A 56,146-nucleotide genomic window follows, 5' to 3' on the forward strand; every position below is an offset into this window, starting at 1 on the left:
GACATCCTGGTCGAGCACCATGGCCGCCGTGCCTGGCGCGACCTGGCCGCAGCGCGCCATCCGGAGGATCCGGCCGACCCCGAAAGCGGCGCGGGGTTGGGGCGGCGCCTGCTCTTCCAGCGCGTCCCGGAGCCGAAGACGGTCAAGAACCGCCTGCACATCGACGTCCATTCGGGTCCAGGGCGACGCGAGGAGACCGTTGCCCGGCTGGAGGACCTGGGCGCGGCGGTCACACGGCGGGTGAAGGAGCCGGGCGGTGAGTGGACAGTGATGGCGGACCCCGAGGGCAACGAGTTCTGTGTGGCATGAGAGCGGCGCTTGGACCGCCGACCGGGGCACCGCTCAGACAGCGATGTCCCGGCTGGTGAAGCGAGCTCATGCTGCGGAGCCGAAGACGGCCGCGTACAGCCCCTGGAGGCGGAGGTTGTCGAGCAGATCGTCCCAGTGGACGGGGTCGCGCAGAAGGTCGGCGAAGGACATCCGGTGATGGGGGAAGAGGTATGGGTGGATCACGTCCAACTGTGGGATCGAACCGAGGATCTGCACGGTGATCAGCAGGCCGACGGTGGTGGCCATGGCGGCGATACCACTGTTGGCCAGGGTCGAGACGAACAGCCCCAGCGCCGCCAGACCGACCAGTGAGGCGGCGACGGCGACCGCTACGGCCAGCGCTCGCAGCGTCCCTTCGGCGAGGGAGACCGTGGTCCCGGACAGCAGAATCACCTCGTCCAGGGGGAAGAGCAGGGCTCCGGCGGCCGGCGCGGCGAGCTGCCCGCCGCGGTACCGCTCGGTGAGCCCGCGGGCTCGACGACCGTGTCCGGAGCGGGCGGTGGCTGCATAGTGCTCCCCGGGGCCGGGGGGACGGTGCTGTGCGGCGGTGCCGCACCGGCCCCGCCGTACCACCTCTCGGATGGGCCGCGGGGCCGGGCGGCGGGCGCGCTACCCGGCTCCGCCGGCGGAGCCGGCCGCCTTGACCAGGCCCTCACGGGTGACGGCTCCGACGTACACGGTGCCGTCGTCGGTGATCAGGACGTTGACGAGGCGGGTGCCGAAGAACCGGCCGGTGCCGAAGTCACCCTTGACCTCCTCGGTGAAGCCGTCGAGCAGCTTGCGCGCCTCGGGCGCCGCCTCCTGCGCGGCATCCGCGCCGGGCACCGGGCCCCCGCCGGGCAGTTCGACGCGGGCGACCGAGCCCCAGCCCTCACCGACGACCTCCAGGCCGGACGGCAGCCCCTCGGCACCGTCCCGGCCCTTGCCGTCGCCTCCCCGGCCGTCCTTGTGCGGTGCCTCGCCGGAGCCGTTCCGTGCGCCGTCGAGCCTCTCCTCGGTGATCTTCGCGCCCTCCGGCGGCTTGAAGTCGAAGGTGTCGGCGTCCGGTTTGGCGAAGTCCACCTCGGTGAAGCCCACGTCGACCGCGGCCTTCCCACCGTCCTTGGGGGTGAGGGTGAACTTCAGCGGCACACCGCTGTCCGCGTCCACCGCGATCCGCACCGACCCGACCGTGCTGTCCGCCTGCTTCGGCTCGATCAGCAGCTGGTAGGCGTCCTGACCGGCGACCTTCGCCGTGCCGTCGACGGAGACCGAGGTGGTGGCGTCGACGGCCTTGAGAACCTCCTGGGCGGCCTTCTGCGGGGTCGCCTTCTCCAACCCTCCGGGGATCTCCTCCCGGCCGGCGCCCCGCTCGGTCTCCCGCGGGAGGACGGTGTGGTGGACGGTGCCGGTGGCGCTGTCGTACGCCCACACGTCGCCGCCGTTGCGGACGAGGCTGTACTCCGCGCTCTTCCCCACGATCGAGAGACGCTGTCTGTCCGGTCCGTCCACCGCCACCCGCAGGGTGTGGGAGCCGGAGGCAAGCTCGGTGAGCCTGCCGCGCGGATCGGCGTCCCCGGCGCCCTCCTCACGGCCGCCGCCGTAACCGCCCGAGCCCATGCCGGGCAGGGCGGGCAGACCGAGATCGGTGGTGATCCTCACCGTCCCGGACAGCCGCTGGGTGTCCGAGGCCGCGATCTTCGCGACCAGTTCCTCGGCGGTGACCTTCGGCAGATCCGGGCTGCCGCCGGAACTGGCCAGTGCCGGTACGAGGCCGACGGCCGCCACCGTCGCTCCGGCCACGGTGGCCGGCACCGCGTAACGCAACGCCTTCTTCATCGGTCGGGTCCGTGCCATGTGTGCCCTTACCTCCGTGATCGGCGGCGGTTCGTCCGTACGTCGCACTCGTCAACCCCTGACCGCCATTCTCACCCATTCCGGTGCGGGGTGACTCTGTCAATCCCACCAAATTGCTCCGGACAGGGCGTCAGACGACAGGAGCAAGCCGATCTACTCCCGGGGTATGACACCACCGGCACCATCTCGTCCCGCCGGCACCGCACACGGCCCGCCGCACCCTTCTCAAGGCGTACGGACCCTTCCGGGCCAGGGGGAACGGGAACTCCGGCGCGGTCAGCCCGCGCGGTGGACCACCGAGTCGCACAGATAGGAGAGGGCCTCCTTGGCCGCGCAGTCCGGCAGGGGCGTCAGAACGTTGCGGGCCTCGTCCGCACAGCGGACCGTGTCGCGCCGCGCCTCCTCCAGCGCCGGGTGGGCACGGAATCCCGCCAGCGCCTCCGCGTGCCGGGCGTCGTCGCTCAGATCGCCGTCCAGCAGCGCGCACAGGGCCAGGTCCTCCGGCGAACCGCCCTGGGCCGCACGGGCACGCAGACGCAGGACCGGCAGCGTCGCGATGCCCTCCCGCAGGTCCGTGCCGGGTGTCTTGCCGGACTCGTGGGAGTCGCTGGCGATGTCGAGCACGTCGTCGGCCAGCTGGAAGGCGGTGCCGATCCGCTCCCCGTACTGGGTGAGGATGTCCACGACGTTCTCGTCCGCACCCGACATCGTCGCGCCGAAGCGCCCGGCCACCGCGATCAGCGAGCCGGTCTTGCCCGCGATCACGTCGAGGTAGTGGGCGATCGGATCGTCGCCCTCCTGCGGTCCCGCCGTCTCCAGGATCTGCCCGGTCACCAGCCGCTCGAACGCCTCGGCCTGGATCCGGACCGCCTCCGGGCCCAGATCGGCCAGGATGTGCGAGGCCCGGGCGAAGAGGAAGTCGCCGGTGAGGACGGCCACGGAGTTGTCCCAGCGGGCGTTGGCGCTGGGCACTCCGCGCCGCACGTCCGCCTCGTCCATCACGTCGTCGTGGTAGAGCGTCGCCAGATGAGTCAGCTCCACGACCACCGCCGAGGGCACCACCCCGGGGGCGTGCGGATCGCCGAACTGCGCCGCCAGCATCACCAGCAGCGGGCGGAAACGCTTCCCGCCGGCCCGCACCAGATGCTGCGCGGCTTCCGTTATGAAGGGCACGCCGCTCTTGGTGGCCTCGATGAGACCCTCCTCGACAGCCGCCAACCCCGCCTGGACATCGTTTTCCAGCGCATGGTCCCGCACGCTCAGCCCGAAGGGCCCGACGACGGTCACGAGGGGTACTCCTGTCTGCGTACGATCAGCCAACGATCACGCGGCTCACCGCGGCCTTCACGGTGTGTCGCCGTACCGCCGGGCCGCTGTCGCCATCATCATCCCTGGCAGCGTAGCCGGTCCCGGGACGATCACAGCCGCCGCGTTGCCTCTGTGACGGAGGCCGCATCCCGGCCCTCCCCACGCCCCGCAGCGGGTCGCTTCTGCCGCGGATCACCACCGCGTAGCCTGTTCGCGGCCCTGACCGGCGACGACCTCGAAGGCGAGGCACCTCACCCATGTCCGACGCGACCCCGCTCGAACTGCCCGAAGGCGATCCCTTCGGCCCGGACAACCTGCCCTACGGCGTCTTCACCACCGAGGACGACCCCGACCTGCGCCGGATCGGCGTGCGCTACGGCCCGTACGTCCTGGACGCGGGCTCGGCTGCCGACGCGTTCGGCTCTCCCCACACCGGCCTGCTCCAGAGGCCGGATCTGAACCCCCTGATGGCGGCGGGACGCCCGGTCTGGCAGGCGGTGCGCGCCGAGCTGCGTTCCTGGCTGACCGCGCCCGAGCACGCCGGCACCGTCACGCAGTACCTGGTCCGGCTCGAGGACGTCACCCTCCACCTGCCCTTCGAGGTGGCCGACTACGTCGACTTCTACGCCAGCGAGCACCACGCCACCAACGTCGGGCGGATCTTCCGTCCCGGCGGCGAACCGCTCACCCCCAACTGGAAGCACCTGCCGATCGGCTACCACGGCCGCTCCGGCACCGTCGTGGTCTCCGGGACCCCCGTCGTCCGCCCGCAGGGGCAGCGCAAGGCCCCCGACGAGGACGCCCCCTCCTTCGGCCCGTCCCGCCGCCTGGACATCGAGGCGGAGGTCGGCTTCGTCGTCGGCGCCCCCTCCCGGCTGGGCGAACCGGTGCCGCAGGCGGGCTTCCGGGAACACGTCTTCGGCGTCTGCCTGGTCAACGACTGGTCGGCACGTGACATCCAGGCCTGGGAGTACGTGCCGCTGGGCCCGTTCCTGGGGAAGTCCTTCGCGACCTCCGTCTCGGCCTGGGTCACCCCGCTGGAAGCCCTCGACGCCGCCCGCACCGAACCGCCGCAGCGCACCCACCCGCTGCTGGACTACCTGGAGGACTCCGCGGGCGGGGAGCCCGGCGGGCTGGATCTGCGGATCTCCGTCTCCCTCAACGGCCACACCATCACCGAGCCGCCGTTCTCCGCGATGTACTGGACGGCCGCCCAGCAGCTCGCCCACATGACCGTCGGCGGCGCCTCGCTGCGCACCGGAGACCTCTTCGCCTCCGGCACCGTCAGCGGTCCGGAGGTGCGCCAGCGCGGCTGCCTGCTGGAGCTGACCTGGTCCGGCCGCGACCCGGTCGAGCTCCCCGACGGCAAGCGGACGTTCCTGGAGGACGGCGACGAGGTCGTCATCACCGCCTGGGCGCCGGGCCCGAACGGTTCCCGCATCGGCCTGGGCGAGGTGTCCGGCCGTATCCACCCGGCCGCCGACCGGAACACCTGACACCGCGCCGGCCACCGCCGCGGATCGGCCTCCGGTCCGCACGCCGCTCCGCACGCCGGTCCGGGATCCTTCCGGACCGGCTCGCCGGCCGGTGCCACCTGCTAGCTTGGCGTGTCCTTGCAATACGCAGTGATACGCATGGAGGGGGACCACGTGCGCACATCAGCACGTTATGCGGGAGCGGCCGCCATCCTGGCCGCAGCCCTGCTGGTGAGCGGCTGCGGAAGCGACGGCGGCTCCGGGGAACCCGAGCCGAAGCCGAGCGCAGAGCAGACCGCCGAGCCCACCGGCGGCTCCGGCGACGAGGCGGCTACCGGCGGGGTGAACGGCACCTGGAGTGCCGAGGGCGGTGGCAGGGCGATGGTGCTGAGCGTCAGCGGCGACCAGGCGGCGCTGCTGGGCGAGACCACCTGCACGGGCACGGCGGACGCCGACGCCGATCCGGTCACCTTCGCCCTCAAGTGCACCGACGGCAGCACCGACCGCTCCAAGGGCACGGTGAAGAGCGTGAAGGGCGAGAGCCTCACCGTGGCCTGGGAGTCGGGCACCACCGACACCTTCACCAAGGTCGAGGTCCCCGAGGTGTCCACCGAGATCCCCGAGATCGGCGACCTGCCCAGCGGCCTGCCCGGCGATCTGGAGCTCCCCACCGAGTGAGCTCGACCGGGGAGCACGCCCGGGAAGCGCGAGCGACGCGATCGATGAGCGCGGCTCCGCGCGCCCCCGCGGCGGACTCCGGACCGCGAGGCGCCCCCGGCGCACACATACGGCGACGGCCGCCCGGCACGGATGCCGGGCGGCCGTCGCCGTACGCGCGTCCTCAGCGGGCGAACACCCCCGCCTGGGAGGCGAGGTCCAGGAAGTACTGCGGGGCCACGCCCAGCACCAGTGTGACCGCCACACCGACGGCGATCGCCGTGCTGGTGAGCGGGCTCGGCACCGCGACCGACGGCCCCTCCACCTTCGGCTCGCTGAAGAACATCAGGACGATGACGCGGATGTAGAAGAACGCCGCGATGGCCGAGGCGATCACACCCACGACCACCAGCGCCCCCGCTCCGCCCTCCGCCGCCGCCTTGAACACCGCGAACTTGCCCGCGAACCCGGAGGTCAGCGGAATACCCGCGAAGGCCAGCAGGAAGACCGCGAAGACCGCGGCCACCAGCGGTGAACGGCGCCCCAGACCGGCCCACTTGGACAGGTGCGTGGCCTCGCCGCCCGCGTCCCGCACCAGCGTCACCACGGCGAAGGCACCGAGCGTGACGAAGGAGTAGGCCGCCAGGTAGAACAGCACCGACGAGATACCGGAGGGCGTCGCCGCGATCACACCGGCGAGGATGAAGCCCGCGTGCGCGATCGAGGAGTACGCCAGCAGCCGCTTGACGTCGGTCTGGGTGATGGCGATGACCGCGCCGACCAGCATCGACACGATCGCCACACCCCACATCACCGGCCGCCAGTCCCAGGTGAGCCCCGGCAGCACGACGTACAGCAGCCGCAGCAGGGCGCCGAAGGCGGCGACCTTGGTGGCGGCGGCCATGAAGCCGGTCACGGGGGTCGGGGCGCCCTGGTAGACGTCCGGCGTCCACATGTGGAACGGAACGGCGCCGACCTTGAACAGCAGGCCCATCACCAGCAGCGCACCGCCGATGAGCAGCAGTACGTCGTTGCCCGTCGTCCCGGCGAGCGCCTCGGTCGTGCCGCGGTTGGTGTCCGCGACCACCGACGCGATCTCCGCGTACTTCACACTGCCCGCGTAGCCGTACAGCAGGGCGACGCCGAAGAGCAGGAAGGCGGAGGAGAAGGCACCCAGCAGGAAGTACTTGAGCGCGGCCTCCTGCGACATCAGCCTCTTGCGGCGGGCCAGCGCGCACAGCACGTACAGCGGCAGCGAGAAGACCTCCAGCGCGATGAAGAGCGTCAGCAGGTCGTTGGCGGCCGGGAAGACCAGCATGCCGCCGACCGCGAAGAGCAGCAGCGGGTAGACCTCGGTGGTGGTGAACCCGGCCCGCACCGCCGCCTTCTCGCCCTCGCCGCCGGGCACGGCCGCGCCCTCGGCGGCGAAGGAGTCCACGTGCCTGCCGTGCGCCCGCGGGTCGAGCCTGCGCTCGGCGAAGGTGAGCACCGCGACCAGCGAGACCAGCAGGATCACACCCTGCAGGAAGAGCGCCGGTCCGTCGACGGCGAGGGCGCCCATGGCGACCAGCCCCGCCTCGGTGGTGGCCCTCCCGGCCGCGGCCAGTCCGACGACGGCCGCGAAGGCCGACGCCAGGGCCAGGCCCGCCAGCAGCGCCTGGGCGGCGTACCGCGCCCGGCGCGGCAGGAACGCCTCGAACAGGACGCCGACGACGGCGGCGCCGATGACGATCAGCACCGGGGCGAGCTGCCCGTACTCGATGTCGGGCGCGGGGATGATCTCCTGCGCCCGCAGGGTGAGTTCCGTGGTGGTGCTCACTTGGCGGCCTCCACCTCAGGATCGGGGTCGGTCTTCTGCACGTCCGAGAGGGTGTGCTCGACCGCCGGGTTGACGATGTCCGTCAGCGGCTTGGGGAAGACGCCGAGGAGGATCAGCAGAGCGATCAGCGGTGCCACCACCGCCAGTTCGCGCTTCCTCAGGTCGGGCATGCGCTCGACCTCGGGCCTGACCGGCCCGGTCATGGTGCGCTGGTAGAGCACCAGCACGTACAGCGCGGCCAGGACGATGCCGAACGTGGCGACGATCCCGGCGGCCGGGTAACGGGTGAACGTGCCCACCAGCACCAGGAACTCGCTGACGAACGGCGCGAGCCCCGGCAGCGACAGGGTGGCGAGTCCGCCGATCAGGAAGGTGCCGGCCAGCACCGGGGCGACCTTCTGGACCCCGCCGTAGTCGGCGATGAGCCGGGAGCCGCGGCGCGAGATCAGGAAGCCGGCGACCAGCATCAGGGCGGCGGTGGAGATCCCGTGGTTGACCATGTAGAGCGTCGCGCCGCCCTGGCCCTGGCTGGTCATCGCGAAGATGCCCAGGATGATGAAGCCGAAGTGGGAGATCGACGCGTAGGCGATCAGCCGCTTGATGTCGCGCTGCCCGATGGCGAGCAGGGCGCCGTAGACGATGCTGACCAGCGCAAGCACCAGCACAACCGGGGTGGCCCAGGCGCTGGCCTCGGGGAAGAGCCCGAGGCAGAAGCGGAGCATCGCGAAGGTGCCGACCTTGTCGACGACGGCGGTGATGAGTACGGCGACCGGCGCGGTGGACTCGCCCATGGCGTTGGGCAGCCAGGTGTGCAGCGGCCACAGCGGCGCCTTGACCGCGAAGGCGAGGAAGAAGCCGAGGAACAGCAGCCGCTCGGTGCCCTCCGCCATCGCCAGCTCGCCGGACTGGCGGGCCTCGATGATCGCCTGGAGGGAGAAGGTGCCCTCACCCAGCTGGTCGGCGGTGACGGCGTACAGGCCGATCACCGCGGCCAGCATGATCAGGCCACCGGCGAGGTTGTAGAGCAGGAACTTCACGGCCGCGTAGGAGCGCTGCTTGGCCGCCTCGCCCTCGTCGCGGGCGCCCGCCCGGTCCCCGAAGCCCCCGATGAGGAAGTACATCGGGATGAGCATGGCCTCGAAGAAGACGTAGAAGAGGAAGACGTCCGTGGCCGCGAAGGAGATGATCACCATCGCCTCGACGGCCAGGATCAGCGCGAAGAAGCCCTGGGTGGGCCGCCAGCGCCGGTTGGGCGTCGTCTCTTCCACGGGGTCGGCGTCGTGCCAGCCCGCCAGGACGACGAACGGGATCAGCAGGGCGGTCAGGGCGATCAGGGCGACCCCGATGCCGTCCACGCCCAGTTCGTAGCGGACGCCGAAGTCGGCGATCCACGTGTGCGACTCGGTCAGTTGGTAGCGGTCGCCGCCGGGGTCGAAGCGGAAGGCCACGACCGCGGCGAGGACCAGGGTGGCCAGGGATACGGCCAGCGCCAGCCACTTGGCGGCGGTGCGCCGGGCGGCGGGTACGGCGGCGGTGGCGACCGCGCCGATCGCGGGCAGCGCGGCCACCGCCGTCAGCAGGGGAAATGACATGGGATCAGACCGCCCTCATCAGCAGGGTCGCGGCGACCAGGACCGCCGCACCGCCGAGCATCGAGACCGCGTAACTGCGGGCGTAACCGTTCTGGATCCGCCGCGACCGGCCGGACAGGCCGCCGACCGCCGCGGCGGTGCCGTTGACGGCACCGTCGACGACCTTGTGGTCGAGGTAGACCAGCCCGCGGGTGAGGTACTCGCCCGGCTTGACCAGTACCACGTGGTTGAAGTCGTCCTGGAGCAGGTCGCGGCGCGCGGCCCGGGTGAGCAGCGAGCCGCGCGGGGCGAGGGCGGGCACGGGCTTGCGCCCGTACTGCAGCCAGGCGGCGCCGACACCGATGAGCAGGGCCACGACCGTGGCCGCGGTGACGGTGAGCGCGCTGACCGGCGGGTGCCCGTGCTCGAAGGGGACGACCGGTTCCAGCCAGTGGACGAACGCCTCGCCCCAGCTGAACAGACCGCCGGCGAAGACCGACCCGAAGGCCAGGACGATCATCGGGACCGTCATCGACTTCGGGGACTCGTGCGGGTGCGGCACCTCGTACTCGCCCCCGGTCTCGGCCGCCGGCTCCACGCTCGGCTCCTTCGGCGACGGGGTGGGCGCGTTGCGCCAGCGCTCCTCGCCGAAGAACGTCATCAGCATCACGCGCGTCATGTAGAACGCGGTGATGGCCGCGCCCAGCAGGGCCGCGCCGCCCAGGATCCAGCCCTCGGCACCGCCCTTGGCGAAGGCCGCCTCGATGATCTTGTCCTTGGAGAAGAAGCCGGACAGCCCGGGGAAGCCGATGATCGCCAGGTAGCCCAGTCCGAAGGTGGCGAAGGTGATCGGCATGTACTTGCGCAGACCGCCGTAGCGGCGCATGTCCACCTCGTCGTTCATGCCGTGCATCACCGAGCCGGCCCCGAGGAAGAGCCCGGCCTTGAAGAAGCCGTGGGTGACCAGGTGCATGATCGCGAAGGCGTAGCCGATCGGGCCGAGGCCCGCGGCCAGCACCATGTAGCCGATCTGCGACATCGTCGAGCCCGCCAGGGCCTTCTTGATGTCGTCCTTGGCGCAACCGACGATCGCACCGAACAGCAGCGTGACCGCGCCGACGGTGACCACCGCGGTCTGCGCGGCGGGCGCGGCGTCGAAGATCGCGCCGGAGCGGACGATCAGGTAGACGCCGGCGGTGACCATCGTCGCGGCGTGGATGAGGGCGGAGACCGGGGTCGGGCCCTCCATCGCGTCGCCCAGCCAGGACTGGAGCGGCACCTGGGCGGACTTGCCGCAGGCCGCCAGCAGCAGCATCAGGCCGATGGCCGTCGCCGTTCCCTCGCTCGTCCCGCCCACCGACTCCAGCACCGGGGAGAAGGCGAAGGTGCCGAACGTGGTGAACATGATCATGATGGCGATGGACAGGCCGATGTCGCCGACGCGGTTGACGATGAACGCCTTCTTCGCCGCCGTCGCCGCGCTGGGCTTGTGCTGCCAGAAACCGATCAGCAGGTACGAGGCGAGGCCCACGCCCTCCCACCCGGCGTACAGCAGCAGGTAGTTGTCGGCGAGGACGAGCAGGAGCATCGCCGCGAGGAACAGGTTGAGGTAGCCGAAGAAGCGGCGCCGCCGCTCGTCGTGCTCCATGTAGCCGATCGAGTAGACGTGGATGAGCGTGCCCACGCCGGTGATCAGCAGGACGAAGGTCATCGACAGCTGGTCGAGTTGGAAGGCGACGTCGGCCTGGAAGCCGCCGACCGGGATCCAGCTGAAGACGTGCTGGCTCAGGGTGCGGTCCTCGGCCTCGCGGCCGAGCATGTCGGCGAAGAGCACCGCGCCGAGGACGAAGGACGCGGCGGCCAGCGCCGTGCCGATCCAGTGGCCGGTGCGGTCCAGCCTCCGGCCGCCGCACAGCAGCACCGCCGCGCCCAGCAGTGGCGCCGCGACGAGCAGTCCGATCAAAGTCTCCACTGTTCGCTACCCCTTACAGCTTCATCAGACTGGCGTCGTCGACCGAGGCCGAGTGGCGGGAGCGGAAGATCGTCACGATGATCGCCAGCCCGACCACGACCTCGGCGGCGGCGACGACCATCGTGAAGAACGCGATGATCTGGCCGTCGAGGTTGCCGTGCAGCCGGGAGAAGGCGACGAGCGCGAGGTTGGCCGCGTTCAGCATCAGCTCGACGCTCATGAACACGACGATCGCGTTGCGCCGCAGCAGTACCCCGCTGGCCCCGATGGTGAACAGCAGCGCGGCCAGATAGAGGTAGTTGACCGGGTTCACTTGGCGGCCTCCCTGTCACGGTCTCCGTCGCGGTCCCCGTCCCGGTCCGCGGCCGGGGAGTCGTCCGAGACGTCCTTGCGTACGTCCGCCGCGTCGCGAACGTCCCGGCCGCCGCCCTCGCCCAGACCGCCGCGGGCGGTGTTCTCGCCCCGGCCCAGGTACTCCCCGGTGCGCCGCTCCAGCGCCGCCAGGTCGGACAGGGCCTCGCGGGAGACGTCCCGGACCTGGCCGCGGGAGCGCAGCGTCTCGCTGACGGTGAGGTCGGAGGTGGTGCCGTCCGGCAGCAGGCCGGGGATGTCCACGGCGTTGTGCCGGGCGTACACGCCGGGCGCGGGCAGCGGCGGAAGGTGCCTGCCCTCGCGTACGCGCTTCTCGGCCAGTCCGCGCTGGGTGTCGCGGCGCTCGGTGCGCTCGCGGTGGGTGAGCACCATGGCGGCCACGGCCGCGGTGACCAGGAGCGCGCCGGTGATCTCGAAGGCGAACACGTAGTCGGTGAAGATCGATCGGGCCAGGCCCTGGACGTTGCCGCCCGCGTTGGCCTCCGCCAGACCGGTGAAGGTGCCGACGGAGGCGTTGCCGATGCCGCCGACCAGCAGGATGCCGAAGCCGAGCCCGCACAGGACCGCCATCCAGCGCTGCCCCTTGATGGTCTCCTTCAGCGAGTCGGCGGCGGTGACGCCGACGAGCATCAGCACGAACAGGAAGAGCATCATGACCGCGCCGGTGTAGACGACGATCTGCACGATGCCCAGGAAATAGGCGCCGTTGGCCAGGTAGAACACGGCCAGGACGATCATCGTCCCGGCCAGGCAGAGTGCCGAGTGCACCGACCGCTTCATCAGCACGGTCCCGAGCGCGCCCAGCACCGCGACGGTGCCCAGGATCCAGAACTGCACCGCCTCGCCGGTGGAGGTGGTGGAGGCGGCGGCCAGCAGGGTGCCGTTCACTTCTCGCTCACCGCCTCGGAGGCCGGCTCGTCGGGGCCGAAGGTGTCGGCGGCGGCCTGCGGAGCCTCGTTCTTCGGGTTCTTGGAGTGGGCCTCCTGCCGGACCGTCCCCGGAGCGGCCTCGGTGACCAGCCCCCGGTAGTAGTCCTTCTCGGTCATGCCCGGGAAGATCGCGTGCGGGGTGTCGACCATGCCTTCCTCCAGCCCGGCGAGCAGCTCCTCCTTGGTGTAGATGAGCGACTCGCGGCTCCGGTCGGCCAGTTCGTACTCGTTGGTCATGGTCAGCGCCCGGGTGGGGCACGCCTCGACGCACAGGCCGCACAGGATGCAGCGCAGGTAGTTGATCTGGTAGACCCGCCCGTAGCGCTCACCGGGCGAGTAGCGCTCCTCGTCGGTGTTGTCCGCGCCCTCCACGTAGATCGCGTCGGCCGGGCAGGCCCAGGCGCACAGCTCGCAGCCGACGCACTTCTCCAGCCCGTCCGGGTGCCGGTTGAGCTGGTGCCGGCCGTGGAAGCGCGGCGCGGTGGGCTTCTTCTCCTCGGGGTACTGCTCGGTGAGCCGCTTCTTGAACATGGCCTTGAAGGTCACGCCGAAGCCGGCCACCGGGTTCTCGAACTCAGGCATCGTCGGCCTCCCTGGCCTTGCCGGTCTCGCTGGACTCGCCGTCCGCGCCGACCCCCACGCCCGCGGTCTCCCGCTCGCGGCGCGGCCGCCGGCGCGGTACGGGCGGCAGGGTCTGTCCCGGCAGCGGCGGTACGGGGTAGCCGCCCGCCATCGGGTCGAAGGTCTCGGGTCCGGCGGCCTTCCCGGCCTCCTCCTTCTCCCCGGCGCGCTCGCCGCGTTCGCGGACGGCGTCGTAGACGAAGGACAGCAGGAGCAGCACCAGCGCCGCGCCGGCGACCCAGAGCACGATGTCGCCGAACTCGTAGCCCTCGTTGCGCAGCGCCCGCACGGTGGCCACCAGCATCAGCCAGGCCAGCGAGACGGGGATGAGGACCTTCCAGCCCAGCTTCATGAACTGGTCGTAGCGCACGCGCGGGAGCGTGCCGCGCAGCCAGACGAAGAGGAACAGCAGCAGGTTCACCTTGACGACGAACCACAGCAGCGGCCACCAGCCTTGGTTGGCGCCCTCCCAGTAGGTGCTGATCGGCGCCGGGGCGCGCCAGCCGCCCAGGAAGAGGGTGACCGCCAGGGCCGAGACGGTGACCATGTGGACGTACTCGGCGAGCATGAAGAACGCGAACTTGATCGACGAGTACTCGGTGTTGAAGCCGCCGACCAGGTCGCCCTCGGACTCGGGCATGTCGAAGGGCGCGCGGTGCGCCTCGCCGACCATCGCCACCATGTAGATGAGGAACGACACCGGCAGCAGCAGCGCGAACCAGGTGTCGGCCTGCGCTCCGACGATCGTCGAGGTGGACATCGAACCGGAGTAGAGGAAGACCGCCGCGAAGCTCAGGCCCATGGCGACCTCGTAGGAGATCACCTGGGCCGTGGCGCGCACACCGCCCAGCAGCGGGTAGGTGGAGCCCGAGGACCAGCCGGCCAGCACCGTGCCGTAGGCGGCGATGGAGGCGGTGGCCAGGATGTACAGGATCGCCACCGGCAGGTCGGTGAGCTGCATCGCGGTACGGGTGCCGAAGACCGACACCTCGTTGCCGGGCGGGCCGAAGGGGATCACCGCGATGGCCATGAAGGCCGGGATCGCGCCGATGATGGGGGCCAGGATGTAGACGGCCTTGTCGGCCGCCTTGACGTTGACGTCCTCCTTCAGCATCAGCTTGACGCCGTCGGCCAGCGACTGGAGCATCCCCCAGGGGCCGTGCCGGTTGGGGCCGACGCGCAACTGCATCCAGGCGACGACCTTGCGCTCCATCACGATGGAGATCAGCACGGTCAGCATCAGGAAGGCGAAGCAGAACACCGCCTTGAGGCCGATCAGCCACCAGGGATCGGTGCCGAACATCGACAGGTCCTCCTCGGCGAGGACCGTCGTCCCTGTGGCCAGGACGGACGGGCTCATCACGCCTCCACCCCCTTCGTCTCCTCCGGGCCCGCGGCGGCCGGGGCGGCCTCGGGGGCCGCCGACAGCTTCACGAGCCGGCCGGGCACGGTGCCCAGGCCGTCCAGGGCGCCGGTTCCCGTGGAGTTCAGCGGCAGCCAGACCACGCGGTCGGGCATCTCGGTGATCTCCAGCGGCAGGGTGACCGTCCCGGCCGGGCCCGTCACGGTCAGCGCCTCGCCGCCCGCGACCCCGACCTCGGCGGCCGTGGCGGCCGACAGCCGGGCGACGGCGGCGTGCCGGGTGCCGGCCAGCGCCTCGTCGCCGTCCTGGAGCCGGCCCCGGTCGAGCAGCAGCCGGTGGCCGGCGAGTACGGCCTCGCCCGCGGCGGGCCGCGGGACCTGCCGGGTGCCGGCCTCCGGCGCGTCGGCGCGGGGGCCGTCCCAGACGCCCAGACGCCGCATCTCGGCGCGGGCGGTGCGTACGTCCGGCAGCCCGAGGTGGATGTCGAGGGCGTCGGCGAGCATGTGCAGCACGCGGTGGTCGGACTGGACGAGCCGGCGGGTCATCTGGTCGGGCTTGATGGCGGCCTCGAACGGCCTCGCGCGGCCCTCCCAGTTGAGGAAGGAACCCGCCTTCTCCACGACCGCGGCGACGGGCAGGACCACGTCGGCCCGCTCGGTGACCTCCGAGGGCCGCTGCTCCAGGCTGACGACGAAGCCGGCCTCGTCCAGCGCACTGCGGGCCAGCTCCGGATCGGGCAGGTCGGCGACCTCCACGCCACCGACCAGCAGGGCCGCGAGTTCGCCGTTCGCGGCGGCCTCGACGATCCGGCCGGTGTCGCGGCCGAAGCGGGCCGGCAGCTGCGCCACGCCCCAGACGGCGGCCGTCTCCGCGCGGGCGTCCGGGTCGGTGGCCGGGCGTCCGCCGGGCAGCAGCGTCGGGAGCGCTCCGGCCTCGACCGCGCCCCGCTCGCCGGCCCGGCGCGGAATCCACACCAGGCGGGCGCCGGTGGCGGTGGCCGTCCGCAGGGCGGCGGTGAACCCACCGGGCACGGCGGCCAGCCGTTCCCCTGCGATGATCACCGATCCCTCGGCGCGCAGCGCCTCGGCGGCCTTCTGCCCGGTCTCGTCGAGCCCGACGCCGCCCGCCAGCGCGTCCAGCCACTCGGTCTCGGTGTGCGGCGCGGCCGGCAGCAGAGTGCCGCCGGCCTTCCTCAGCCCGCGGGTGGCGTGGGTGGCCAGGGAGAAGACGCGCTGTCCGTGCTTGCGGTAGGCCTTGCGCAGCCGCAGGAAGACGCCGGGGGCCTCCTCCTCGGCCTCGAAGCCGACCAGCAGCACGGCCGGGGCCTTCTCCAGCGCGGAGTGGGTGATGCCGCTCCCGTCGGCGTCCAGTCCGCGTCCGGCGACGTGGGAGGCGAGGAAGTCGGCCTCCTCGGTGCTGTGGACACGGGCGCGGAAGTCGATGTCGTTGGTGTCGAGGGCGACCCGCGCGAACTTGGCGTACGCGTAGGCGTCCTCGACCGTCAGCCGCCCGCCGGCGAGGACGCCGGTACGGCCGCGGGCCGCCGCCAGCCCCGTGGCGGCGGCGTCCAGCGCCTCGGGCCAGCTCGCGGGCTCCAGCTCACCGGTGTCGGCGTTGCGCAGCAGCGGGTGGGTGAGCCGGTCGCGCTGCTGGGCGTAGCGGAAGCCGAAGCGGCCCTTGTCGCAGATCCACTCCTCGTTGACCTCCGGGTCGTCGGCGGCCAGCCGCCGCATGACCTTGCCGCGCCGGTGGTCGGTGCGGGTGGCACAGCCGCCGGAGCAGTGCTCGCACACGCTCGGCGAGGAGATCAGGTCGAAGGGGCGGGAGCGGAACCGGTAGGCGGCCGAGGTGAGAGCGCCGACCGGGCAGATCTGGATGGTGTTGCCGGAGAAGTAGGACTCGAAGGGCGGGCCCTGCCCGATGCCGACCTGCTGCAGGGCGCCGCGCTCCAGCAGCTCGATCATCGGGTCGCCCGCGATCTGGTTGGAGAAGCGGGTGCAGCGGGCGCACAGCACGCAGCGCTCGCGGTCCAGCAGCACCTGCGTCGACAGCGGAACGGGCTTGGCGAAGGTGCGCTTGCGGCCCTCGAAGCGGCTGTCGGCCTGCCCGTGGGACATGGCCTGGTTCTGCAGCGGGCACTCGCCGCCCTTGTCGCAGACCGGGCAGTCCAGCGGGTGGTTGATGAGCAGCAGCTCCATCACGCCGCGCTGGGCCTTCTCGGCCACCGGCGAGGTCAGGTGCGTCTTGACGACCATGCCGTCGGTGCAGGTGATCGTGCAGGAGGCCATGGGCTTGCGCTGGCCCTCGACCTCGACGATGCACTGGCGGCAGGCCCCGGCCGGGTCCAGCAGGGGATGGTCGCAGAAGCGCGGGATCTCGATGCCGAGCAGTTCGGCGGCGCGGATGACCAGGGTGCCCTTGGGCACGCTGACCTCGATGCCGTCGATCGTCAGCGTCACCGCGTCCTCGGGAGCCTTGGGCGGCTCGGCCTCTCCGCCTCCGGAGGCCTTGGCGTCGGTGGTGACGGTCACGCGTTCACCTCCAGGTGTGCGGTCCTGTCGTCGGCCCACAGGGTCGACTTGGCCGGGTCGAAGGGGCAGCCCCGCCCGGTGACGTGCTGTTCGTACTCCTCGCGGAAGTACTTCAGGGAGGAGAAGATCGGGCTGGCGGCGCCGTCGCCGAGGGCGCAGAAGGCCTTGCCGTTGATGTTGTCGGCGATGTCGGCGATCTTGTCGAGGTCGGACATGGCCGCCTTGCCGGCCTCGATGTCGCGCATGAGCTGGACGAGCCAGTACGTGCCCTCGCGGCAGGGGGTGCACTTGCCGCAGGACTCGTGGGCGTAGAACTCCGTCCAGCGGGTGACCGCGCGGACCACGCAGGTGGTCTCGTCGAAGCACTGCAGCGCCTTGGTGCCGAGCATCGAGCCCGCGGCGCCGACGCCCTCGTAGTCCAGCGGGACGTCGAGGTGCTCGTCGGTCAGCAGCGGGGTCGAGGAGCCGCCCGGGGTCCAGAACTTCAGCCGGTGGCCGGGGCGCATGCCGCCGCTCATCTCCAGAAGCTGGCGCAGGGTGATGCCCAGCGGCGCCTCGTACTGGCCGGGACCGGCGACATGGCCGCTGAGGGAGTACAGCGTGAAGCCCGGGGACTTCTCGCTGCCCATCGTGCGGAACCACTCCTTGCCCCGGTTCATGATCGCGGGAACCGAGGCGATGGACTCGACGTTGTTGACGACGGTGGGGCACGCGTACAGGCCCGCGACGGCCGGGAAGGGGGGGCGCAGCCTCGGCTGACCGCGCCGGCCCTCCAGGGAGTCCAGCAGGGCGGTCTCCTCGCCGCAGATGTACGCGCCCGCGCCCGCGTGCACGGTGATGTCCACGTCCAGGCCGGAGCCGAGGACGTCCTTGCCGAGGTAGCCCGCCTCGTAGGCCTCGCGCACCGCGGCGTGCAGGCGCCGCAGCACGGGGACGACCTCGCCGCGCAGGTAGATGAAAGCGTGGTTGGAGCGGATCGCGTGACAGGCGATCACGATGCCCTCGATCAGCGCGTGCGGATTGGCGAAGAGGAGGGGGATGTCCTTGCAGGTGCCCGGCTCGGACTCGTCGGCGTTGACCACCAGGTAGTGCGGCTTGCCGTCGCCCTGGGGGATGAACTGCCACTTCATGCCCGTGGGGAAGCCCGCGCCGCCGCGGCCGCGCAGACCGGACTCTTTGACGTAGGCGATGACGTCGTCGGGTTTCATCGCCAGGGCCTTGCGCAGGCCCTCGTAGCCCTCGTGCGCCCGGTAGGTGTCCAGCGTCCAGGACGTCGGGTCGTCCCAGAAGGCCGAGAGCACCGGGGTCAGCAGCTTCTCCGCTGATTCGGCGGTCATCACTTGCCCTCCTTCGCCACCGGACCGGCCGGGTTGTCGGGGTCGGAGGCGGCCGTACTGCGCGGCGCGTCGTGGGAGCTGGGGTGGGTTTCGGGCGCCTCGCCTGTCTCGGTGACGGGCTGCCCGGCCGACGCGGTGGCCTCCCCGCCGCGCGGCGAGACCACCTTCGGCCCGGCCTCCTCGCCCTTGGCCAGCTTCAGTCCGGCCAGCGAGGGCGGGCCCGCGCTGCCGCTCGCCCCGACGGCGCCGGGCCGCTCGTCGGGGAACCCGGCGAGGATGCGGGCGGTCTCCTTGAAGGTGCACAGCGGGGCGCCGCGGGTGGGCCGCACCTCGCGCCCGGCGCGCAGGTCGTCCACGAGCTTCCTGGCGCTCCGGGGCGTCTGGTTGTCGAAGAACTCCCAGTTGACCATCACCACGGGAGCGAAGTCGCAGGCCGCGTTGCACTCGATGTGCTCCAGCGTCACCTTGCCGTCCTCGGTGGTCTCGTCGTTGCCGACGCCGAGGTGTTCCTGGAGCGCCTCGAAGATGGCGTCGCCGCCCATCACCGCGCACAGGGTGTTGGTGCACACACCCACCTGGTAGTCACCCGAGGGCTTGCGCCGGTACATGGTGTAGAAGGTGGCCACCGCCGTGACCTCGGCCGTGGTCAGGTCGAGCATCTCGGCGCAGAACCGCAGCCCGGTGGGGGTGACGTGCCCCTCCTCGGACTGCACCAGGTGCAGCATCGGCAGCAGCGCGGAGCGGCTGCCGGGGTAGCGGGCGATGATCTCCCTCGCGTCCGCCTCCAGCCGGGCGCGGACGTCGGCCGGGTAGTCGGGAGCGGGGAGCTGGGGCATCCCGAGCGATACGTCTGTCACCGGTCGACGCCTCCCATCACGGGGTCGATGGACGCGACGGCGACGATGACGTCGGCGACCTGGCCGCCCTCGCACATCGCCGCCATGGCCTGCAGGTTGGTGAAGGACGGGTCCCGGAAGTGGACCCGGAACGGGCGGGTGCCGCCGTCGCTGACCGCGTGCACGCCCAGCTCGCCCTTGGCGGACTCCACCGCGGCGTAAGTCTGGCCCGCCGGCACCCGGAAGCCCTCGGTCACCAGCTTGAAGTGGTGGATGAGGGCCTCCATCGAGGTGCCCATGATGTTCCTGATGTGGTCCAGCGAGTTGCCGAGCCCGTCCGGGCCGAGCGCGAGCTGCGCGGGCCAGGCGATCTTCTTGTCGGCGACCATCACCGGGCCGGGCTCCAGCCGGTCCAGGCACTGCTCGACGATCCGCAGCGACTGGCGCATCTCCTCCAGCCGGATCAGGAAGCGGCCGTAGGAGTCGCAGGTGGTGTCGGTCGGGACGTCGAAGTCGTAGGTCTCGTAGCCGCAGTACGGCTGGGTCTTGCGCAGGTCGTGCGGGAGTCCGGCGGAACGCAGGATGGGGCCGGTGGCGCCGAGCGCCATGCAGCCGGCCAGGTCCAGGTAGCCGACGTCCTTCAGCCGTGCCTTGAAGACGGGGTTGCCGGTGCAGAGCTTGTCGTACTCCGACAGGTTCTTCCGCATCTTCTTGACGAACTCGCGGACCTGGTCCACCGCGCCGGCCGGCAGGTCCTGGGCGAGGCCGCCGGGCCGGATGTAGGCGTGGTTCATCCGCAGGCCGGTGATGAGCTCGAAGAGGTCCAGGACCAGTTCGCGGTCCCGGAAGCCGTAGATCATCACCGTGGTGGCGCCCAGCTCCATGCCGCCGGTGGCGATGGCCACCAGGTGGGAGGAGATCCGGTTGAGCTCCATCGTCATCACGCGGATGACACTGGCGCGGTCGGGCACCTGGTCCTCGATGCCCAGCAGCCTCTCCACCGCCAGGCAGTACGCCGTCTCGTTGAAGAACGGCGTGAGGTAGTCCATGCGCGTCACGAAGGTCGTGCCCTGCGTCCAGGTGCGGTACTCGAGGTTCTTCTCGATGCCGGTGTGCAGGTAGCCGATGCCGCAGCGGGCCTCGGTGACCGTCTCGCCGTCGATCTCCAGGATGAGCCGGAGCACGCCGTGCGTGGACGGGTGCTGCGGGCCCATGTTGACGATGATCTTCTCGTCGTCGCCCCTGGCGGCGGCGGTGGCGATCTCGTCCCAGTCGCCGCCGGTGACGGTGTAGACGGTGCCCTCGGTGGTCTCGCGGGCGCTCGCCTGCGAGGCGGTGGGGTCCGTCGCGTGCGGGGTTGCGTGCGAGGTGCTCATCAGCTGTACGACCTCCGCTGGTCGGGAGCCGGGATCTGGGCGCCCTTGTACTCGACGGGGATGCCGCCGAGGGGGTAGTCCTTGCGCTGCGGGAAGCCCTGCCAGTCGTCGGGCATCATGATCCGCGTGAGCGCGGGATGGCCGTCGAAGACGATGCCGAAGAAGTCGTACGCCTCGCGCTCGTGCCAGTCGTTGGCCGGGTAGACCGAGACGATCGACGGGACGTGCGGGTCGCCGTCGGGCACGCTCACCTCCAGCCGGATCAGCCGGTTGTGGGTGATCGAGCGCAGGTGGTAGACGGCGTGCAGTTCGCGCCCGGAGTCGCCGGGGAAGTGGACGCCGCTGACACCGGTGCACATCTCGAAGCGGAGCGCGGGGTCGTCACGCAGGACGCGGGCCGTGACCGGCAGGTGGTCGCGGGCGATGTGGAAGGTGATCTCGCCGCGGTCCACGACCGTCTTCTCGATCACCTCCTCCGGCACCAGGCCCTGTTCCTCGAGCGCGCCCTCCAGCTCGTCGGCCACCTCGTCGAAGTCCCCGTACGCGTCTCCGCCGCGCGGGCCGCCGTACGGCCGGCTCGACGCGCCCGGCAGCCGGACGGTGCGCACCAGCCCGCCGTAGCCGGAGGTGTCCCCGCCCTCACTGGCGCCGAACATGCCATGGCGGACGTCGATCACCTCGCCCGTCCCACCGCGCGGCGACGGGACGGCGCCGTTGCCGTTCGCCTCTGCCTCGCTCATCGGAGCAGCCCCTTCATCTCGATCGTCGGAAGCGCCTTGAGCGCCGCCTCCTCCGCCTCGCGGGCGGCCTCCTCCCGGTTGACTCCGAGCTTCTCGCCCTGGATCTTCTGGTGGAGCTTGAGGATCGCGTCCAGCAGCATCTCGGGGCGCGGCGGGCAGCCGGGCAGGTAGATGTCGACCGGCACGACGTGGTCGACGCCCTGCACGATCGCGTAGTTGTTGAACATGCCGCCCGAGGAGGCGCACACGCCCATGGAGATGACCCACTTGGGGTTCGGCATCTGGTCGTAGACCTGCCGCAGGACCGGCGCCATCTTCTGGCTGACCCGGCCGGCCACGATCATCAGGTCCGCCTGCCTCGGCGAGCCGCGGAAGACCTCCATCCCGAAGCGGGCGAGGTCGTAGCGGCCGGCGCCGGTGGTCATCATCTCGATGGCGCAGCAGGCCAGGCCGAAGGTCGCCGGGAAGACCGACGACTTGCGCACCCAGCCCGCGGCCTGCTCGACGGTGGTCAGCAGGAAGCCGCTCGGCAGTTTCTCTTCGATACCCATGTGTACGCCCCTAGTCCCATTCCAGGCCGCCGCGCCGCCAGACGTAGGCGTAGGCGACGAAGACGGTGAGCACGAAGAGCAGCATCTCCACGAGCCCGAACAGCCCCAGGACGTCGAAGGTGACGGCCCAGGGGTAGAGGAAGACGATCTCGATGTCGAAGACGATGAAGAGCATCGCCGTCAGGTAGTACTTGATCGGGAAGCGCCCGCCCCCCGCTGCCTGCGGGGTGGGCTCGATGCCGCACTCGTATGCCTCGAGCTTGGCCCTGTTGTAACGCTTGGGGCCGACGATCGAGGCCATGACCACGGAGAAGACAGCGAAGGCTGCCCCGAGCGCTCCCAGTACGAGGATGGGCGCGTAGACGTTCACCGCTCCTCGCTCCTTCCAGTCGACGACGCTGCCGGCGGGCCGTTGCGGGCCGTTTTCGGACCGGTGTTCCGTTCACGAAGATCGCGTATATGTGAGGCAGTTCACAAGCCCGAGTCGACTGCATCCTATGCCCGTCCTTCTGTGATCTGCGACACGGGGTGCGGCAACAAGTTTGTGATCTCCACCACCTGACGAATGATCATGAAGTCGGATGGACGGCGATCTTCACGCGTGAAGCGGCCGACTGATCACCACACGTGACAATCCGACGCGTTTTCGCTGCTCGGAGGGGGTGCGCCCTGTCAAATGATGTCCGCTACAAGCAAATTTGCCCTGGACATCCGAACTCACCAGACGGCGCGGAACGGAACCTCGGTGGAAGTCGGGAGGCGACTCCCGGATCCACCTCCGCGAGCCCTTCGGAGCACCGGCGCGACAAGATCGTGAATCCGTGCTCAATCTGTGACCTCCACCACGCCCGTCCCCTGCGGCGCGGGCCCGCCTTTGCACGGGGGCGACCGCCCGTGCTAGGCGAGCGGAGCGAAGTGGATCAATCGGACGATGTCATGGTCACGGCCCCTTAGCGGGGCAATGATCGACTTCCGGGAGAGCCTTCCGGAGTGCCCTGCTCCGCTCAAAGTGGGCGCGTACACGCCGAGTGTGGCGTAACACACCTTTGTTGAACGGAACGTCCCAAGACTGATAGCCGTGGTGACATGTCCCAGACCGCCCACATACCCAGCCACCGGAAACCCCGTCGAGCCGGCAGGAACCCCCTGCTGCGCACGGGCGTTGCCGGTGGCGTCCTCAGCACCCTCGCGGTGACCGCCGCGGCCGCCCCCTCCTCCGCCGAGGAGCGTAAGACGGCCGCCGACACCGCCGAGATGCCCGTGATCGTCCCCGACGCGGCCACCGGCGCACTGCGGGCCGCCGACGCCAACCGGACGGTCGCGACCCGGTACGGGACCGAGGCCGCGCGGACCCTGGCCGCCGGGCAGGCCATGGACCGGGCCGGGAAACTGGCCGAGAGGAGGAAGGCCGAGGCAGAGGCCGAGCGCAGGGCGGCGGAGGCCGCCGAGGCCGAGCGCGAGCGCGCCGCCCGGGAGCGCGCGGCGCGCGACTCCCGGCGCACCACTCTCAGCGCCGCTCCCGCCGAGACCGCCGGCGCGGCCGCGCCGGCCGGCAGCGGCAATGTGGCGACCCTGGTGGGCTTCCTGCGTGCGCAGGTCGGCAAGGCGTACGTCATGGGCGCCACCGGCCCGAGCGCCTACGACTGCTCCAGCCTCACCCAGGCCGCCTTCCGCCAGATCGGGATCAGCCTCCCGCGGACCTCGCAGCCGCAGTCCACGGCGGGCAACCAGGTCTCCCTGAGCAGCCTGCGGCCGGGCGACATCCTCCACTGGGGCAGCGCCGGCAGCGCGTACCACGTCGCCGTCTACATCGGGAACGGCCGCTTCATCGGCGCCCAGAACCCCTCCACCGGCGTCGTCGAGCGCGACATGGACCACGACATGCCGACGGGCGCGGTGCGCGTGCTCTGACGCCGCGCGGCGGCGGGCACGGCCGAGCACGTACGCGGCGAAGGGCCGCCCGGTTCTCCCGGACGGCCCTTCGCCGGCTCCCCGGCACCTCCCGCGCCCCGGGCCGCGCTACGCGCGCGGGGCGACCTTCGTCAGCCCGTTGATGATCCGGTCCATCGCGTCGCCGCCCGTCGGGTCCGTCAGGTTCGCCAGCAGCTTCAGCGTGAAGCGCATCAGCACCGGGTGGGTCAGACCGCGCTCGGCCGCCAGCTTCATGACCTTGGGGTTGCCGATCAGCTTCACGAAGGCGCGGCCCAGCGTGTAGTAGCCGCCGTAGGTGTCCTTGAGGACCCTCGGGTAGCGCCGCAGCACCAGCTCGCGCTGCGCCGGGCTCTGCCGGGCGTGGGCCTGGACGACGACGTCGGCCGCGATCTGCCCGGACTCCATGGCGTACGCGATGCCCTCGCCGTTGAACGGGTTGACCATGCCGCCCGCGTCACCGACCAGCAGCAGCCCCCGCGTGTAGTGCGGCTGCCGGTTGAAGGCCATCGGCAGGGCCGCGCCGCGGATCGGGCCGGTCATGTTCTCGGGCGTGTACCCCCACTCCTCGGGCATCGAGGCGCACCACGCCTTGAGGACCTCGCGCCAGTCCAGCTCCTTGAAGGACGAGGAGGTGTTGAGCACGCCCAGACCGACGTTGGAGGTCCCGTCGCCCATGCCGAAGACCCAGCCGTAGCCGGGCAGCAGCCGGTCCTCCGCCCCCCGCCGGTCCCACAGCTCCAGCCAGGACTCCAGGTAGTCGTCGTCATGGCGCGGCGAGGTGAAGTACGTGCGCACGGCCACGCCCATCGGACGGTCCTCGCGCCGGTGCAGGCCCATCGCCAGCGACAGCCGCGTGGAGTTGCCGTCCGCGGCGACCACCAGCGGAGCGCGGAAGGAGACCGGCGTCTTCTCCTCGCCCAGCCTCGCCTCCACACCGATGATCCGGCCGGTGCGCTCGTCGGTGACCGGCACACCGACGTTGCACCGCTCGTACAGCCGCGCCCCCGCCTTCTCGGCCTGCCGGGCGAGCTGCTCGTCGAAGTCGTCGCGCCTGCGGACCAGTCCGTAGTCCGGGTAGCTCGCCAGCTCCGGCCAGTCGAGCTGGAGCCGGGTACCGCCGGCGACGATCCGCAGGCCCTTGTTGCGCAGCCAGCCCGCCTCCTCGGAGACGTCGACGCCCATCGCCACGAGCTGCTTGACCGCGCGCGGGGTCAGCCCGTCGCCGCAGACCTTCTCCCGGGGGAAGGCCGTCTTCTCCAGCAACAGGACGTCGAGCCCGGAGCGGGCCAGGTGGTAGGCGGTGGTGGACCCGGCAGGGCCGGCCCCGACCACGATCACATCGGCGCTGTGCTCGGAGGCTGCCTTCGAGGGGGACTCGGTCACGACGGACTCCCGCAAGACTCGGTATCAACGTGCCGGTCGCGCCGGGCACTGGACGGGTGCAGTCTATGTGTGGGCCTCCGGCCCGCCGGGAAAGGGATGCGCGGGCGGAACTCCCCCCTCCCGTACCGCATGCCGCCCCGCACGCCCGGTCCGTCCCGCCCCTTCCCGGTCCTACGGTGCGAACCCCCGGTGCAGGGCGACGATCCCGCCCGTCAGATCGCGCCAGGCGACCTTCCTCCACCCCGCGTCCTGGAGCCCGCGGGCCAGACCGGGCTGGTCGGGCCAGGCTCGGATGGACTCGGCGAGGTAGACGTAGGCGTCCGGGTTGCTGGACACGGTCCTCGCCACGGGCGGCAGGGCCCGCATCAGGTACTCGGTGTAGGCCGTACGCAGCGGCGCCCAGGTGGGATGGCTGAACTCGCAGATCACCACCCGCCCGCCGGGCCTGGTCACGCGCAGCATCTCGCGCAGCGCGGTGCCGGTGTCGTGGACGTTGCGCAGCCCGAAGGAGATGGTGACGGCGTCGAACGCGTCGTCGGCGAACGGCAGCCGTGTCGCGTCCCCGGCCGTGAACGGCATCCACGGCTCGCGCTTCTTGCCCTCCCGCAGCATCCCGAGGGAGAAGTCGCACGGCACGGTGTACGCCCCGGCGGTCGCGAACGGCACCGACGACGTCCCCGTCCCGGCCGCCAGATCCAGCACCCGCTCCCCCGGCCGCGCGTCCACGGCGCGGGCGGCCGCGCGCCGCCACAGCCGGGCCTGCCCCAGGGACAGCACGTCGTTGGTGATGTCGTACCGGGCCGCCACCTTGTCGAACATCGCGGCGACTTCGTTGGGCTGCTTGTCCAGGGATGCGCGCGTCATACGCCCATCCTCCCAGCCCCAACCCCCTGCCCCGGCCCCACCCCGGTGCGGGGGCGCACGGAGTTTTCGGGGAACACCGCGAACCGACCGGCCACCACGAGGGCCGCGACCGTCCGGATCCGGCCGATCCGGCCAGGCCGCGCCCGAGCCCTCCGCGGGATTACCGGCGGGTGCGTTACACACTGCTTCCGCAGAATACCGACGGCACCGTCTGCACTCCCGGCGTGTGCCGGCACAGCCGAGTAAGTGCGAAAACCTTGAAAGTCTGCAACAGCCCCACTGGTCAGGTGCGGCGGTGGAGGAGGCGGCCGGCGAGGACCGTGGCGAGGCAGCCGCCGTCGGCGGTGTGGACGGCGAAGTCCGCGCGGGCGCCCGCGGAGAGGGCGGCGGGGCGGGGAGCGGACAGGACGGTCAGGCCCGAGCGCCGGACGGCGGTGCGCACCGCGGGGTGGGTGAAGGGGCCGACGACGGAGGTGACGCCCTCACGCAGGAGACGTTGCAGGCCGCGGCGGGCGCTGTGGCCCCAGCGCACCTCGTCCATGGGGAGGGCCGCCAGGGCGGAGCCTGTGAGCGGTTCGGTACCGGGGATGCCGGGAAGGCCCACTTCGCGCGGGTCCGGGTGGTAGGCGGCCTCCAGCCACGCCGCCGCGTCCGCCGCACAGCGGCCGGGTGTCAGTTCGCCGGGCCAGTGGCGGACGCGGGCGGCCGGATACGCCTCGGCGAGGGAGCCGGCGGGGCCGAGCGCCGCGATCCGGTCGCCCTCGACCACCACCGCGTACCCGTCCAGCCGCTCGCCGTCCTCGGTGAGGCGGACGGCGAGCGGGGCGTGGATGGTCAGCACGGCGGCGGGCGGGTTCAGTTGGCGTCGATGAGCTTCAGCTCGGGGTGCGCGGTGCCGCCCTCGATCGCGGTCGAGGACAGGTGGGAGACGACGCGGTCGTCCACCGGGTCCTCCGCCGGGTCGTCGTGGACGACCAGGTGCTCGTACGTCGTCGAGCGCTGCGCCGGGACGCGTCCGGCCCTGCGGATGAGGTCGATCAGCTCCATGCGGTTGGACCGGTGCCTCGCACCGGCCGAGGAGACGACGTTCTCCTCCAGCATCACCGAGCCCAGGTCGTCCGCGCCGTAGTGCAGGGAGAGCTGGCCGGCCTCCTTGCCCGTCGTCAGCCAGGAGCCCTGGATGTGGGCGACGTTGTCCAGGAAGAGCCGGGCGACGGCCAGGATGCGCAGGTACTCGAAGATCGTGGCCTGGGTGCGGCCCTTCAGGTGGTTGTTCTCCGGCTGGTAGGTGTACGGGATGAAGGCGCGGAAGCCGCCGGTGCGGTCCTGCACGTCGCGGATCATCCGAAGGTGCTCGACGCGCTCGGCGTTGGTCTCGCCGGTGCCCATCAGCATGGTGGAGGTGGACTCCACACCCAGCCGGTGGGCGGTCTCCATGATCTCCAGCCAGCGCTCGCCGGACTCCTTCAGCGGCGCGATCGCCTTGCGCGGGCGCTCGGGGAGCAGTTCGGCGCCGGCTCCGGCGAAGGAGTCCAGACCGGCGTCGTGGATGCGGCGGATCGCGTCATCCACCGTTACGCCCGAGATCCGCGCCATGTGCTCGACCTCGGACGCGCCCAGGGAGTGGATCACCAGCTCGGGGAAGCGTTTCTTGATCGCCGAGAAGTGCTCCTCGTAGTACTCCACGCCGAAGTCCGGGTGGTGCCCGCCCTGGAACATGACCTGGGTGCCGCCCAGCGCCACGGTCTCCTCGCAGCGGCGCAGGATGTCGTCCAGGTCCCGGGTCCAGCCCTTGGCCGTGTCCCTGGGCGCGGCGTAGAAGGCGCAGAACCGGCAGGCGGTCACACAGACGTTGGTGTAGTTGATGTTCCGCTCGATGATGTACGTGGCGATGTGCTCGGTGCCCGCGTACCGGCGGCGGCGCGCCGCGTCGGCGGCCCGGCCCAGCGCGTGCAGCGGGGCGTGCCGGTAGAGCTCCAACGCCTCCTCCGCGCTGATCCGCCCGCCCCCGGCGGCGCGGTCGAGCACGGACTGGAGGTCGGCGTTATCGGTCACCGGGCGGTCCTCTCGGGCTTGGCGGTCGGGTCGGCCGGGCCTGGCGGCCGGGCCGGCCGGCGCGCGGCGGCACGGCGTCCGATCCAGCGTACGCCAGCGCCCGGGCGGCCTTTCGGCAGGTCAGTCCGGTCTGGTCGGCCGGCCGGGCCGGCCTGCTCCGGGCGGCCCCGGGGCGGTACGGCCTCAGCTCAGGAGGCCGACGCGCACATCGGCCGGGAATCCGGTGGTGGGCCCGGTCCGGCGGGCGAACTCGGCGATGCCGGCCAGCTGTTCCGGGCCGAGCCGGAAGTCCAGGGTGGTGAAGTAGCGCTCCAGCAGCTCGGCGTCGAAGGCCTCCCAGCGGGCCGCCTGCTCGGCCACCTTGGTGACCTCCTCCAGGGACAGGTCACGGGAGTCGAGGAAGGCCCGGTGGACCTCCCGCACGGTCTCCGGCTCGCGCTCCAGGTAGTCGCGGCGGGCTGCGAAGACGGCGAAGACGAACGGCAGGCCCGTCCACTCCTTCCACATCAGCCCCAGATCGTGGACCTGGAGACCGAGCCGGGGCGCGTCGTGCAGGGAGGCGCGCAGCGCGGCGTCGCCGATCAGCACGGCGGCCTGGGCCTCCTGCATCATCAGGCCGAGGTCGGGCGGGCAGGTGTAGTAGTCGGGGGCGATGCCGTGGCGCTCGGCGAGCAGCAGCTGGGCCAGCCGCACCGAGGTGCGGGACGTGGAGCCGAGGGCGACGCGCTCGCCGTCGAGGGCCGCCAGCGGCACCTTGGAGACGATCACGCAGGACATCACCGGACCGTCGCAGCCCACCGCGATATCCGGCAGCGCGACCAGCCGGCCGGCGTTGCGGAGGAATTCCACGAGGGTGATCGGGCCGATATCGAGCCCCCCGTTCACCAGCTGTTCACTCAGTTTCTCGGGGGTGTCCTTGGTGAGCTCCAGGTCCAGCAGGGTGCCGGTACGGGCGAGCCCCCAGTAGAGGGGCAGACAGTTGAGGAACTGGATGTGCCCGACGCGGGGCCGCCTCCGCAGGGGCTCGGCGACGGGCTGATCAGCGTCATTGGTGTCCACCTTGCGAGGCTATCCCCGCAGGTCCGGTCCGCCTCCTCGGGGGTGCTCACCCGGACGGGCGCGCCGGAACATGATCACTCTTCCCCTCCGGTGAGCACCGTGCTACGCTCACAGCAAGTTGCAGTTTGGTTTCCCTTGCAGTACAGAGCCTGCGGAGCATGTGACCGCGGGCTCTCGTCGTTTTCAGAGTTCTTAATCGGCTTCTGGAGCAGGGCAACCCTTATAGGCCCAAGGAGGGCTTATGGCTACCGGAACCGTCAAGTGGTTCAACGCCGAAAAGGGCTTTGGCTTCATCGCCCAGGACGGCGGCGGTCCCGATGTGTTCGTTCACTACTCCGCGATCAATGCGAACGGTTTCCGTTCCCTGGAGGAGAACCAGGCGGTCACCTTCGACGTGACGCAGGGCCCGAAGGGTCCGCAGGCGGAGAACGTCACCGCGGCCTGAGTTGCCCGGCTCGGCCAGACCTCCTGGCCGTGACGGCGTACGCCCGCCCGTGAGGGCGGTACGGCGCCGGCAGACGACCGGATAAGCAGTACCCAAGGAGCCCTCGCCACGGCGGGGGCTCCTGCCTTTCCCCTGCCCCCGGCCCCGGGACGGGGAGCACCGCACCGCTCGGCGCACAGCGGCCACGGGCCCCGGCCGGGGCCCGTGGCCGCTGTGCGGGCCGGTCAGGCGGTGGCGGGGGGCAGGCTCGCCACCCCGGCGGTCGCCCGCGCCTCCGGCTGGGACGGTGCCTGTGCCCTCGGCGTGGTCGGTGTCGTCGAGGGCACCGGTGTCGAAGCTCCGGGCGCTGCTGAAGGCGTCCAGGTCGAGGATCCTCTCGCGGGCCGCGACCACGACCGGGACCGCCGCCTGGCCTGCGACGTTGGCAGCCGTCCGGATCATGTCCAGGACCGGGTCGATCGCCAGCAGCAGACCCACGTCCTCCAGCGGCAGGCCGAGGGCGGAGAGGGGCAGCGTGGTCATCACGGTGGCACCGGTGAGACCGGCGGTGGCGGCCGAGCCGATGACCGAGACGAAGGCGATCAGCACGTAGTCGCCGATGCCGAGGGAGACGGGGCCGGCCCGGTCCTTCGGACCCGCGTCCCTCCCGGCTCGGTCCTCCCGGCTCAGTCCTCCTGGCTCTGGTTGGCGGCCAGCTTCCGCTTGGCCCGGTCCACGCGCTCGGCGACCTGCACGGACATCTCGTCGCGCTGCCGGCGCAGCAGCACCAGGCTGAGCGGCGCGGAGACGACCATGGCGAGTATCAGCAGCCACAGCGGGTTGGCCCTTCCGACGGCCTCGGGCAGTACGCCGACGTAGGCGAGCACCGCGACGACCACGAAGCAGGCGAGGAAGACACCCAGTCGCATGGCCGTGTAGCGGAGTGTCGCGTGCGGCGTGCGGCCCGGCGCGGTGCCGGACGCGGCGTGCGGCGCCGTGTTCGTGTTGCCGGTCTCCGATGTGCTGGTCACGGTGGTGGATCCTTTCGGCGTGGCCGGGTCAGCTGAGCCGGAGCCACATGGTGATGTCGTCCCGGAGGTCGTCGTCCGCGACGCGGATGGCGTCGGGCACGCGTCCGACCTCCTTGTAGCCGCACGAGCCGTAGAAGTGCTCCAGCCCGAGCCCGCCTCGGCAGGTGAGCCGGATGCCGCGGACGCCGTCCATGCCCCGGGCGGCCTCCTCCACGGCGGCCATCAGGGCCCGGCCCTCGCCCCGGCCCTGGCGGTCGGGGCACAGCATCACGGTGTACAGCCACACCCAGTGTCGCATCAGCCGGTGTGTGTTCGGCATGAGGAAGGCGGTGCCCGCGACCCGGCCCTCCCCGTCGTACGCCGCCAGCAGCCGCGCCCGCCCCTCGGCCATCGCCGTGAGGTGCCGGGTCAGCTCGGGCCGTACGTCCTCGGCGGTCACCGGCGGTACGAAGCCGACGGCCCCGCCCGCGTTGGCCACCCGCGCCCACAGGTCGCAGATCCCGTCGGCCAGCCGCCGGTCGACGGGAGGGCCGAGTACGTACCGCAGCGTCATCGGGCCGTCCTCACCGGTGTGTTCCGCGTCACGCCCGCCGCCGGGTCACAGCCGCATCGGCTGCGGCGACTCGCGCCGCGCCGGGTCCGGGCCGTCGTACTCGCGGACGATCTCGTAGCGGGTGTTGCGTTCGATGGGGCGGAAGCCGGCGTCGCGGATCAGCTCCAGCAGGTCCTCGCGGGTGAGCTTGTCGGGGGTGCCGTAGTTGTCCGCGTCGTGGGTGATCTTGTACTCGACCACCGAGCCGTCCATGTCGTCCGCGCCGTGCTGGAGGGCGAGCTGGGCGGTCTGCACACCGTGCATCACCCAGAACACCTTCACATGCCGGATGTTGTCGAACAGCAGCCGCGAGACCGCGAACGTCTTGAGCGCCTCCGCTCCGGTGGCCATGGTGGTGCGGGCCTGGAGCCGGTTGCGGACCTTGCCGTCCTTCACGTCCACGAAGTCGTGCTGGTAGCGCAGCGGGATGAAGACCCGGAAGCCGCCCGTCTCGTCCTGCAGTTCGCGCAGCCGCAGCACGTGGTCGACGCGGTGACGGGGCTCCTCGATGTGCCCGTACAGCATGGTGCAGGGCGTCCTGAGGCCCTTGGAGTGCGCCAGGCGGTGGATGCGCGACCAGTCCTCCCAGTGGGTGCGGTGGTCGACGATGTGCTGCCGCACCTCCCAGTCGAAGATCTCCGCGCCGCCACCGGTGAGCGACTCCAGGCCGGCGTCGATCAGCTCGTCGAGGATCTCGGAGGCCGACAGGCCCGAGATCGTCTCGAAGTGGTGGATCTCGGTGGCGGTGAACGCCTTCAGGGAGACGTCCGGCAGTGCCTTCTTCAGCTCCCGCAGCGAGCGCGGGTAGTAGCGCCAGGGCAGGGTGGGGTGGAGGCCGTTGACGATGTGGAGCTCGGTGAGGTTGTCGCCCTCCATCGCCCTGGCCAGCCGCACGGCCTCCTCGATGCGCATGGTGTACGCGTCCTTCTCCCCCGGCTTGCGCTGGAAGGAGCAGTAGGCGCACGAGGCCGTGCACACGTTGGTCATGTTCAGATGGCGGTTGACGTTGAAGTAGACGACGTCGCCGTTCAGCTTCGTGCGCACCTCGTGGGCGAGGCCGCCCAGCCAGGCCAGGTCGTCGGACTCGTACAGGGCGATGCCGTCCTCACGGCTCAGCCGCTCACCGGCGCGGACCTTCTCCTCCAGCTCGCGCTTGAGCCCAGCGTCCATGCGTCGCCGCCTCCTTGTTCCTGTGTGCGGGGTTGCGGGTCCTGCGGGCCGTCCGTTGCGGGCGGCCCGATTGAGCCTACGCCTGCCCCGCCGCGCGTCCGGGCGGGGCCCCGGGGTGCGCGGCGGCCGCGGTCACTCCTCCCCGGTGGGCAGCAGGCCGACCCGGTTCTCCCACTTGGTGGAGAGCACGATGGTGGTGCGGGTCCGCGAGACGCCCTTGGTGCCCGAGAGCCTGCGGATCGTCCGCTCCAGGCCGTCCACGTCGGTGGCGCGCACCTTGAGCATGAAGGAGTCGTCCCCGGCGATGAACCAGCAGTCCTCGATCTCCGCCAGATCCCGCAGCCGCTCCACCACGTCCTCGTGGTCGACGGAGTCCGAGAGCTGGATGCCGATCAGGGCGGTGACGCCCAGGCCCAGGGAGGGGGCGTCCACGGTCGCGCGGTAGCCGGTGATGACGCCGGCCGCCTCCAGCCGGTTGATGCGGTCGGTCACGCTGGGGCCGGAGAGGCCGACGAGCCGGCCCAGTTCCGCGTACGAGGCCCTGCCGTTCTCGCGCAGCGCCTGGATGAGCTGTCTGTCCACCGCGTCCATGCGTCCTGGTGCCTTCCGTCGTTCGGGCCGTCGTCCGGGCTGTGCCGCTGTCGGATACCGCAAGAGCTTTCCGTAATCGAATCTAAGGCATCCGGGCTCGTCGCCCTACGACTGCCTCTGTGCGCCCCCCAGCTCACCTTCCCATCGGCGGTAGAGATCGTGCGGAACGCCCAGTGCGTCCAGCGCGCGGCCTGCGACGAAGTCGACCAGTTCCTGGATGTGGGCCGCCCCCGCGTAGAACGCGGGCGAGGCCGGCAGCACGACGGCCCCCGCCTCGTCCAGGGTGACCAGGTGCCTGAGGGTCTGGCCGCTGAGCGGCGTCTCGCGCACGGCGACGACCAGCGGGCGGCGCTCCTTGAGCGTGACGCTCGCCGTGCGCTGGAGCAGGTCCTTGGACAGTCCCAGGGCGATGCCCGCCACGGACGCGGTGGAGGCCGGGACGACGATCATCCCCCTGGCCGGGTACGAGCCCGACGACGGCCCCGCGGCCAGGTCGCCGGCGGGCCAGTACCGCACGGTGCCGCCCGCGGCCCTCCCCCCGGCGTTCCCCCCGTCCGCCTCCGGGCCGGGTTCGGGGACCGCCACGTCGTACGCGTCCGGGGCGCCGTCCGCCCCCCGGGCCAGCCAGCGGCGCAGGTCCTCGCGCCAGTGGGCGTCGCGGAAGGGGTGGCCGGTCTCGTCCAGCAGGGTCAGCCGGGAGGCCCGGCTGACCACCAGGTCCACGTCCTCGCCCGCCGCGAGCAGCGCGCGGATCACCGACGCGGCGTACGGCGTCCCGGACGCCCCGGACACACCGACGATCCACGGCCGTCGCACACTGTCCCTCACGGCACCGAGCCTAACGGCCGCCGCGCCGCCCTCCCGCGCCGACCGGGGCACCCCGGGCCCTGGCCGTCTCCGCCCCCGAAGTAGTTGGATCGCCGCATGTCCCGTACGCCACGCACACTCCGCACACCCGTCGCGCGCACCGAGCGCTCCGGACACGCCTCGAACGCCGGGCGCGCCGGGCGCACCGGGCACACCGGGCACACCGGGCACGGGCGCGTGCGCCTGGCGGCGGCCGGCTGCGCCCTCCTGATCGCCGCCTCGACCGCCTGCGGGGCCCCCGGGAGGGCCGACACCGGGACCAGGGTCCGCCAGGCCGTCGAGAGGCTCGGCGAGTGGGAGACGGTGTCGGTCGCCGCGCGGGTCGAGGCCCCGGCCGACGAGATACACGCCTTCCTGCGGCACAACCACGAGCGGGGCATGGGCCCGGCGGCCTCCCGCACCGACGCGCTGCTGCTGTCCCGGATGGAGACGGCGTTCGTGTTCGGCGCGGACAGGCCGCTGAAGGACCTCGGCGGGAAGAACCGGATCGACACGGCCGCGGCCGTGAACTTCGGCAACCGGGACGTGGCCGCGTACAAGTCGGTCGGCGCCGACTTCTATGTGCGCGCCGACTGGACGCGGCTGGCGCACGAGACGAACCGGAGCCGCGAGACGGTGGTGCAGGCGGCCGAGCTGGCCCGCTCGGCGGACGCCCTGCCGCCCTCCCTCGCCGCGGCCCGGGACATGCTCGAAGGCCGGTGGGTGCAGATAGACCCCGAGGAGTTCGACCACTTCGCGCGGGCCGTGGGCGGCAAGTACGGCGAACGCGCCCAGCGGCTGGCCAACAGCGTGGACATCCTGCAGAGCGCCCGGGCCCAGCACCATGTGATCGGCGCGGTGCGCCGGGCCCTGGACGACCACGCCGTCCCACGGGACGCCGGCCGGGCGGACGGCACCGAGCGCGTCAGGGTGACCCTCCCGGCCCGCGAGGTCGCCGACGGCCTCGCACGGGCGCTGGCCCCGCTGGCGGACCGCTTCGACGGGATCGGGTTCTCCTGGCTGGAACGGGCGCCGGACCGGCGGATCACAGCGGAGCTGGCGCTGCGCGGCGGCGTACTGGCGGGAATGACGGTGGACCTGGCGCAGTTCACCGGAGAGACGGGCGCCGGGGGCCCGGAGGAGATACCGCTCACCATGTCCTTCGCGCCCGGTTCGGCGGTCCCGGTCAAGGCGCCCGAGGGCGCCAGGTGGCTGGACCCGCAGGACGTGATGGCCGCGGTGCTCTACGAGGAGCTGGGCTCGTCCCGGCGCTGAGGAGCCCCGGCCGGAACTCCCGACACGTTCCGTGACGTTCTCAGGATGTACGCGGCGCAACGGAACGGGCAGACCGAGGACAGCGGCGGTGACGTCGGTGACGGCGGCAGCGTTGTCGGCGGTGTGGTCGGCGGTGTGGTCGGCGGTGTGGTCGGCGGTGTGGTCGGGACCGACAGCGGTATCGGACGGGAGAGAGACCGGATGGTGTACGGATCGGCGGCCGGGACGTCCCGCTCGTCACGCGCCTCCAGAGCGGTGTCGGCGGGTGTGCTGATGGCGTCCTGGGTGGCCCTGCTGTGGCTGCTGGAGGCCGTCGACGTGGCCACCGGCAACTCCCTCGACCCCTACGGCATCTCGCCGCGCGAGACGGACGAGCTGGCCGACGTGGTGCCGGCGGCGTTCCTGCACTTCGGCTGGGACCACGTGGCGGCCAACAGCCTGCCGCTGCTGGTGCTGGGCTTCCTGGCGGCCGTCCGCGGGATAGGCCGCTTCCTGGCCGTCTGCCTGACGATCGTCGTCGTCAGCGGCCTCGGTGTCTGGCTCACCGCGCCGGAGAACTCCCTGACGGCGGGTGCCTCGGGTGTGGTCTTCGGCCTCTTCGGCTATCTGCTGGTGCGCGGTTTCGTCGACCGGGACGCACTCGACATCACCGTGGGCGTCACGGTCGTGCTGCTCTACGGCTCGATCCTGTGGGGCGTGCTGCCCACCGCCCAGGGCGTCTCCTGGCAGGGGCATCTGTTCGGGCTGATCGGCGGGGTGCTGGCGGCGTTCTGGTTCCGGCGCTCGGCGCCGGCCGGGCGGGCCCGGCGGCAGATCCCCTGACCCGCCCGGCCCGCCGCGGCCGGGCGGCCGTCACGCCGTCAGGCCGCGCAGCACCAGGTCGAGCAGGGCGCAGCCGAACAGCACGATCCCGATGAAGCCGTTGACGGTGAAGAACGCCCGGTTCAGCCGGGACAGGTCGCCGGGCCGCACGATGGAGTGCTCGTAGGCGAACGCCGCCACCACGACCGCCAGCCCGGCCCAGTACGGCGCACCGGCCCCGGTCAGCGCCCCGTACCAGGCCAGCAGTGCCACGGTGACGGCGTGGGAGCCGCGGGCCCCGTACAGCGCGGCGGCTATGCCGAAGCGCGCGGGGACGGACCGCACCCCGTGGGCCCGGTCGGCGGCCACGTCCTGGCAGCCGAAGATCAGGTCGAAGCCGCCGATCCACACGCCCACCGCCAGTCCCAGGACCACCGCCTCCCACGACCAGGCGCCGGTGACCGCGATCCAGGCGCCCACCGGCCCCATGGCCTGCGCGAGCCCGAGTACGGCGTGCGGGAAGTCCGTGAACCGTTTCCCGTAGGGGTAGACCACCATCGGCACCACGGCGACGGGCGCGAGCGCCAGGCACAGCGGGTTCAGCAGGGCGGCGGCCCCCAGGAAGACGGCGAGCGCGACCAGCGCCCCGGCCCACGCGGTGCGCACCGACAGCGCCCCGGTGACCAGCTCGCGCCCCGCGGTGCGCGGGTTGCGGGCGTCGATCTCCCGGTCGATGATCCGGTTGGCGGCCATCGCGAAGGTCCGCAGCCCCACCATCGCGACGGTGACCAGGAGCAGCTCCCACCAGTGGACGGTGCCGTCGTCCAGGAACATCGCGGTGAGCGAGGCGATGTAGGCGAAGGGCAGCGCGAAGACCGAGTGCTCGATCATCACCAGCCGCAGGAACGCCCTGAGACGGCCGGCGGGCCGGGCCGGCTGCGGCCCGGCGACGCCCTCGGTGACGGAGCTCACAGCCCGTACTCCCGCCAGCGGCGGCTGACCTTCTCGGCCGTGTCGGGGTCGGACAGGACCATGTCCGGCCAGCCCCCGTCGCGCGTGTAACCCTCCCCGGGCCACTTGGCGGTGGCGTCGATGCCCGCCTTGCCGCCCCAGAACTGCTGGTAGGAGGCGTGGTCGAGATGGTCCACCGGCCCCTCGGTGAGGAGGAGGTCACGGGCGTAGTCGGTGTTGCCCAGGGCCCGCCAGGCGACCTCGTGCAGATCGTGGACGTCGCAGTCGGAGTCGACCACCACGATCAGCTTGGTCAGCGACATCATGTGCGCGCCCCAGATGGCGGACATCACCTTCTGCGCGTGCTTGGGGTACTTCTTGTCGATCGAGATGATCGCGCAGTTGTGGAAGCCGCCCGCCTCGGGGAGGTGGTAGTCCACGATGTCCGGCACGATGATCTTCAGCAGCGGCAGGAAGAAGCGTTCCGTCGCCCGGCCCAGCGGCCCGTCCTCCGTCGGCGGACGGCCCACGACGATGGACTGGAAGACCGGCCGTCTGCGCATCGTCACGCAGTCGATGGTCAGGGCCGGGAAGTCCTCCTGCGGCGTGTAGAAGCCGGTGTGGTCGCCGAACGGTCCCTCCGGGAGCGTCCTGCCCGGCTCCAGCCAGCCCTCCAGCACCACCTCGGCGCGTGCGGGGACCTGGAGCGGCACCGTCTTGCAGTCCACCATCTCCACCCGCTTGCCCTGGAGGAAGCCGGCGAACAGGTACTCGTCGATGTCGCCCGGCAGCGGCGCGGTGGAGGCGTAGGTGACGGCGGGCGGGCAGCCGAAGGCGATGGCGACCGGCAGCCGCTCGCCGCGCCGCGCGGCCGTCTGGTAGTGGTTGCGGCTGTCCTTGTGGATCTGCCAGTGCATCCCGATGGTGCGCCGGTCGTGCCGCTGAAGGCGGTACAGGCCCAGGTTGCGGACGCCGGTCTCGGGGTCCTTGGTGTGGGTCAGCCCCAGGTTGAAGAAGGAGCCGCCGTCCTTCGGCCAGGTGAAAAGCGCCGGCAGCTTCTCCAGGTCGACGTCGTCGCCGGTGAGGACGACCTCCTGGACCGGCGCCTCCCTGACCTTCCTCGGCGGTACGTGCGCCATCGCGCCGAGCTTGCCGAACGCCTCGCGCACCCCGACGAAGCCGTGCGGCAGCTCGGGCCGCAGCAGTCCGCCGATCTTCTCGCTGATGTCGTCGTAGGACGACAGGCCCAGCGACTTGAGCATGCGGCGGTCGGTGCCGAAGACGTTCATCGCCAGCGGCACGCCGGAGCCCCTGACGTTCTCGAAGAGCAGCGCCGGGCCGCCGGACTTCTGGACCCGGTCGACGATCTCCCCGACCTCCAGATGGGGATCGACCTCGGCCTTGATCCGTACGAGGTCGCCGTCGCGCTCCAGGGCCCGCAGCAGCGAGCGGAGATCGTCGTATGCCATACGGGCAAGTATCCGACACCGATTACCCTGGGCGTGTCACGGGGCCTCCTCCGGCTCCGGCCCGGCACCCCGGACAACGGGCCCGCGCAGGGCCCGGCACCCGCCGCACTACACGCTTCCAGGGGGCGTTGCCCAATGCTCAGGCTTCTTCCGACCGTTCTGATCCTGGCGGTGTGGATCTACGCCTTCATCGACTGCCTGAACACCCCCGAGAACGAGACCCGGAAGCTGCCGAAGCTGGCGTGGGTCTTCATCATCCTGCTCTTCGGTTCGGTGCTGTTCGGGCCCATCGCCTGGTTCCTGGTCGGGCGGCCGCGCAGGAACGCGCCCTACGGCGCCACCCGGCCCGCCGAGCGCCGCTGGGTGGCTCCGGACGACAACCCCGACTTCCTGAAGTCGATCAACGAGCGTGAACGGCAGCGCCCCGAGACGCCCGGGCCGGAGCCGGAGCAGAAGCGGGAGCGGGAGCGGGAGTCCGGTGGGGAGCGGGGCCGGAAGAACGACCGGAGGAACGGCGGCGCCGACAGGAAGAACGGCGGGGAGACCGACAAGGAGAACGGCGGGCCGGAGGACACCACCCCGCCCGCCGCCTCCTGAGAGCGCGCCCGCGTCACGTCAGGACGGTCACACCCCGCCGTAGGAGTGCAGGCCGTCGAAGAAGACGTTGACGCCGTAGTAGTTGAACAGGAAGCACAGGAAGGCGATCAGCGCCAGGTACGCGGCCTTGCGCCCCTTCCAGCCCGCCGTGGCACGGGCGTGCAGGTACGCCGCGTAGCCGACCCAGGTGATGAAGGACCAGGTCTCCTTGGGGTCCCAGCCCCAGTAGCGGCCCCAGGCGTTCTCGGCCCAGATGGCGCCCGCGATGATGGTGAAGGTCCAGAACGGGAAGACGGCGGCGTTGATGCGGTAGGCGAAGCCGTCCAGCGACGCGGAGCTGGGCAGCCGCTCCAGCACGGAGGTGGCGAAGGCGCCCGGCCGGCCGCCGGCCTCCAGCTTGGCCTCGTAGCGGTCCCGGAACAGGTACAGCAGCGTGGAGACCGCGCCGAGGTAGAACAGCGCGCCGCACACGATGGCCAGCGAGACGTGGATCCACATCCAGTACGAGTCGAGCGCCGGGACGAGCTGGTCGCTCTCGGTGTAGAAGACCACGATGGCCAGGCCCAGGTCGAGCAGCACGGTGGTGACCAGCGGCAGACCGATCCAGCGGATGTCCTTCTTCGCCACCAGGAAGGCCAGGTAGGCGCCGACGGCGACCATCGAGAAGGCCGTCGAGAACTCGTACATGTTGCCCCAGGGGGCGCGCTGCACCGACAGGGCCCGGGTGAGCACCGCGCCGAAGTGCAGCAGGAAGGCCAGCACGGTGAGCGAGACGGCGATCCGGCCGTACAGGTCGCCCTGCTCGTCCCCGCCGGCCGCGCCCGGACCGTCCGGCACACCGGTCCGGCGGCCCGGGGCGGAGCGGGTGACGACCTTTGGGCGCTCCAGCACCTCCGTGCCGCCGCCGGAGGTTCGCACGGTGACGGAGACCTTGCCGGCGCCCTTCCCCGCGGCGGCGGTACGGGCGCCCCCGGCCTTCCCGGCGCCCTCGGCGGTCAGCGCGGCGGCCGTGCGGGCCACCTTGCTGCGGCTGCCGAACACCCACTCCACGATGTGCGCGACGAAGGCCAGGGCGTACACGGCCATCGCCGACTTGATCAGCAGGTTGCTGAACTCGGCGAGGCTCTCGTTCGCTGCGACGGCGATGTCCACTGGGTTCACTCGTTCTCTCCTCGTGACGAGGGGCCGGCGTCCTCGGTGGCAGCCGGTACGTCTTCTGTGGTCCCCCCCGCGCTCTCCCCGGCGTCCCGGCCGGGGGCCGGGCCCTCCCCGTCCGGGTCCGCCGCGGGCGGCGCGTCGTCCTGGAGGGCGAAGGCCAGGTCACCCAGTTCCTCCGGGAGTCGCGCGGACTCGCTGCGGCCCAGCCCGGCCATCTCCACCACGGTGACACCGTCCGCGCCGCGCCGGGCGCGGACCCACACCCTGCGGCGCCGGACGAACAGCGAACCGGCCAGGCCGAGCACGGCGGCGGTGGCCCCGGCCAGCGCCCAGCCCTCCCCGGGCTCCTGGGAGACCTGGAAGCTGGCCCACTGCTCGACGCGGTCGAACGTCAGGGTGCCCGCGCCGTCCGGCAGCTCCACCGACTCGCCGGGGCGCAGGTCGGTCCGGAACAGGTCGCCGTCCTCGGCCTTGAACTGCTCCATCTTGTCGGTGTCGAGCTGGTAGACGTTCTGCGGGAGCCCGGCGTCGACACCCAGGTCGCCGTGGAAGGCGTTGAGGGAGAGCACCGGGTAGTCCAGCTCGGGGAAGGTCGAGTGCGGCCCGCGCTCGGCGTCGATCCCGTAGGTGGGCGTGAAGATGCCCTGGAAGCCGAGCTGCTCCTTCTCGCCGTCCTTGTTCCGGTAGTCGGTGACCTTGATGACGCCCGTGGAGGTCAGGCCCAGGCTCTCCTGCGGCAGGAACGGCACCGGGCCGCGGTACGCCATCTTCCCCTGCCCGTCCGTGACGGTGACGACCGGCGCGTAGCCGTGGCCGACCAGGAAGACCTTGGAGTCACCGGCCTTCAGCGGGTGGTTGACCTCGATTGAGGTCTTCTTCTCCGCGCCGTCGGCGCCCTCCCAGTACGAGACGTCGGCGCGGAAGGTGCGCGCGGTGCCGCGCTGCGGGCCGGTGCGCTCGAAGGAGGCGTGGAACTCCTCCAGCGTGAAGCCGAAGACGTCCAGGTCGTCGGTGTCGTACAGCGACCCGGAGGTGAAGTCGTCGTATTGGACGAGCGTGTTGGAGAACCCGTCGCCCTCCACGATGAGCTTGCCGCCCTCGGAGTTCCACAGCTGCCCGGCCGCGAAGGCGAGCAGCATCACGACCAGCGAGATGTGGAAGACGAGGTTCCCGGCCTCGCGCAGATAGCCCTTCTCCGCGGCGACCGAGCCCCCCGAACCGGACCCGCCGGATCCGTCCGGCCCGCCGGGCTCCTCGGTCAGGGAGGTGCGGAAGCGGCGCCCGCGCAGCAGCGTGCGCGCCGCCCGGAGCACCTGATCCGGCTCGGCGTCGGTGCGCCAGGTGGTGTGGGCGGGCATCCTGGTCAGCCGGCGCGGCGCGCGCGGCGGACGGGAGCGGAGCTGGCCGGCGAACTGCCCGCTGCGCGGGAGGATGCAGCCGATGAGCGAGACGAAAAGCAGGATGTAGACCGCGGAGAACCACACCGAGCTGTAGACGTCGAAGAGCTGGAGCCTGTCGTAGACCTCCGCCAGCGTCCCGTTGCGCTCCTTGAAGTTCCGCACGGCGAAGGCGTCCGCGCCGTTCTGCGGGATCAGCGAGCCGGGGACGGCGGCGAGCGAGAGCAGGAAGAGCAGGATCAGCGCGACCCGCATCGAGGTGAGCTGCCGCCAGAACCAGCGGGCCCAGCCCACCGGTCCCAGGGCGGGGGCGTCGGCCGCCGAGTCCTCGCGGGGGGCCGTGGAGATCCGGCCGCCCGCCTCCTGCTCCTCGGTGTCGGCCCGGGTGTTCTCGGGAGCGTTCCCGACATCGGCTGTGGGCATCTCAGATCCCTACGGTGAAGCTGTCGGTCCAGGTGCGCATTTCGGTCAGCAGCAGGTCCCACACCCCGGTGAGCATCAGGACCCCCAGCGCGATCAGCATCCCCCCGCCGATCCGCATGACCCACACGTAGTGCCGCTTGACCGCGGCGAAGGCGCCGATCGCCCGCCGGAAGGCCACCGCCGTCAGTATCAGCGGCAGGCCCAGGCCCAGGCAGTAGACGACCGTCAGCAGCGCTCCCCGGCCCGCGCTCGCCTCGCTGAACGCCAGCGTGTTGACCGCGGCCAGCGTGGGCCCCAGGCACGGGGTCCAGCCGACGCCGAAGAGCACACCGAGCACGGGGGCGCCGGCCAGGCCCACGGCCGGTCTGCGGTGGAAGCGGAACTCGCGCTGCCCGACCCCCTTCAGCAGCCCCGCGAAGAGCAGGCCCATCGCGATCAGCACCACGCCCAGGACCCGGCTGATCGTCTCCTGGTGCTCCAGGAGGGTCTGGCCGAAGTACCCGAAGAGGGCGCCGCCCGAGACGAAGACCGCCGTGAAGCCCGCGACGAACAGGGAGGCGCCGAGCGCCATCCGCCCTCTGCGCGCCTCGGCCAGGTCGGCGCCGCCGATTCCCGTGACGTAGGAGAGGTAGCCGGGTACGAGCGGCAGGACGCACGGGGAGAAGAACGACACCAGCCCGCCCAGCAGAGCGACGGGGATCGCCAGGAGCAGACCGCCCGACAGGACCGTCCCGTAGATCCCCGTCTCGGAGGCGAGGTGGAGCATCCGTGTCACTTCTCCTCGACCAGGGGGTCGATCATGGAGCGGAGTTCCTCCTCACCGAGCGGCTTCAGGGCCCGGGCGGCGATCCTCCCCTCCCGGTCGAGGACGAGGGTGGAGGGGATGGCCTGCGGGTTGAGGCTGCCCTTGGGGAAGCGCAGCAGGAGCTTGCCCGAGGGGTCGTAGAGGCTGGGGTAGGGCACCTCGTACTCGTCCTCGAAGCGCTGGGCCGGCACCCGGTCGAGGTCCCTGGTGTTGATCCCGACGAACCGCACCCCCTGGTCCTCGGTCTCGTTGGCCACCTTCACCAGATGCGGCATCTCGGCGCGGCAGGGCGGGCACCACGAGCCCCAGACGTTGAGGACCACGACCTCGCCCCGGTAGTCGGCGACGTCCAGCCGCTTCCCGTCCACCGTCTCGCCGGAGAGCTCGGGGGCGGGCTTGCGGTCGGCCGGCTTCACCTCGGTGACCGCACCCGTTCCGTCCACGTAGTTCTTGCCGGAACCGCTGCTCTGCTCCTGACCGCCGCCCCCGCCGCAGCCCGACAGGATCAGTGCGCAGGCCACCGCGGCGGTGACGGCCGCGGACAGCCGGGAGCGGCCTGGGGAGCCGGTAGCGCGAAGAAACATGTGAAAAGTTTCCCATGCGCCTCGCGCAGGCGTTCCCCCGCCCCCGCCAAAAGGCCCCACCGGTCGATAACCCGACAACTCCCCCCACCGGAATGTGACTTGGCTCACTCCGGACGGCGGTCGCCGGGCGGCTGCGACCGGCTCCGGCACCACCGCCCCGCGGCCTCCCGCGAGACGGCGGCGTGAACCGGTCAGGCGCCGAACCCGGGGCCCTTGCCCCCCGCCTGCCCCTTGACCGGCTTCGCCCCGGCCCTCAGGTGCGGCGGCACCAGATCGCGGGCCGGCTCGCTGTAGCCGACCGAGACGATCCGGTCCCCGACGAAGGTGAAGGTGGTCAGCGACGCCAGGGTGCACTGCCGCCTGCGCGGGTCGTGCCACAGCCGGCGGCGTTCGACGAAGCTGCGCACCGTCCAGATCGGAAGCTGGTGGCTGACGCACAGCGCCTCGTGGCCGCGGGCGGCGTCCCGGGCGGCCTCCAGCGCCGCCATCATCCGCACCACCTGGTCGATGTACGGCTCGCCCCACGACGGGCGGAAGGGGTTGCGCAGGTGCGGCCAGTTCGCGGGCCGCCTGAGCGCCCCGTCGCCCACACCGAAGGTACGGCCCTGGAAGATGTTCTCCGCCTCGATCAGCCGCTCGTCGCCGGCCACGTCCAGACCGTGGGCCTTGGCGACCGGCGAGGCGGTCTCCTGGGCGCGCTCCAGCGGGGAGGCGACGACATGGGCGATGTCGCGGCCGGCCAGATGCTCTGCGACCCGCTCGGCCATGCGGCGGCCCAGGTCGGAGAGGTGGTAGCCGGGCAGGCGCCCGTAGAGGATCCCCTCGGGGTTCTCCACCTCGCCGTGCCGCATCAGGTGGACGACGGTGCGCTTCCCGCCGCCGTGCTGCTCGCGCTCCCCCGCCGTCTCGCCGGTGACCGCCACGTCCGCCGGGTCCGTCATGCCCGCGGGGTCCGCCGACTCCGCCGGATTCGGGGCGCCCCCGTTCGGCTCGTCGGTCATGCCCCCTCCTCCTCGGCGCCGGTGGCCCGCGCGGCGGCGCGCGCGGCCGGCGGCAGGGCGGCGGCGATCCGCCCGACGGCCCGGTCGTCGTGGGCGGTGGAGACGAACCAGGACTCGAAGGCCGAGGGCGGCAGGTAGACGCCCTGGGCCAGCATCTCGTGGAAGAAGGCGGTGAAGCGGAACGGCTCCTGGCGCCTGGCCGCGTCGTAGTCCGCCACGTCCTCGTCGGTGAAGAAGACCGAGAACATGTTGCCCGCGCTCTGCAGCCGGTGCGCCACGCCCTCCTTGGCCAGCGCCTCGGTGACCAGCGTGCGGATCTCGGCGGAGACGGCGTCCAGCCGCCCGTACGCCGCGTCGTCCAGCAGGCGGAGCTGGGCGAGGCCGGCGGCGGTGGCGACCGGGTTCCCGGAGAGGGTGCCGGCCTGGTAGACGGGGCCGGCGGGGGCGAGGTGGGCCATCACGTCGGCCCGGCCGCCGAAGGCCGCGGCCGGGAAGCCGCCGCCCATCACCTTGCCGAAGGTCATCAGGTCCGGCGCGACGCCGTCCAGGCCGTACCAGCCGGCCTTCGAGACGCGGAATCCGGTCATCACCTCGTCCGAGACGTACAGCGCCCCGTTCTCCTCGCACAGGCGCTTGAGCCCGGCGTTGAAGCCGTCGCGCGGCGGCACGACGCCCATGTTGCCCGGCGACGCCTCGGTGATCACGCACGCGATCTCGCCGGGGTGCGCGGCGAAGGCGGCGGCGACCGAGTCCAGATCGTTGTACGGCAGCACCAGTGTGTCCCCGGCCTGCGCGCCCGTCACACCGGGGGTGTCGGGCAGGGCGAGGGTGGCCACGCCCGAGCCGGCGGCGGCCAGCAGCGCGTCGACGTGTCCGTGGTAGCAGCCGGCGAACTTGACCACCTTGGCCCGCCCGGTGAAACCGCGCGCCAGGCGGATCGCGGACATCGTGGCCTCGGTGCCGGAGGAGACCAGCCGCACCTGGTCGACGGGGGCGATGCGGGCGACGATCTCCTCGGCCAGTTCGACCTCGCCCTCGCCGGGCGTGCCGAAGGACGTACCGCGCGCGACCGCCGCGCGGACCGCCTCGACCACGGCGGGGTGGGCGTGCCCGAGGACCATCGGGCCCCAGGAGCACACGAGGTCCACGTACTCACGGCCGTCGGCGTCGGTGAGGTACGGACCGGTACCGGACACCATGAAGCGGGGCGTACCGCCCACGGCGCGGAAAGCGCGAACCGGAGAATTCACGCCTCCGGGCGTCACTACGGCGGCACGGTCGTACAGCGACTGCGATACTGGGGCATCGTACGGATAGCTCACGCAAGCCATGGTCTCAGAGCCTCGCGCGCATGTGCGGCCGGGCGTTTCACAGTCCGCCAGAGGGGGAGGTCTCTGGAAGTCTCTGAGACGATGATCTGGTTGCGCGGCGGGGGCCGCAAGTGGTCGGGTGGTGACATGCAGCGCGGTGGCGGACTGGGCGAGGGCACGGGGGACCTGGGCCGGGGCCCCAGACGGGCGCGGGGGCGCCACCGGCGGGACCGCGACGCGAGAGCGGTCAGCGAGACCGCCGAGGCCGGGGCCGGCGGGACCGCCGAGGCCGGGGCCGAGGGCACGGAGACGAGGAGCAGCAAGGGTGGCCGGGTGGGGGTGACCTACAAGTACTTCGGCGCGCCGGACGGCGCCACGGCCGCCCGCGTGCCCATCGCGATGCGCCCGGACGAGCTCGGCGGGGACGAACTGGGCCACGGCATGTTCACCAGCATCAAGCCGGAGACGATGGCCGCCATGGTCCTCACCGGCATCGAGGGCGTCCCCCTGCACAGGGTGCCGCCGCTGGAGCTGGTCGTCCTCCACTCCGACTACGCGGTGGTCAGGCTCCCCATGACGGTCGTCGACCCGCTGCGCGGCATCGGGGAGGAGTCGGTGGGCGCCGCCGCCTTCATCTGGTCCACCGTCCCCGACCGGGGCGGCCCGCGCGACGCCTTCGACGTCTACCGGCTCCTGCACGAGTGGCAGGACTTCAGCCACCGGCTCCACGAGGCCGGCCACCAGCCGTACTGCCTGGTCTGGCCCTGAAGGCCCTGGGGGTCCGGTACCGGCGGGCCTCTACGCTCCCGGTATGTCCGTCGCGCGCTCGGTCCTGCTGTTCGCCCTCGCCGCCCTCCTGGAGATCGGCGGCGCCTGGCTGGTGTGGCAGGGGGTGCGCGAGCACCGCGGCTGGGCGTGGATCGGCGCCGGGGTGCTCGCGCTGGGCGCCTACGGCTTCGTCGCCACCTTCCAGCCGGACGCGAACTTCGGCCGTGTGCTGGCGGCGTACGGCGGGGTCTTCGTCGCGGGCTCCCTTACCTGGGGGATGGTCGTGGACGGTTTCCGGCCGGACCGCTGGGACGTCGCGGGAGCGCTGGTCTGTCTGGCCGGGGTCGCGCTGATCATGTACGCGCCGCGGAGCGGGTGAAACGGCCGGGGTCCGGGGGCGCCCCGGGACGGCACAGCATGTATGCGCCGCGGAGCGGGTGAAACGGCCGCCTATCCTTCGAGGCGGTCCGCCCCGGAAAAGTCCACCGCCCTTCGAGGAGCCCTTCATGACCCTGCCCGACGAGCAGCAGCCCACCGCCGTCGTCACCGGCGCGAGCAGCGGCATAGGCGCCGCCACCGCACGCCGGCTGGCCGCCTCCGGCTACCGCACCGTGCTCACCGCCCGCCGCGCCGACCGCGTGGAGGAGCTCGCCGCCGGGCTGAACGGTGACGGGCACCGGGCCGAGGCGCACCCCCTGGACGTCACCGACCGCACCGCCGTGGATGCCTTCGCCTCCCGGCTCGGCCCTCTCGCCCCCGGCAGCGTGCTGGTCAACAACGCCGGCGGCGCCCTGGGCCTCGACCCCGTGGCCACCGCCGACCCCGCCGACTGGCAGTCGATGTACGAGGTCAACGTGCTGGGCACGCTCCACATGACGCAGGCCCTGCTCCCGGCCCTGACCGCCTCCGGCGACGGCACCGTGCTCGTGCTCTCCTCCACCGCGGGCCACGGCACCTACGAGGGCGGCGCCGGCTATGTCGCCTCCAAGCACGGTGCCCACGTCCTGGCCGAAACCCTCCGCCTGGAACTGTGCGGGCAGCCGGTGCGCGTCATCGAGATCGCGCCCGGCATGGTGCGCACCGAGGAGTTCTCCCTGACCCGCTTCCGCGGTGACGCCGAGAAGGCGGCGAAGGTCTACGAGGGCGTCGCCGAGCCGCTGACCGCCGAGGACGTGGCCGACACCGTCGTCTGGGCCGTCACCCGCCCCCCGCACGTCAACGTCGACCTGCTGGTCGTCCGCCCCCGCGCCCAGGCGTCCAACACCAAGGTGCACCGCGGGCGTTGAACGTCCGGGCGCCGGACGCCGGGGCGCCGGCGTTCCGGTCCGGCGCGGGCCCGGAGCCCGCGGGCCTCAGAGCCGCTCGGGGGTGCGGATGCCCAGCAGCGCCATGCCCTGCCGCAGGGTGCGGGCCGTCAGGTCGCACAGGAAGAGCCTGTTCTCCCTGACCGCGTCCGACTCCGCCCGGATGACCGGGCACTGGTCGTAGAACGACGTGTAGAGCGAGGCGAGCTGGTAGAGGTACGCGGCCAGCTTGTGCGGCTCGTACGTCTCGGCCACGCCCGCCAGCGTCTCGGCGAACTCGTCCAGGTGCAGGCCCAGCGCCCGCTCGGCCGGGGCCAGTCCCACCTCCGGGTGCGCGGCGGGCCGCGCGTCGCCGGCCTTGCGCAGGATCGACTGGATCCGGGCGTAGGCGTACTGGAGGTAGACGCTGGTGTCGCCGTTGAGCGAGACCATCCGGTCCAGGTCGAAGACGTAGTCGCGCGACATGGACGTCGACAGGTCGGCGTACTTCACCGCGCCGATGCCCACCTGGGCGCCGCGCTCGGCGATCTCCTCGTCCGTCAGCTCCAGGCCGCCCTGCTCCGCCTTCTCCCGCACAACGGCCGTGGCCCGCTCGACGGCCTCGTCCAGCAGGTCCACCAGCCGGACCGTCTCGCCCTCACGGGTCTTGAACGGCTTGCCGTCCTTGCCCAGCACGGTGCCGAACGCGAGCTGCCGTGCGGCGCCCTCGGGCAGCCAGCCGGCCCGGCGCGCGGTCTCGAAGACCATCTTGAAGTGCAGCGCCTGCCGGGCGTCCACCACGTACAGCAGGGTGTCGGCACCCAGCTTCCCGACCCGGTCGCGGATGGCGGCCAGGTCGGTGGCGGCATAGCCGAAACCGCCGTTGGACTTCTGCACGATCAGCGGGACGGGCTTGCCGTCGGGGCCCTTGACGTCGTCGAAGAACACGCACAGCGCGCCCTCGGAGCGGACCGCGACGCCGCTGTCCTCCAGCTCCTTCACGACCTGCTGGAGGTCGTCGTTGTAGGCGCTCTCGCCGACCACGTCCTCGTCGCGGACCTCCACGTCGAGCCGGTCGTAGACCGCGTGGAAGTAGATCATCGACTCGCCGACGATCCTCCGCCACATCTCCAGCGTGGCCTCGTCGCCGCTCTGCAGGAGCACCACCCGGTCGCGGGCGCGCGCCTTGAACTCCTCGTCGGAGTCGAACAGCGCCCGGGACTCCCTGTAGAGCCGGTTCAGGCGGGACATCGCGGCCTCGCCGGACGCGCCGGAGCCGCCGGCCTCCTCGCCGGAGGCGTGGTCCAGCTCGTGCGGGTGCTCGACCAGGTACTGGATGAGCATGCCGAACTGCGTGCCCCAGTCCCCGATGTGGTGCCGACGGACCATCTTCTCGCCCCGGTGCTCCAGGATCTGCACGATCGCGTCGCCGATCACCGTCGAGCGCAGGTGCCCGACGTGCATCTCCTTGGCCACGTTGGGCTGCGAGTAGTCGATGACGGTGGTGCCCGGCCGCTCCGCGTACGGCACGCCCAGCCGCTCGTCGGCCGCCCGCGCCGCCAGCGTCCGCACGATCGCGGCGTCGGAGACGGTGATGTTGAGGAAGCCGGGCCCGGAGACCTCGATGCCGGCGATCTCGTCCGTCTCCGGCACCGCGGCGACGACCCTGCCCGCCAGCTCCCGCGGGTTGCCCTTGAGCTTCTTGGCCAGCGCCAGCATCCCGTTGGCCTGGAAGTCCGCCCGGTCGCTGCGCCGCAGCAGCGGATCTGCGGAGGCGGCCTCCGGCAGGACTGCCGAGAGGGCCTCCGCGACGCGCTGGTGGACGGTTGCGGCAAGGGAGGGGACCGAGGCCATGAAGGAGTGCCGTTCCTCTGAGTGGGGTTTTCGGATCGGTCCAGTATCCCACGGGGCCCACCGCCGGGGCGCGCGCGTTCGTCACGGGCGCGGGGCCCGTACCGCGTCTGAAACAATGGAGCCGTCATCCCGGACACCACAGCCAGGAAAGGGACGTGCCGACCGTGGCTCAGAGCACAGAGGCCGACTGGGTCTCCCGCATCGCGGACGAGGTCATCGCCGAGGCGGAGCGCCGCGCCCCCGGCAAACCGGTCGTCTGCGCCTCGGGCCTGAGCCCTTCCGGCCCCATCCACCTGGGCAACCTCCGCGAGGTCATGGTGCCGCACCTCGTCGCCGACGAGATCAAGCGGCGCGGCGTGCCCTGCGAGCACATCCTGTCCTGGGACGACTACGACCGCTTCCGCAAGGTCCCGGCGGGCATCGAGGGCGTCGACACCTCGTGGTCGGAGCACATCGGCAAGCCGCTCACCCTGGTGCCCGCGCCTCCCGGCAGCGAGCACTCCAGCTGGGCCGAGCACTTCAGGGCCGCCATGGTGCGGGCGCTGGACGAGCTGGGCGTCGAGGTGCGCGGCATCAGCCAGACGGAGATGTACACCTCCGGCGCGTACAGCGAGCAGGTCCTCTTCGCCATGCGCGAACGCACCCGCATCGACGCCGTCCTGGACCGCTACCGCACCAAGATCACGCCCTCCAAGGCCGCGAAGAAGCAGGCAAAGCCGACGGACCCTGGGATGTCGACCGCGGAGATCGAGGCCGCCGAGGGCTCGGGCGCCGCGGGCGAGGACGACGGCAGCGCGGGCGACGCCGGGTACTTCCCCTACAAGCCGTACTGCTCCGTCTGCGACCGCGACCTGACGACGATCACCGGGTACGACGACGAGAGCACGCGGCTGGCGTACGTGTGCCGGTGCGGCAACGAGGAGACGGTGCTGCTGTCGGAGCACCGCCGCGGCAAGCTGGTCTGGAAGGTCGACTGGCCGATGCGCTGGGCGTACGAGGGCGTGGTCTTCGAGCCCTCCGGCGTGGACCACCAGTCCCCCGGTTCCTCCTACGTCGTCGGCGGGCAACTGGTGCGGGAGATCTTCGGCGGCGAGCAGCCGATCGGCCCGATGTACGCCTTCGTCGGCATCAGCGGCATGGCGAAGATGTCCAGCTCCAAGGGCGGGGTGCCCACCCCGCTGGACGCGCTGGAGATCATGGAGGCTCCGCTGCTGCGCTGGCTGTACGCCCGCCGCCGCCCGAACCAGTCCTTCAAGATCGCCTTCGACCAGGAGATCCAGCGGCTCTACGACGAGTGGGACGCCCTGGAGCGCAAGGTCGCCGAGGGCGCCGCGCAGCCCGCGGACACGGCCGCGTACCGCCGTGCCACCACCACCGCCGGCGGCGATCTGCCGCGCACCCCGCACCCGCTGCCGTACCGCACGCTGGCGTCGGTGGCGGACGTCACCACCGGGGACGAGGCGCAGACGCTGCGCATCCTGAGCGAGCTGGACCCGGACAACCCGGTCCGCTCCCTGGACGAGACGCGCCCGCGCCTGGACTGCGCGCAGCGGTGGATCAGCACCCACGTACCGGCGGAGCAGCGCACCCGGGTGCGCGAGGAGCCGGACACCGAGCTGCTGGCCTCGCTCGACGACGACGCGCGCGAGTCGCTGCGCCTGCTGCTGGACGGCCTGGACGACCACTGGTCGCTGGACGGGCTGACCGCGCTGGTCTACGGCGTGCCCAAGGTCCGGGCGGGCCTGTCACCGGACGCCAGGCCGACGCCGGAGCTGAAGGTGGCCCAGCGCGCCTTCTTCGCGCTGCTGTACAGGCTGCTGGTGGGCCGCGACACCGGCCCGCGGCTGCCCACGCTGCTGCTGGCCGTCGGCGCGGACCGGGTCCGCAAGCTGCTGGGCGCGTAGCCGGCGCCCACCCGCGCCGCGGCCCCGGCACTCCCGAGGAGCGCCGGGGCCGCGGCGCGGGTGCGTTTCACACGTGGAGCAGGAGATCGACCTCCGCGGTGAGGCCGCCGGCCTCACCGCGGCACCGCGGGGTGTCCTCCAGTTCGAACGCCCAGCGGTGGGACGGCGCACAGCCGAACGACCGCATGGCGCCCGCGGGCAGGTCCCGGTGTTCGACCGCCTCGCACTCGCTGTGCGGCATCCCCCTGCGGACGAGACAGCGCCATCGCGCCTCGACGGCGCCGACGGCGGCCCTCGTCCCGCCGTCCGGAGCGGAGACGATCGCCGTGCCTCCCCGGTGCGCCGGGGCAGTGCCAGCGTCACGACCAGCAGCCGGAGCGGGGCGGCGGCCTCGGACACGGTGCTCGTACCGGCGCCGAGGGTGACGCACGTGCCGGGCTCCGGATCGGCCGGTGAGCCGTCCCCGTCCGGTACCGCGTCCTGAGACCGCGCACGTACCGGCGCTGCCCCGGCGGGCGGTCAGCCCCCCATGCCCATCTCGTCGTTGTACCGCTCCCGGAACTCGCGCAGGTAAGGACGGAGGTGGCCCTCGCTCAGCAGGCTGCCGTCGGCGTCGGTGACGTTGTGGCGCTCGTGGAGGGCGCGGGCCAGCTCCCGGGCGTTGGGGCGCCGGCCGTGCTCGGCCATGTACTCCCGGAACGCGAGGTAGTAGACCTCCGTGTACTGGGTGCCGCTGGGCATGCCGGTCGGCCTGGTGGCGTCCGGCTCCGGCACCGCCTCCCGGCGCGGCGCCGGCACGGGGGCGGGCGCGGTCCGGACGTCGGAGCCGGGGCGGCCCATCGGGCGTCGGCGGCCTCCCTCGTTGACCGGCACCGTCACCTCGGTGCGGGCCGCCGCGGTCCCGGTCGCGTACACGGGTGCGGCCGCCTCCTCCGGTACCTCCGGCGGTACGGCCCCCGGCTCCCGTACGGCCTCCCGCTGCGCCGTCTCCCACGGCGCGGGCCCGGGAGGCGGCGCCGCGGCCGCCTCCCGCACGGCCGCCTCCTCCTCGACCGACCTCCAGGACGGGGGCAGGATCTCGTGCCCGTCCCGCACGGCCGCCTCCGCCGGGGCCACCGCGTCCTGCCCGGACTCCTCACCGACCCGGGGCCCGCTGCCGGGCGCGGTAGCCCGTTCCGCGGACGTGCCCGCGGGAAGCGCCTCGGCCGGCCCCTTCTTCCCGCCCGCGGCCGCAACCTTCCCGCCCGCGGCCGCAACCTTCCCGCCCGCGGCGGGGAACGCCTGCGGGTCGATGCCGGCGGCGGCCAGTCCGGCCGGCCCGGTCTCCGCCAGCGGCACCCCGTACCGCACCAGCCGCAGCGGCATCAGCGCCTCCACCGGCGCCCGCCGCTTCCAGGTACGCCCGTAGCGCGCCCGCAGCCGCGCCTCGTAGATGAGGCGGTCCTGCTCCATGCGGATGACCTGGTCGTAGGAGCGCAGCTCCCACAGCTTCATCCGCCGCCACAGCCGGAAGGTGGAGGGGAAGGCCAGCAGCCAGCGCGAGATCCGCACGCCCTCCATGTGCTTGTCGGCGGTGATGTCGGCGATCCGGCCGACCGCGTGCCGCGCGGCCTCGACCGCGACGACGAACAGCACCGGGATCACCGCGTGCATCCCGACCCCCAGCGGGTCGGGCCAGGCGGCGGCGCCGTTGAAGGCGATGGTGGCGGCCGTCAGCAGCCAGGCGGTCTGCCGCAGCATCGGGAAGGGGATGCGGATCCAGGTCAGCAGCAGGTCCAGGGCGAGCAGCACCACGATCCCGGCGTCGATGCCGATGGGGAAGAACGGCGCGAAGCCGCCGAAGCCCTTCTGCTCGGCGAGGTCGCGGACGGCGGCGTACGATCCGGCGAAGCCGATCGCCGCGATCACCACCGCCCCGGCGACGACCACGCCGATCAGTATTCGGTGCGTGCGTGTCAGGTCCACTGCTGCGTCCTCGCGAGATCGTCGTCGGCGCCGGTGCCCGCCGTCCGGCCGGGACGGCGAGAGGGATGGGGAGCGGAAGGTCCCCGAGGGGAAGACAGGGTACGCGCGGCGGGTGACGGGACGGAGGGCCCGGCCCGGTCATTTGATGGCCTTGACGGCCTCCTTCGCCGCCTTCTCCGCGTTCTCGCGGATGTCCTCGGCCTTCGGCGTCTTGCCGGTCTCGAAGCCGGCGCCCTCGTAGTCCACGGTCACCACGACGTTGCCGGTGATGGCGACGACCCGCTGCTCGCGGTACTCCTCGGTCTTCTTGCCGTCCTTCCTCTCCGTCTCGAAGGCCACGGAAGTCGCCTGGTCGCCGACCCCGTCGAGCGGGGTGTCCTTGACCGTCTTGTTCTCCTCGTCCTGCGAGACGGCGGCCACCTGCTGGCCGGCGTACTCGGCGGCCCGCTCACTGCCGCTGCCGAGCGTCACGTCGGAGTCGAACCGCTTGAGGGAGACGGTGAGCGCCCGGTACTGGTAGTCGTCCAGACCGCTCCACAGGCAGGTGCCGTAGCCGTCGGCGTCCTTGGAGCCGAGGTTCTTTCCCTTCTTCTTCGCCTCGGGCACCACATCGCCGACCGTGTCCCCCGAGAGGGTCTTGCAGGGGTCGGGCAGGGTGGTGAACTTCACCGGCGCCGGGGTCGGGGACGCGCTGGAGGCGGAGGCGCTGGGCGAGGGCTTGGCGGAGTCGTCGCCACCGGAGTCGGAGGAGCAGCCCGCGACCAGCAGCATGGGCACGGCGGCGCAGGCGAGGGTGCGGACGGCGGTGCGCGTGGCGTTACGGTGCATGGTTCCTTCGCTTCCGGATGTGCTGGGCGCCGGGCACGCCCTGTCGGACGGCACGACGGTACGCCAATCGGGCGACGACACCGCAGCAGCCTAGAACGGCCGCGGGCCCTGCCGGGCGGCGCCGGGGCCGGGTGTGTCCGTCGTCTCAGTCCCCGGTGGGGACGCGGGGCGCGCGGGACCGGGCCCGCGGGCGGGGGTCAGTCCTGGAACTCCCCGGCGAGCCGGCCCGCCAGCTTCAGCGCCTTCTCCTGCAGTTCGGCGCTGTCGGGCAGCCTGCGCTTGTCCGTCACCCACTGCTCGTACTCGACGGTGACGATGACGTTCCCGGTGCGGAAGACCAGGGTGATGTCGCGGTGGACGCCCGAATCCGCGGTGACCAGCTCGTCGTCGATGTACGCGGCCTCCCCGACGTCCTCCAGGGGGCGCGGGGCCAGCGCCGCGCCGGGGGCGGGCTGCGGGACGGCGCCGTCCGGCTCGCCGCTGCCGTCACGGGCACCGTCCTCGCCGTCCTCCGCGCCGCCTTCGGCGGGCTCGCCGCTCTCCTCCGGCGCCTCGCCGGTGTCCCCGGCCTCCTCCGCGCCGGCCCCGTCCCCGTCCGTCTCCTCCCCGGAGCCGGGGGACTCCTCGTCCGCGGGCGGCGAGCCGGGGATGCCCGCCTCCAGCACCATGTCCTCGTACAGGCGCACCGCGCGCTCGTCGTCGCTGACGGCGGGGTCGTACGACACGACCCGCTCGAAGTCCACCAGGAGGTGGCGGCTGCCCATGCCGGTGGAACTCTTCCAGCGGCAGCCGACCCGGCGGTCGTCGTCGTAGGTGACGGTCTGCTCGCCCTCGTACGCCGCCGGGGTTTCGTCGCCGCCCTCCGCGCCGTCCTTCGGGGAGGCGCTTCCGGCACCGGGCAGCATCGCCTTCAGCACACCGGTGTCGACCGCGTCGCAGGGCTCGGGCAGATCGCGGTAGGTGCCGGGCGGAGCCGTGACGGCGGCGGTGCCGACCGTGCCGGGCTTGCTGTCGGCCGCGGCGCCGCCCGTGCCGGAGCCGCCGGTGCAGCCGACGGTCCCGACGGCCAGCACGGCGACGAGCGCCGCGCCGGTGGCGCATGCCTTCCGCTGCACTGCCCAACTCCTCATGTCCGCGCGAACGCTCGAAAACACGTTGCCGCCGTACGACCACGACAGAACACAATGTCTATCGCACGATGTGCGTCACGCGCGCCGCGGGACCTCCACCCATCGGTACATATGCAGTAATACGTCCGCCTTGTGTGTGCGGACGTACGCGGTTCGCACGCGATCCGTGCGCGTTTCGCACGCATGTGGCAGAGCGTGCTCGCACTTCTTCGTCAGGGGGACGAACGAACATGTCGTACACCGAGGTTCCCGGGGCCCGTGTGCCGATCCGGATGTGGGCCGACCCGTCAGGCGTCGAGGACGGTGCGATGCGTCAGCTGCGCAACACCGCGACGCTCCCGTGGATCAGGGGCCTGGCGGTCATGCCGGACGTCCACTACGGCAAGGGCGCCACCGTCGGCTCGGTCATCGCCATGGAGGGCGCGGTCTGCCCGGCGGCGGTCGGCGTGGACATCGGCTGCGGCATGTCGGCGGTACGGACCTCCCTGACCGCGAACGACCTGCCCGGCGACCTCTCCCGGCTGCGCTCGCGCATCGAGCGGGCCGTCCCGGTCGGCTTCGGCATGCACGACGACCCCGTCGACCCGGGCGGCCTGCGGGACGCGCCCGCCTCCGGCTGGGACGGCTTCTGGTCCCGTTTCGACGGCGTCACCGAGGCCGTCCACTTCCGCAGGGAACGGGCCACCCGGCAGATGGGGACGCTCGGCGGCGGCAACCACTTCGTCGAGGTCTGCCTGGACGAGGACGGCGCCGTCTGGCTGATGCTCCACTCCGGATCCCGCAACATCGGCAACGAGCTGGCCGAGTACCACATCGGCGTGGCCCGCAAGCTCCCCCACAACCAGGACCTGATCGACCGCGACCTGGCCGTGTTCGTCGCCGGCACCCCCCAGATGGAGGCGTACCGCAACGACCTGTTCTGGGCGCAGGAGTACGCCAGGCGCAACCGTGCGGTCATGATGAGCCTGCTCAAGGGCGTGATCCGGCGGGAGTTCGGGAAGGCGGCCCCCTCCTTCGAGCCGGTCATCTCCTGCCACCACAACTACGTGGCCGAGGAGCGCTATGACGGCAT

52 protein-coding genes and 2 pseudogenes (2 of these 54 cut by a window edge) are annotated in these 56,146 nt (G+C 72.0%); 13 read left to right on the top strand and 41 right to left on the bottom strand.

Going from position 1 to position 56,146, the window contains the following annotated elements; genetic code table 11:
- Positions 1–309, top strand: the 3' portion of a protein-coding gene (locus ACGRHY_RS10790) for a VOC family protein (RefSeq protein WP_394635151.1). 204 nt of this gene lie to the left of the window's left edge; only the last 309 of its 513 coding nucleotides appear in the window; the start codon falls outside the window, past its left edge; it ends in the stop codon at positions 307–309.
- A gap of 66 nt (positions 310–375) precedes the next feature.
- Here the strand turns inward: ACGRHY_RS10790 and ACGRHY_RS10795 are convergent.
- The 3 genes and pseudogenes from ACGRHY_RS10795 to ACGRHY_RS10805 form a co-directional block, all read right to left on the bottom strand.
- A pseudogene (locus ACGRHY_RS10795) lies at positions 376–765 on the bottom strand (ABC transporter permease); the annotation flags it as partial.
- A 174-nt stretch (positions 766–939) separates the two neighbouring features.
- A complete protein-coding gene (locus ACGRHY_RS10800) occupies positions 940–2,166 on the bottom strand; it encodes a LolA family protein (RefSeq protein WP_394635152.1) in 1,227 nt (408 codons plus the stop codon).
- A 276-nt stretch (positions 2,167–2,442) separates the two neighbouring features.
- Entirely contained in the window at positions 2,443–3,453 is a 1,011-nt protein-coding gene (locus tag ACGRHY_RS10805; RefSeq protein ID WP_394635153.1) for a polyprenyl synthetase family protein, read from the bottom strand.
- A 278-nt stretch (positions 3,454–3,731) separates the two neighbouring features.
- On the opposite strand from ACGRHY_RS10805, the gene fahA reads away from it, so the two are divergent.
- Positions 3,732–4,970, top strand: coding sequence for a fumarylacetoacetase (gene fahA / locus ACGRHY_RS10810; RefSeq protein ID WP_394635154.1), 1,239 nt, complete (start codon positions 3,732–3,734; stop codon positions 4,968–4,970).
- Between the two features lie 153 nt (positions 4,971–5,123).
- Entirely contained in the window at positions 5,124–5,627 is a 504-nt protein-coding gene (locus ACGRHY_RS10815) for a hypothetical protein (RefSeq protein ID WP_394635155.1), read from the top strand.
- A 163-nt stretch (positions 5,628–5,790) separates the two neighbouring features.
- Here ACGRHY_RS10815 and nuoN read toward each other — a convergent pair whose 3' ends face one another.
- From nuoN to ACGRHY_RS10885, 14 genes are read right to left on the bottom strand one after another with little or no spacing between them, the layout of a single operon-like run.
- The gene (gene nuoN, locus ACGRHY_RS10820) at positions 5,791–7,425 is read right to left on the bottom strand and encodes an NADH-quinone oxidoreductase subunit NuoN (protein WP_394635156.1); all 1,635 of its coding nucleotides are present in this window, start codon (positions 7,423–7,425) and stop codon (positions 5,791–5,793) included.
- A complete protein-coding gene (locus ACGRHY_RS10825; RefSeq protein WP_394635157.1) occupies positions 7,422–9,017 on the bottom strand; it encodes an NADH-quinone oxidoreductase subunit M in 1,596 nt (531 codons plus the stop codon). The genes nuoN and ACGRHY_RS10825 overlap by 4 nt, the downstream gene beginning before the upstream one ends.
- Before the next feature lie 4 nt (positions 9,018–9,021).
- Complete coding sequence (gene nuoL / locus ACGRHY_RS10830; protein ID WP_394635158.1) at positions 9,022–10,968, bottom strand: NADH-quinone oxidoreductase subunit L; 1,947 nt, start codon at positions 10,966–10,968, stop codon at positions 9,022–9,024.
- A gap of 13 nt (positions 10,969–10,981) precedes the next feature.
- Positions 10,982–11,281, bottom strand: a complete 300-nt coding sequence (gene nuoK, locus ACGRHY_RS10835) for an NADH-quinone oxidoreductase subunit NuoK (RefSeq protein ID WP_093660472.1) — start codon at positions 11,279–11,281, stop codon at positions 10,982–10,984.
- On the bottom strand, positions 11,278–12,228 hold the full coding sequence (locus tag ACGRHY_RS10840) for an NADH-quinone oxidoreductase subunit J (RefSeq protein WP_394635159.1): 951 nt from the start codon (positions 12,226–12,228) through the stop codon (positions 11,278–11,280). Before ACGRHY_RS10840 ends, nuoK begins: the two co-directional genes overlap by 4 nt.
- On the bottom strand, positions 12,225–12,851 hold the full coding sequence (gene nuoI / locus ACGRHY_RS10845) for an NADH-quinone oxidoreductase subunit NuoI (protein ID WP_101258347.1): 627 nt from the start codon (positions 12,849–12,851) through the stop codon (positions 12,225–12,227). The genes ACGRHY_RS10840 and nuoI overlap by 4 nt, the downstream gene beginning before the upstream one ends.
- Positions 12,844–14,250, bottom strand: coding sequence for an NADH-quinone oxidoreductase subunit NuoH (gene nuoH, locus ACGRHY_RS10850; protein ID WP_394635160.1), 1,407 nt, complete (start codon positions 14,248–14,250; stop codon positions 12,844–12,846). Before nuoH ends, nuoI begins: the two co-directional genes overlap by 8 nt.
- Positions 14,250–16,784, bottom strand: a complete 2,535-nt coding sequence (locus tag ACGRHY_RS10855; protein WP_394635161.1) for an NADH-quinone oxidoreductase subunit G — start codon at positions 16,782–16,784, stop codon at positions 14,250–14,252. Before ACGRHY_RS10855 ends, nuoH begins: the two co-directional genes overlap by 1 nt.
- The gene (gene nuoF, locus ACGRHY_RS10860; protein WP_394635162.1) at positions 16,781–18,121 is read right to left on the bottom strand and encodes an NADH-quinone oxidoreductase subunit NuoF; all 1,341 of its coding nucleotides are present in this window, start codon (positions 18,119–18,121) and stop codon (positions 16,781–16,783) included. The genes ACGRHY_RS10855 and nuoF overlap by 4 nt, the downstream gene beginning before the upstream one ends.
- A complete protein-coding gene (gene nuoE / locus ACGRHY_RS10865) occupies positions 18,121–18,957 on the bottom strand; it encodes an NADH-quinone oxidoreductase subunit NuoE (protein WP_394637994.1) in 837 nt (278 codons plus the stop codon). Before nuoE ends, nuoF begins: the two co-directional genes overlap by 1 nt.
- Before the next feature lie 17 nt (positions 18,958–18,974).
- Positions 18,975–20,333 carry an NADH-quinone oxidoreductase subunit D gene (locus ACGRHY_RS10870; protein WP_394635163.1) on the bottom strand — a complete coding sequence of 453 codons (1,359 nt, stop codon included), beginning with the start codon at positions 20,331–20,333 and terminating at the stop codon, positions 18,975–18,977.
- Positions 20,333–21,073, bottom strand: coding sequence for an NADH-quinone oxidoreductase subunit C (locus tag ACGRHY_RS10875; RefSeq protein WP_394635164.1), 741 nt, complete (start codon positions 21,071–21,073; stop codon positions 20,333–20,335). The genes ACGRHY_RS10870 and ACGRHY_RS10875 overlap by 1 nt, the downstream gene beginning before the upstream one ends.
- The gene (locus tag ACGRHY_RS10880; protein WP_394635165.1) at positions 21,070–21,624 is read right to left on the bottom strand and encodes a NuoB/complex I 20 kDa subunit family protein; all 555 of its coding nucleotides are present in this window, start codon (positions 21,622–21,624) and stop codon (positions 21,070–21,072) included. Before ACGRHY_RS10880 ends, ACGRHY_RS10875 begins: the two co-directional genes overlap by 4 nt.
- A gap of 10 nt (positions 21,625–21,634) precedes the next feature.
- Positions 21,635–21,994 carry an NADH-quinone oxidoreductase subunit A gene (locus ACGRHY_RS10885; RefSeq protein ID WP_206348966.1) on the bottom strand — a complete coding sequence of 120 codons (360 nt, stop codon included), beginning with the start codon at positions 21,992–21,994 and terminating at the stop codon, positions 21,635–21,637.
- A gap of 716 nt (positions 21,995–22,710) precedes the next feature.
- On the opposite strand from ACGRHY_RS10885, the gene ACGRHY_RS10890 reads away from it, so the two are divergent.
- Positions 22,711–23,535 carry a C40 family peptidase gene (locus tag ACGRHY_RS10890; protein WP_394635166.1) on the top strand — a complete coding sequence of 275 codons (825 nt, stop codon included), beginning with the start codon at positions 22,711–22,713 and terminating at the stop codon, positions 23,533–23,535.
- Positions 23,536–23,643: 108 nt separating this feature from the next.
- Here the strand turns inward: ACGRHY_RS10890 and ACGRHY_RS10895 are convergent, their stop codons facing one another.
- The 5 genes from ACGRHY_RS10895 to ACGRHY_RS10915 all read right to left on the bottom strand — a co-directional run bounded on the left by ACGRHY_RS10895 (position 23,644) and on the right by ACGRHY_RS10915 (position 28,917).
- A complete protein-coding gene (locus tag ACGRHY_RS10895) occupies positions 23,644–24,939 on the bottom strand; it encodes a geranylgeranyl reductase family protein (protein WP_394635167.1) in 1,296 nt (431 codons plus the stop codon).
- 171 nt (positions 24,940–25,110) lie between these two features.
- The gene (locus ACGRHY_RS10900; protein ID WP_394635168.1) at positions 25,111–25,803 is read right to left on the bottom strand and encodes a demethylmenaquinone methyltransferase; all 693 of its coding nucleotides are present in this window, start codon (positions 25,801–25,803) and stop codon (positions 25,111–25,113) included.
- Between the two features lie 283 nt (positions 25,804–26,086).
- Complete coding sequence (locus ACGRHY_RS10905) at positions 26,087–26,644, bottom strand: imidazolonepropionase-like domain-containing protein (protein WP_394635169.1); 558 nt, start codon at positions 26,642–26,644, stop codon at positions 26,087–26,089.
- A 14-nt stretch (positions 26,645–26,658) separates the two neighbouring features.
- Complete coding sequence (mqnC, locus tag ACGRHY_RS10910) at positions 26,659–27,858, bottom strand: cyclic dehypoxanthinyl futalosine synthase (protein ID WP_394635170.1); 1,200 nt, start codon at positions 27,856–27,858, stop codon at positions 26,659–26,661.
- A 183-nt stretch (positions 27,859–28,041) separates the two neighbouring features.
- Positions 28,042–28,917, bottom strand: coding sequence for a menaquinone biosynthetic enzyme MqnA/MqnD family protein (locus tag ACGRHY_RS10915; RefSeq protein ID WP_394635171.1), 876 nt, complete (start codon positions 28,915–28,917; stop codon positions 28,042–28,044).
- Between the two features lie 241 nt (positions 28,918–29,158).
- On the opposite strand from ACGRHY_RS10915, the gene ACGRHY_RS10920 reads away from it, so the two are divergent.
- A complete protein-coding gene (locus ACGRHY_RS10920; RefSeq protein WP_093660436.1) occupies positions 29,159–29,362 on the top strand; it encodes a cold-shock protein in 204 nt (67 codons plus the stop codon).
- A gap of 291 nt (positions 29,363–29,653) precedes the next feature.
- On the opposite strand, the pseudogene ACGRHY_RS10925 reads toward ACGRHY_RS10920, so the two are convergent.
- From ACGRHY_RS10925 to ACGRHY_RS10950, 6 genes and pseudogenes are all read right to left on the bottom strand, one after another.
- A pseudogene (locus ACGRHY_RS10925) lies at positions 29,654–29,974 on the bottom strand (cation:dicarboxylate symporter family transporter); the annotation flags it as partial.
- A 53-nt stretch (positions 29,975–30,027) separates the two neighbouring features.
- Entirely contained in the window at positions 30,028–30,372 is a 345-nt protein-coding gene (locus tag ACGRHY_RS10930) for a DUF4229 domain-containing protein (protein ID WP_394635172.1), read from the bottom strand.
- Positions 30,373–30,400: 28 nt separating this feature from the next.
- Positions 30,401–30,925 carry a GNAT family N-acetyltransferase gene (locus ACGRHY_RS10935; RefSeq protein ID WP_394635173.1) on the bottom strand — a complete coding sequence of 175 codons (525 nt, stop codon included), beginning with the start codon at positions 30,923–30,925 and terminating at the stop codon, positions 30,401–30,403.
- Positions 30,926–30,970: 45 nt separating this feature from the next.
- Positions 30,971–32,134 carry an aminofutalosine synthase MqnE gene (gene mqnE, locus ACGRHY_RS10940; protein ID WP_394635174.1) on the bottom strand — a complete coding sequence of 388 codons (1,164 nt, stop codon included), beginning with the start codon at positions 32,132–32,134 and terminating at the stop codon, positions 30,971–30,973.
- A gap of 132 nt (positions 32,135–32,266) precedes the next feature.
- Positions 32,267–32,725, bottom strand: coding sequence for an Lrp/AsnC family transcriptional regulator (locus tag ACGRHY_RS10945; protein ID WP_394635175.1), 459 nt, complete (start codon positions 32,723–32,725; stop codon positions 32,267–32,269).
- Positions 32,726–32,830: 105 nt separating this feature from the next.
- Positions 32,831–33,553, bottom strand: a complete 723-nt coding sequence (locus tag ACGRHY_RS10950) for a UbiX family flavin prenyltransferase (RefSeq protein ID WP_394635176.1) — start codon at positions 33,551–33,553, stop codon at positions 32,831–32,833.
- A gap of 96 nt (positions 33,554–33,649) precedes the next feature.
- Between ACGRHY_RS10950 and ACGRHY_RS10955 the strand changes: the two genes are divergently transcribed.
- Complete coding sequence (locus tag ACGRHY_RS10955) at positions 33,650–34,846, top strand: hypothetical protein (RefSeq protein ID WP_394635177.1); 1,197 nt, start codon at positions 33,650–33,652, stop codon at positions 34,844–34,846.
- Between the two features lie 201 nt (positions 34,847–35,047).
- Positions 35,048–35,668, top strand: a complete 621-nt coding sequence (locus tag ACGRHY_RS10960) for a rhomboid family intramembrane serine protease (protein WP_394637995.1) — start codon at positions 35,048–35,050, stop codon at positions 35,666–35,668.
- A 30-nt stretch (positions 35,669–35,698) separates the two neighbouring features.
- Here ACGRHY_RS10960 and mqnP read toward each other — a convergent pair whose 3' ends face one another.
- A complete protein-coding gene (gene mqnP, locus ACGRHY_RS10965) occupies positions 35,699–36,619 on the bottom strand; it encodes a menaquinone biosynthesis prenyltransferase MqnP (protein ID WP_394635178.1) in 921 nt (306 codons plus the stop codon).
- Complete coding sequence (locus ACGRHY_RS10970) at positions 36,616–38,067, bottom strand: menaquinone biosynthesis decarboxylase (RefSeq protein ID WP_394635179.1); 1,452 nt, start codon at positions 38,065–38,067, stop codon at positions 36,616–36,618. Before ACGRHY_RS10970 ends, mqnP begins: the two co-directional genes overlap by 4 nt.
- A 135-nt stretch (positions 38,068–38,202) precedes the next feature.
- On the opposite strand from ACGRHY_RS10970, the gene ACGRHY_RS10975 reads away from it, so the two are divergent.
- Positions 38,203–38,664: a PLD nuclease N-terminal domain-containing protein gene (locus ACGRHY_RS10975; RefSeq protein WP_394635180.1), complete on the top strand. Its 462-nt coding sequence runs from the start codon at positions 38,203–38,205 to the stop codon at positions 38,662–38,664.
- Positions 38,665–38,691: 27 nt separating this feature from the next.
- Here ACGRHY_RS10975 and ccsB read toward each other — a convergent pair whose 3' ends face one another.
- From ccsB to hemL, 6 genes are all read right to left on the bottom strand, one after another.
- Entirely contained in the window at positions 38,692–39,816 is a 1,125-nt protein-coding gene (gene ccsB / locus ACGRHY_RS10980) for a c-type cytochrome biogenesis protein CcsB (RefSeq protein WP_394637996.1), read from the bottom strand.
- A gap of 5 nt (positions 39,817–39,821) precedes the next feature.
- Positions 39,822–41,642, bottom strand: a complete 1,821-nt coding sequence (gene resB, locus ACGRHY_RS10985; RefSeq protein ID WP_394635181.1) for a cytochrome c biogenesis protein ResB — start codon at positions 41,640–41,642, stop codon at positions 39,822–39,824.
- Between the two features lies 1 nt (position 41,643).
- Complete coding sequence (locus tag ACGRHY_RS10990; protein ID WP_394637997.1) at positions 41,644–42,408, bottom strand: cytochrome c biogenesis CcdA family protein; 765 nt, start codon at positions 42,406–42,408, stop codon at positions 41,644–41,646.
- A gap of 5 nt (positions 42,409–42,413) precedes the next feature.
- A complete protein-coding gene (locus tag ACGRHY_RS10995; RefSeq protein WP_394635182.1) occupies positions 42,414–43,031 on the bottom strand; it encodes a TlpA family protein disulfide reductase in 618 nt (205 codons plus the stop codon).
- Positions 43,032–43,222: 191 nt separating this feature from the next.
- Positions 43,223–43,882: a histidine phosphatase family protein gene (locus tag ACGRHY_RS11000; protein ID WP_394637998.1), complete on the bottom strand. Its 660-nt coding sequence runs from the start codon at positions 43,880–43,882 to the stop codon at positions 43,223–43,225.
- A 146-nt stretch (positions 43,883–44,028) separates the two neighbouring features.
- Positions 44,029–45,363, bottom strand: coding sequence for a glutamate-1-semialdehyde 2,1-aminomutase (hemL, locus tag ACGRHY_RS11005; RefSeq protein WP_394635183.1), 1,335 nt, complete (start codon positions 45,361–45,363; stop codon positions 44,029–44,031).
- A gap of 126 nt (positions 45,364–45,489) precedes the next feature.
- Here hemL and ACGRHY_RS11010 point away from each other — a divergent pair, with 126 nt between their 5' ends.
- The 3 genes from ACGRHY_RS11010 to ACGRHY_RS11020 all read left to right on the top strand — a co-directional run bounded on the left by ACGRHY_RS11010 (position 45,490) and on the right by ACGRHY_RS11020 (position 47,396).
- Positions 45,490–46,110, top strand: coding sequence for a hypothetical protein (locus ACGRHY_RS11010; protein WP_394637999.1), 621 nt, complete (start codon positions 45,490–45,492; stop codon positions 46,108–46,110).
- Between the two features lie 43 nt (positions 46,111–46,153).
- Complete coding sequence (locus ACGRHY_RS11015; RefSeq protein ID WP_394635184.1) at positions 46,154–46,489, top strand: YnfA family protein; 336 nt, start codon at positions 46,154–46,156, stop codon at positions 46,487–46,489.
- 127 nt (positions 46,490–46,616) lie between these two features.
- A complete protein-coding gene (locus ACGRHY_RS11020) occupies positions 46,617–47,396 on the top strand; it encodes an SDR family NAD(P)-dependent oxidoreductase (RefSeq protein ID WP_394635185.1) in 780 nt (259 codons plus the stop codon).
- Positions 47,397–47,462: 66 nt separating this feature from the next.
- Here the strand turns inward: ACGRHY_RS11020 and argS are convergent, their stop codons facing one another.
- Positions 47,463–49,247, bottom strand: a complete 1,785-nt coding sequence (argS, locus tag ACGRHY_RS11025; protein WP_394635186.1) for an arginine--tRNA ligase — start codon at positions 49,245–49,247, stop codon at positions 47,463–47,465.
- Positions 49,248–49,411: 164 nt separating this feature from the next.
- Here argS and lysS point away from each other — a divergent pair, with 164 nt between their 5' ends.
- Positions 49,412–51,151 (top strand): lysine--tRNA ligase, encoded by a 1,740-nt coding sequence (lysS, locus tag ACGRHY_RS11030; RefSeq protein ID WP_394635187.1) that lies wholly within the window; start codon positions 49,412–49,414, stop codon positions 51,149–51,151.
- A gap of 67 nt (positions 51,152–51,218) precedes the next feature.
- Here lysS and ACGRHY_RS11035 read toward each other — a convergent pair whose 3' ends face one another.
- The 4 genes from ACGRHY_RS11035 to ACGRHY_RS11050 form a co-directional block, all read right to left on the bottom strand.
- Positions 51,219–51,392, bottom strand: a complete 174-nt coding sequence (locus ACGRHY_RS11035; RefSeq protein WP_394635188.1) for a hypothetical protein — start codon at positions 51,390–51,392, stop codon at positions 51,219–51,221.
- A gap of 278 nt (positions 51,393–51,670) precedes the next feature.
- Positions 51,671–53,110, bottom strand: coding sequence for a DUF2637 domain-containing protein (locus ACGRHY_RS11040; protein WP_394638000.1), 1,440 nt, complete (start codon positions 53,108–53,110; stop codon positions 51,671–51,673).
- Between the two features lie 144 nt (positions 53,111–53,254).
- Positions 53,255–53,944, bottom strand: coding sequence for a DUF3558 family protein (locus ACGRHY_RS11045; protein ID WP_394635189.1), 690 nt, complete (start codon positions 53,942–53,944; stop codon positions 53,255–53,257).
- Positions 53,945–54,141: 197 nt separating this feature from the next.
- Positions 54,142–55,059: an ICP22 family protein gene (locus tag ACGRHY_RS11050; protein ID WP_394635190.1), complete on the bottom strand. Its 918-nt coding sequence runs from the start codon at positions 55,057–55,059 to the stop codon at positions 54,142–54,144.
- A gap of 245 nt (positions 55,060–55,304) precedes the next feature.
- Between ACGRHY_RS11050 and ACGRHY_RS11055 the strand changes: the two genes are divergently transcribed.
- A protein-coding gene (locus tag ACGRHY_RS11055) for an RtcB family protein (protein ID WP_394635191.1) crosses the window boundary here: on the top strand, positions 55,305–56,146 show its 5' portion. The gene runs 352 nt beyond the window's last position; the window shows 842 of its 1,194 coding nt (coding positions 1–842); its start codon is at positions 55,305–55,307; its stop codon lies beyond the right edge, outside the window.

Origin of the sequence: Streptomyces shinuiensis (assembly GCF_043660855.1) — a bacterium.
Classification (GTDB): domain Bacteria; phylum Actinomycetota; class Actinomycetes; order Streptomycetales; family Streptomycetaceae; genus Streptomyces.

Bases quoted from the DNA above. Each gene is read 5' to 3' on its own strand.
- ACGRHY_RS10800 (WP_394635152.1), bottom strand. From the start codon at position 2,166: ATGGCACGGACCCGACCGATGAAGAAGGCGTTGCGTTACGCGGTGCCG.
- fahA (WP_394635154.1), top strand. From the start codon at position 3,732: ATGTCCGACGCGACCCCGCTCGAACTGCCCGAAGGCGATCCCTTCGGC.
- ACGRHY_RS10825 (WP_394635157.1), bottom strand. From the start codon at position 9,017: ATGTCATTTCCCCTGCTGACGGCGGTGGCCGCGCTGCCCGCGATCGGC.
- nuoI (WP_101258347.1), bottom strand. From the start codon at position 12,851: ATGCCTGAGTTCGAGAACCCGGTGGCCGGCTTCGGCGTGACCTTCAAG.
- nuoH (WP_394635160.1), bottom strand. From the start codon at position 14,250: ATGAGCCCGTCCGTCCTGGCCACAGGGACGACGGTCCTCGCCGAGGAG.
- nuoF (WP_394635162.1), bottom strand. From the start codon at position 18,121: ATGACCGCCGAATCAGCGGAGAAGCTGCTGACCCCGGTGCTCTCGGCC.
- nuoE (WP_394637994.1), bottom strand. From the start codon at position 18,957: ATGCCCCAGCTCCCCGCTCCCGACTACCCGGCCGACGTCCGCGCCCGG.
- ACGRHY_RS10870 (WP_394635163.1), bottom strand. From the start codon at position 20,333: ATGAGCACCTCGCACGCAACCCCGCACGCGACGGACCCCACCGCCTCG.
- ACGRHY_RS10875 (WP_394635164.1), bottom strand. From the start codon at position 21,073: ATGAGCGAGGCAGAGGCGAACGGCAACGGCGCCGTCCCGTCGCCGCGC.
- ACGRHY_RS10880 (WP_394635165.1), bottom strand. From the start codon at position 21,624: ATGGGTATCGAAGAGAAACTGCCGAGCGGCTTCCTGCTGACCACCGTC.
- ACGRHY_RS10890 (WP_394635166.1), top strand. From the start codon at position 22,711: ATGTCCCAGACCGCCCACATACCCAGCCACCGGAAACCCCGTCGAGCC.
- ACGRHY_RS10900 (WP_394635168.1), bottom strand. From the start codon at position 25,803: ATGACGCGCGCATCCCTGGACAAGCAGCCCAACGAAGTCGCCGCGATG.
- ACGRHY_RS10920 (WP_093660436.1), top strand. From the start codon at position 29,159: ATGGCTACCGGAACCGTCAAGTGGTTCAACGCCGAAAAGGGCTTTGGC.
- ACGRHY_RS10935 (WP_394635173.1), bottom strand. From the start codon at position 30,925: ATGACGCTGCGGTACGTACTCGGCCCTCCCGTCGACCGGCGGCTGGCC.
- mqnE (WP_394635174.1), bottom strand. From the start codon at position 32,134: ATGGACGCTGGGCTCAAGCGCGAGCTGGAGGAGAAGGTCCGCGCCGGT.
- ACGRHY_RS10945 (WP_394635175.1), bottom strand. From the start codon at position 32,725: ATGGACGCGGTGGACAGACAGCTCATCCAGGCGCTGCGCGAGAACGGC.
- ACGRHY_RS10955 (WP_394635177.1), top strand. From the start codon at position 33,650: ATGTCCCGTACGCCACGCACACTCCGCACACCCGTCGCGCGCACCGAG.
- ACGRHY_RS10960 (WP_394637995.1), top strand. From the start codon at position 35,048: ATGGTGTACGGATCGGCGGCCGGGACGTCCCGCTCGTCACGCGCCTCC.
- ACGRHY_RS10970 (WP_394635179.1), bottom strand. From the start codon at position 38,067: ATGGCATACGACGATCTCCGCTCGCTGCTGCGGGCCCTGGAGCGCGAC.
- ACGRHY_RS10975 (WP_394635180.1), top strand. From the start codon at position 38,203: ATGCTCAGGCTTCTTCCGACCGTTCTGATCCTGGCGGTGTGGATCTAC.
- resB (WP_394635181.1), bottom strand. From the start codon at position 41,642: ATGCCCACAGCCGATGTCGGGAACGCTCCCGAGAACACCCGGGCCGAC.
- ACGRHY_RS10990 (WP_394637997.1), bottom strand. From the start codon at position 42,408: ATGCTCCACCTCGCCTCCGAGACGGGGATCTACGGGACGGTCCTGTCG.
- ACGRHY_RS10995 (WP_394635182.1), bottom strand. From the start codon at position 43,031: ATGTTTCTTCGCGCTACCGGCTCCCCAGGCCGCTCCCGGCTGTCCGCG.
- ACGRHY_RS11000 (WP_394637998.1), bottom strand. From the start codon at position 43,882: ATGCGGCACGGCGAGGTGGAGAACCCCGAGGGGATCCTCTACGGGCGC.
- hemL (WP_394635183.1), bottom strand. From the start codon at position 45,363: ATGGCTTGCGTGAGCTATCCGTACGATGCCCCAGTATCGCAGTCGCTG.
- ACGRHY_RS11010 (WP_394637999.1), top strand. From the start codon at position 45,490: ATGCAGCGCGGTGGCGGACTGGGCGAGGGCACGGGGGACCTGGGCCGG.
- ACGRHY_RS11015 (WP_394635184.1), top strand. From the start codon at position 46,154: ATGTCCGTCGCGCGCTCGGTCCTGCTGTTCGCCCTCGCCGCCCTCCTG.
- ACGRHY_RS11020 (WP_394635185.1), top strand. From the start codon at position 46,617: ATGACCCTGCCCGACGAGCAGCAGCCCACCGCCGTCGTCACCGGCGCG.
- argS (WP_394635186.1), bottom strand. From the start codon at position 49,247: ATGGCCTCGGTCCCCTCCCTTGCCGCAACCGTCCACCAGCGCGTCGCG.
- ACGRHY_RS11035 (WP_394635188.1), bottom strand. From the start codon at position 51,392: ATGCCGCACAGCGAGTGCGAGGCGGTCGAACACCGGGACCTGCCCGCG.
- ACGRHY_RS11045 (WP_394635189.1), bottom strand. From the start codon at position 53,944: ATGCACCGTAACGCCACGCGCACCGCCGTCCGCACCCTCGCCTGCGCC.